Annotated in this window: 47 protein-coding genes (2 of these 47 running past the window's edge); 14 read left to right on the top strand and 33 right to left on the bottom strand. The window is 41.7% G+C overall.

Annotation, left to right across the window (positions count from 1 at the left end):
• The 17 genes from G3569_RS01600 to G3569_RS01520 all read right to left on the bottom strand — a co-directional run.
• A protein-coding gene (locus G3569_RS01600; RefSeq protein ID WP_165265387.1) for an alpha-amylase family glycosyl hydrolase crosses the window boundary here: on the bottom strand, positions 1 to 473 show its 5' portion. It extends 922 nt beyond the left edge of the window; the window shows 473 of its 1,395 coding nt (coding positions 1-473); the start codon lies at positions 471 to 473; the stop codon falls past the left edge of the window.
• A gap of 30 nt (positions 474 to 503) precedes the next feature.
• The gene (locus G3569_RS01595) at positions 504 to 2,825 is read right to left on the bottom strand and encodes a family 65 glycosyl hydrolase domain-containing protein (protein WP_165265385.1); all 2,322 of its coding nucleotides are present in this window, start codon (positions 2,823 to 2,825) and stop codon (positions 504 to 506) included.
• A 36-nt stretch (positions 2,826 to 2,861) separates the two neighbouring features.
• Complete coding sequence (gene pgmB, locus G3569_RS01590; RefSeq protein ID WP_165265383.1) at positions 2,862 to 3,518, bottom strand: beta-phosphoglucomutase; 657 nt, start codon at positions 3,516 to 3,518, stop codon at positions 2,862 to 2,864.
• A 130-nt stretch (positions 3,519 to 3,648) separates the two neighbouring features.
• Positions 3,649 to 4,653, bottom strand: coding sequence for a LacI family DNA-binding transcriptional regulator (locus G3569_RS01585; RefSeq protein ID WP_165265381.1), 1,005 nt, complete (start codon positions 4,651 to 4,653; stop codon positions 3,649 to 3,651).
• A 155-nt stretch (positions 4,654 to 4,808) separates the two neighbouring features.
• The gene (pabB, locus tag G3569_RS01580; protein ID WP_165265379.1) at positions 4,809 to 6,092 is read right to left on the bottom strand and encodes an aminodeoxychorismate synthase component I; all 1,284 of its coding nucleotides are present in this window, start codon (positions 6,090 to 6,092) and stop codon (positions 4,809 to 4,811) included.
• A gap of 6 nt (positions 6,093 to 6,098) precedes the next feature.
• Complete coding sequence (locus tag G3569_RS01575) at positions 6,099 to 6,971, bottom strand: aminotransferase class IV (protein ID WP_165265377.1); 873 nt, start codon at positions 6,969 to 6,971, stop codon at positions 6,099 to 6,101.
• Entirely contained in the window at positions 6,961 to 7,503 is a 543-nt protein-coding gene (locus tag G3569_RS01570; RefSeq protein WP_165265375.1) for a TlpA family protein disulfide reductase, read from the bottom strand. The genes G3569_RS01575 and G3569_RS01570 overlap by 11 nt, the downstream gene beginning before the upstream one ends.
• Before the next feature lie 2 nt (positions 7,504 to 7,505).
• Positions 7,506 to 9,257 (bottom strand): glycoside hydrolase family 13 protein, encoded by a 1,752-nt coding sequence (locus G3569_RS01565; protein ID WP_165265373.1) that lies wholly within the window; start codon positions 9,255 to 9,257, stop codon positions 7,506 to 7,508.
• 35 nt (positions 9,258 to 9,292) lie between these two features.
• Positions 9,293 to 10,288, bottom strand: coding sequence for a 6-phosphofructokinase (gene pfkA, locus G3569_RS01560; protein WP_350356546.1), 996 nt, complete (start codon positions 10,286 to 10,288; stop codon positions 9,293 to 9,295).
• 66 nt (positions 10,289 to 10,354) lie between these two features.
• Positions 10,355 to 11,116, bottom strand: a complete 762-nt coding sequence (locus tag G3569_RS01555; RefSeq protein WP_165265371.1) for a tetratricopeptide repeat protein — start codon at positions 11,114 to 11,116, stop codon at positions 10,355 to 10,357.
• 11 nt (positions 11,117 to 11,127) lie between these two features.
• A complete protein-coding gene (locus G3569_RS01550) occupies positions 11,128 to 11,769 on the bottom strand; it encodes a hypothetical protein (protein WP_165265369.1) in 642 nt (213 codons plus the stop codon).
• A gap of 51 nt (positions 11,770 to 11,820) precedes the next feature.
• Positions 11,821 to 13,089, bottom strand: a complete 1,269-nt coding sequence (ispG, locus tag G3569_RS01545) for a flavodoxin-dependent (E)-4-hydroxy-3-methylbut-2-enyl-diphosphate synthase (RefSeq protein WP_165265367.1) — start codon at positions 13,087 to 13,089, stop codon at positions 11,821 to 11,823.
• 73 nt (positions 13,090 to 13,162) lie between these two features.
• Positions 13,163 to 14,029: a rhomboid family intramembrane serine protease gene (locus G3569_RS01540; RefSeq protein ID WP_165265365.1), complete on the bottom strand. Its 867-nt coding sequence runs from the start codon at positions 14,027 to 14,029 to the stop codon at positions 13,163 to 13,165.
• A 99-nt stretch (positions 14,030 to 14,128) separates the two neighbouring features.
• The gene (locus G3569_RS01535; RefSeq protein WP_240894580.1) at positions 14,129 to 14,755 is read right to left on the bottom strand and encodes a rhomboid family intramembrane serine protease; all 627 of its coding nucleotides are present in this window, start codon (positions 14,753 to 14,755) and stop codon (positions 14,129 to 14,131) included.
• Positions 14,756 to 14,917: 162 nt separating this feature from the next.
• Complete coding sequence (locus G3569_RS01530; protein WP_165265363.1) at positions 14,918 to 16,414, bottom strand: phytoene desaturase family protein; 1,497 nt, start codon at positions 16,412 to 16,414, stop codon at positions 14,918 to 14,920.
• A 103-nt stretch (positions 16,415 to 16,517) separates the two neighbouring features.
• Positions 16,518 to 17,849: an amidohydrolase gene (locus G3569_RS01525; RefSeq protein WP_165265361.1), complete on the bottom strand. Its 1,332-nt coding sequence runs from the start codon at positions 17,847 to 17,849 to the stop codon at positions 16,518 to 16,520.
• Between the two features lie 215 nt (positions 17,850 to 18,064).
• On the bottom strand, positions 18,065 to 20,248 hold the full coding sequence (locus G3569_RS01520; RefSeq protein WP_165265359.1) for a glutamine synthetase III family protein: 2,184 nt from the start codon (positions 20,246 to 20,248) through the stop codon (positions 18,065 to 18,067).
• A gap of 287 nt (positions 20,249 to 20,535) precedes the next feature.
• On the opposite strand from G3569_RS01520, the gene G3569_RS01515 reads away from it, so the two are divergent.
• The 3 genes from G3569_RS01515 to G3569_RS01505 are packed head-to-tail and all read left to right on the top strand — an operon-like array spanning position 20,536 to position 24,013.
• A complete protein-coding gene (locus G3569_RS01515) occupies positions 20,536 to 21,432 on the top strand; it encodes a 1,4-dihydroxy-2-naphthoate polyprenyltransferase (protein ID WP_165265357.1) in 897 nt (298 codons plus the stop codon).
• Positions 21,429 to 22,517 (top strand): enolase C-terminal domain-like protein, encoded by a 1,089-nt coding sequence (locus G3569_RS01510; RefSeq protein ID WP_165265355.1) that lies wholly within the window; start codon positions 21,429 to 21,431, stop codon positions 22,515 to 22,517. The genes G3569_RS01515 and G3569_RS01510 overlap by 4 nt, the downstream gene beginning before the upstream one ends.
• Positions 22,514 to 24,013, top strand: a complete 1,500-nt coding sequence (locus G3569_RS01505) for an AMP-binding protein (RefSeq protein ID WP_165265353.1) — start codon at positions 22,514 to 22,516, stop codon at positions 24,011 to 24,013. The genes G3569_RS01510 and G3569_RS01505 overlap by 4 nt, the downstream gene beginning before the upstream one ends.
• Positions 24,014 to 24,053: 40 nt before the next feature.
• Here the strand turns inward: G3569_RS01505 and purD are convergent, their stop codons facing one another.
• The 4 genes from purD to gatB form a co-directional block, all read right to left on the bottom strand.
• A complete protein-coding gene (purD, locus tag G3569_RS01500; protein ID WP_165265351.1) occupies positions 24,054 to 25,337 on the bottom strand; it encodes a phosphoribosylamine--glycine ligase in 1,284 nt (427 codons plus the stop codon).
• Between the two features lie 105 nt (positions 25,338 to 25,442).
• Positions 25,443 to 26,213, bottom strand: a complete 771-nt coding sequence (gene tpiA / locus G3569_RS01495; RefSeq protein ID WP_165265349.1) for a triose-phosphate isomerase — start codon at positions 26,211 to 26,213, stop codon at positions 25,443 to 25,445.
• On the bottom strand, positions 26,210 to 27,580 hold the full coding sequence (locus G3569_RS01490) for a TlpA family protein disulfide reductase (protein WP_165265347.1): 1,371 nt from the start codon (positions 27,578 to 27,580) through the stop codon (positions 26,210 to 26,212). Before G3569_RS01490 ends, tpiA begins: the two co-directional genes overlap by 4 nt.
• A 48-nt stretch (positions 27,581 to 27,628) precedes the next feature.
• Complete coding sequence (gene gatB / locus G3569_RS01485) at positions 27,629 to 29,077, bottom strand: Asp-tRNA(Asn)/Glu-tRNA(Gln) amidotransferase subunit GatB (RefSeq protein ID WP_165265345.1); 1,449 nt, start codon at positions 29,075 to 29,077, stop codon at positions 27,629 to 27,631.
• Between the two features lie 143 nt (positions 29,078 to 29,220).
• Between gatB and G3569_RS01480 the strand changes: the two genes are divergently transcribed.
• The 3 genes from G3569_RS01480 (at position 29,221) to G3569_RS01470 (ending at position 32,155) form a co-directional block, all read left to right on the top strand.
• Positions 29,221 to 29,766, top strand: coding sequence for a hypothetical protein (locus G3569_RS01480; RefSeq protein WP_165265343.1), 546 nt, complete (start codon positions 29,221 to 29,223; stop codon positions 29,764 to 29,766).
• A gap of 1,231 nt (positions 29,767 to 30,997) precedes the next feature.
• Positions 30,998 to 31,543, top strand: a complete 546-nt coding sequence (locus G3569_RS01475) for a peroxiredoxin (protein WP_205719977.1) — start codon at positions 30,998 to 31,000, stop codon at positions 31,541 to 31,543.
• 18 nt (positions 31,544 to 31,561) lie between these two features.
• Positions 31,562 to 32,155, top strand: coding sequence for a carboxymuconolactone decarboxylase family protein (locus G3569_RS01470; protein WP_165265341.1), 594 nt, complete (start codon positions 31,562 to 31,564; stop codon positions 32,153 to 32,155).
• A 160-nt stretch (positions 32,156 to 32,315) separates the two neighbouring features.
• On the opposite strand, the gene G3569_RS01465 is transcribed toward G3569_RS01470, so the two are convergent.
• Positions 32,316 to 34,046, bottom strand: a complete 1,731-nt coding sequence (locus G3569_RS01465) for a DUF1565 domain-containing protein (protein ID WP_165265339.1) — start codon at positions 34,044 to 34,046, stop codon at positions 32,316 to 32,318.
• A 111-nt stretch (positions 34,047 to 34,157) separates the two neighbouring features.
• On the opposite strand from G3569_RS01465, the gene G3569_RS01460 reads away from it, so the two are divergent.
• Together G3569_RS01460 and G3569_RS01455 are read left to right on the top strand one after the other, a co-directional pair.
• On the top strand, positions 34,158 to 34,736 hold the full coding sequence (locus G3569_RS01460; protein ID WP_165265337.1) for a sigma-70 family RNA polymerase sigma factor: 579 nt from the start codon (positions 34,158 to 34,160) through the stop codon (positions 34,734 to 34,736).
• A gap of 80 nt (positions 34,737 to 34,816) precedes the next feature.
• Positions 34,817 to 37,552 carry a serine/threonine-protein kinase gene (locus tag G3569_RS01455; protein WP_165265335.1) on the top strand — a complete coding sequence of 912 codons (2,736 nt, stop codon included), beginning with the start codon at positions 34,817 to 34,819 and terminating at the stop codon, positions 37,550 to 37,552.
• Between the two features lie 48 nt (positions 37,553 to 37,600).
• On the opposite strand, the gene G3569_RS01450 is transcribed toward G3569_RS01455, so the two are convergent.
• Positions 37,601 to 38,668 (bottom strand): agmatine deiminase family protein, encoded by a 1,068-nt coding sequence (locus G3569_RS01450; RefSeq protein ID WP_165265333.1) that lies wholly within the window; start codon positions 38,666 to 38,668, stop codon positions 37,601 to 37,603.
• A gap of 370 nt (positions 38,669 to 39,038) precedes the next feature.
• Between G3569_RS01450 and G3569_RS01445 the strand changes: the two genes are divergently transcribed.
• Positions 39,039 to 39,611: an ECF-type sigma factor gene (locus tag G3569_RS01445; RefSeq protein ID WP_165265331.1), complete on the top strand. Its 573-nt coding sequence runs from the start codon at positions 39,039 to 39,041 to the stop codon at positions 39,609 to 39,611.
• Between the two features lie 8 nt (positions 39,612 to 39,619).
• Here G3569_RS01445 and G3569_RS01440 read toward each other — a convergent pair whose 3' ends face one another.
• Positions 39,620 to 40,492 (bottom strand): carbon-nitrogen hydrolase, encoded by an 873-nt coding sequence (locus G3569_RS01440; RefSeq protein WP_205719976.1) that lies wholly within the window; start codon positions 40,490 to 40,492, stop codon positions 39,620 to 39,622.
• Between the two features lie 136 nt (positions 40,493 to 40,628).
• Positions 40,629 to 42,647: a hypothetical protein gene (locus tag G3569_RS01435; RefSeq protein ID WP_165265329.1), complete on the bottom strand. Its 2,019-nt coding sequence runs from the start codon at positions 42,645 to 42,647 to the stop codon at positions 40,629 to 40,631.
• A 184-nt stretch (positions 42,648 to 42,831) separates the two neighbouring features.
• Here G3569_RS01435 and G3569_RS01430 point away from each other — a divergent pair, with 184 nt between their 5' ends.
• Positions 42,832 to 43,389 (top strand): sigma-70 family RNA polymerase sigma factor, encoded by a 558-nt coding sequence (locus G3569_RS01430; RefSeq protein WP_165265327.1) that lies wholly within the window; start codon positions 42,832 to 42,834, stop codon positions 43,387 to 43,389.
• Between the two features lie 165 nt (positions 43,390 to 43,554).
• Positions 43,555 to 46,011, top strand: a complete 2,457-nt coding sequence (locus G3569_RS01425; protein WP_165265325.1) for a serine/threonine-protein kinase — start codon at positions 43,555 to 43,557, stop codon at positions 46,009 to 46,011.
• Between the two features lie 71 nt (positions 46,012 to 46,082).
• On the opposite strand, the gene G3569_RS01420 is transcribed toward G3569_RS01425, so the two are convergent.
• Positions 46,083 to 47,510, bottom strand: coding sequence for a hypothetical protein (locus tag G3569_RS01420; protein WP_165265323.1), 1,428 nt, complete (start codon positions 47,508 to 47,510; stop codon positions 46,083 to 46,085).
• A gap of 699 nt (positions 47,511 to 48,209) precedes the next feature.
• Between G3569_RS01420 and pckA the strand changes: the two genes are divergently transcribed.
• The gene (gene pckA / locus G3569_RS01415; protein ID WP_165265321.1) at positions 48,210 to 49,814 is read left to right on the top strand and encodes a phosphoenolpyruvate carboxykinase (ATP); all 1,605 of its coding nucleotides are present in this window, start codon (positions 48,210 to 48,212) and stop codon (positions 49,812 to 49,814) included.
• A gap of 62 nt (positions 49,815 to 49,876) precedes the next feature.
• Here the strand turns inward: pckA and prfA are convergent, their stop codons facing one another.
• Complete coding sequence (prfA, locus tag G3569_RS01410) at positions 49,877 to 50,953, bottom strand: peptide chain release factor 1 (protein ID WP_165265423.1); 1,077 nt, start codon at positions 50,951 to 50,953, stop codon at positions 49,877 to 49,879.
• A 169-nt stretch (positions 50,954 to 51,122) separates the two neighbouring features.
• Here prfA and G3569_RS01405 point away from each other — a divergent pair, with 169 nt between their 5' ends.
• Together G3569_RS01405 and purE are read left to right on the top strand one after the other, a co-directional pair.
• On the top strand, positions 51,123 to 52,283 hold the full coding sequence (locus G3569_RS01405; RefSeq protein WP_165265319.1) for a 5-(carboxyamino)imidazole ribonucleotide synthase: 1,161 nt from the start codon (positions 51,123 to 51,125) through the stop codon (positions 52,281 to 52,283).
• Between the two features lie 87 nt (positions 52,284 to 52,370).
• Entirely contained in the window at positions 52,371 to 52,862 is a 492-nt protein-coding gene (gene purE, locus G3569_RS01400) for a 5-(carboxyamino)imidazole ribonucleotide mutase (protein ID WP_165265317.1), read from the top strand.
• Between the two features lie 601 nt (positions 52,863 to 53,463).
• Here the strand turns inward: purE and G3569_RS18680 are convergent.
• The 6 genes in view from G3569_RS18680 to G3569_RS01375 are tightly spaced (at most 32 nt apart) and all read right to left on the bottom strand, a layout consistent with a single transcriptional unit that may run on beyond the window.
• The gene (locus tag G3569_RS18680) at positions 53,464 to 53,589 is read right to left on the bottom strand and encodes a hypothetical protein (protein WP_276611267.1); all 126 of its coding nucleotides are present in this window, start codon (positions 53,587 to 53,589) and stop codon (positions 53,464 to 53,466) included.
• Between the two features lie 18 nt (positions 53,590 to 53,607).
• On the bottom strand, positions 53,608 to 54,885 hold the full coding sequence (locus tag G3569_RS01395) for a hypothetical protein (protein WP_205719974.1): 1,278 nt from the start codon (positions 54,883 to 54,885) through the stop codon (positions 53,608 to 53,610).
• A 14-nt stretch (positions 54,886 to 54,899) separates the two neighbouring features.
• Complete coding sequence (locus G3569_RS01390; RefSeq protein WP_165265313.1) at positions 54,900 to 55,631, bottom strand: outer membrane lipoprotein-sorting protein; 732 nt, start codon at positions 55,629 to 55,631, stop codon at positions 54,900 to 54,902.
• Between the two features lie 32 nt (positions 55,632 to 55,663).
• On the bottom strand, positions 55,664 to 56,890 hold the full coding sequence (locus G3569_RS01385; RefSeq protein ID WP_165265311.1) for an ABC transporter permease: 1,227 nt from the start codon (positions 56,888 to 56,890) through the stop codon (positions 55,664 to 55,666).
• Positions 56,883 to 57,566, bottom strand: coding sequence for an ABC transporter ATP-binding protein (locus tag G3569_RS01380; RefSeq protein ID WP_165265309.1), 684 nt, complete (start codon positions 57,564 to 57,566; stop codon positions 56,883 to 56,885). Before G3569_RS01380 ends, G3569_RS01385 begins: the two co-directional genes overlap by 8 nt.
• 17 nt (positions 57,567 to 57,583) lie before the next feature.
• Positions 57,584 to 57,671: the 3' end of a tetratricopeptide repeat protein gene (locus G3569_RS01375; RefSeq protein ID WP_165265307.1), read on the bottom strand. It continues 623 nt past the right edge of the window; only the last 88 of its 711 coding nucleotides appear in the window; its start codon lies beyond the right edge, outside the window; the stop codon is at positions 57,584 to 57,586.

The following is a 57,671-nucleotide window of genomic DNA, read 5'->3' as shown; positions in this document are numbered from 1 at the left end:
TCTAACCAGGGATGGTCCCAAGCCGTATGGTTGGGAACCCAATCGATAATAAGCTTCATGCCTTGGTCGTGAGCTGCTTTCACCAGATCAACAAAATCTTGTTTGGTGCCAAAATGGGGATTCACAGCCGTATAATCCTTGATAGAATAATAGCTGCCCAACTCTCCTTTACGCTTTTCCTCTCCGATGGGATGAATAGGCATAAGCCACAAAATGTCAACTCCCATCTTTTTAAGGCGAGGCAGATCCTCTTTAAAGGCATTAAAAGTCCCCTCTTCGGTATATTGGCGAATATTTACTTCGTACATATTAGCGCTCTTAGTCCATTCGGGATGCTGAATCAGCTTCTCCTTTTGTGGATTCTGCTCATCATTTTGAGCAGATTTATTACATCCAATGCCCGCCGTCAACAATGCAAATACGACAATCCCAACTTGAAAGAAGTTATATATTCTATTTCTGTTACTGATCATATTTTATTTATTTGGCGTTTATAATAATTGTTAGGCAACCGCTTTCTTGCGACTCACCTTCAATGGTTCATCAGCTGTTATTTGGTACTGCTCATCGTAGACATAACATTGAACCGTTTCCCCATCTTCGCAGGTTATCTGTACTTCTTCCGCTTCCACCCTGATTTTTAACCGTCGTCCTTTATAAAGGATTTTAAAGGAATAAGCTGACCATTCATCAGGCAATGTTGGAGCAAAGTATAATTCCCCGTCCTTTGCCCGTTTCCCAGCAAAGCCTTCGACAATGGCCATCCAGGTACCGGCCATACTGGTGATATGAAGTCCCTGGTGAACCTCTTCGTTATAATCGTCGAGATCAAGTCGTGCCGTACGCAGATAAAATTCATAGGCCCTATCACTGTAACCCAGCTTCGAAGCCATTATCGCATGAATACACGGTGATAGCGAAGATTCATGAACCGTTCGCGGTTCATAGAAGTCAAAATTCCGGCGTAGCATTTCCTCATCAAAATGATCTTCAAAAAAGTATAACCCCTGTACCACATCGCCCTGCTTAATAAAACAGGATCGCAGAATACGATCCCAGGACCAGTGTTGATTTAACGGTCGTTCATTCTCATTAAGATCTTCTACGGTACGTTGTTCTTTATCAAGATAGTTGTCCTGCTGCAGGAATATACCACGCTTTTTATCCTCAGGCAGATGTACATTATCCATAATTTCTTTCCACTGTGCTGTTTCATCCTCAGAAAACCCAATCTTATCCTGTATATCTGAATACCGTTCTGAGTTATTTGAACGCACCTTTTCAATGCTTTCCAAGGTATATTTCATTGTCCAGCAACCGATGTAAGAGGTATACCAGTTGTTGTTGATGTTATTCTCATACTCATTGGGCCCGGTAACACCAAGCATTACAAATTTATCTCGTTTCTCAGAGTAATTGAATCGCTGACTCCAAAAGCGGGAGATAGCAATAAGAACTTCCAATCCTGCTTCACTCAGATACGATTCATCGCCGGTGTGCTGAATATAGTTGTGGATGGCGTACGCCATAGCCCCGTTACGATGGACCTCCTCAAAGGTGATCTCCCACTCGTTATGGCACTCCTCCCCATTCATTGTAACCATCGGGTACAATGCTGCTCCATTCTCAAAACCGAGCTTTTCCGCATTTTCAATAGCTTCAGGCAGCTGCTGGTAACGGTAGAGCAGTAAATTACGAGCCACTTTATTAGGGGCCGTATTCAAATAAAATGGTAAGCAGTAGGCTTCTGTGTCCCAATAGGTACAGCCGCCGTACTTTTCACCGGTAAATCCTTTGGGACCGATATTCAACCGTTCATCTTCTCCGGTATAGGTCTGATAGAGTTGAAAAATATTAAATCTAATTCCCTGCTGGGCTTTATCATCCCCCTCAATAAGCACATCGCTGCCATCCCAAATTTCGGCCCATCGTTGCGTATGCTCATACAGCAACGTAGCAAAACCAATGGCAGCAGCATCTTTTGTAAGCGACTTCACATGAGGTTTCAGCTGAGCAGTTGAATGGTTTAAAGAAGAAGCTACCACCGCAATTTTATGCAAAGAAACTTCATCTCCCTGCGATACAGGCACCGTATACTCTTCCGAAACCTGCATCGATTCTACCTCTGTATCAGCATCTTCAGTAATATCATTTCCATTTTGTTGCAGCTGGTTTGTCATAGAAGCCGTAACATGGAAATCAAGCTTTTTAGTCCGGGTCGTTACATATCCGCCTTCCTCAAAACTACCCTGTTCAACCTCCGACCAAAAGTGTTCATCATAGTTAGCGTCTTCATTTCGAACATCCCCGTTTACATAGGGTTTAAAGGTTATATCGCCGTCAAAATTTAAGGATTTTATGTTGTATTCAATTGCCCCTATCTCTTTGCGAGCCATACTAATAAACCTTGTAACCTCCACCTCTACCTTATCCCCGGACGGAAGTTCTGCAACAAACAACCGTTTCAGGTATCCCTTCTTCATATTCAGCACTCTTTTGAAAGCGCTTACACCACATTTAAAAAGATCGAGGGGGGCACCGTTTATTGCTATATCAATGCCAATCCAGTTGACCGAATTTAATACCTTGGCGAAGTATTCGGGATAGCCATTTTTCCACCAACCAACTTTGGTCTTATCCGGATAGTAGATACCACCGATATAGCTGCCTTGCAGAGAATCTCCGCTGTATGATTCTTCGAAATTGGCCCGCTGTCCCATATGCCCATTACCCAGGCTAAAAATACTCTCGGAAGAACGTTGTTGTTCCGGGTTAAAGCCGTCTTCTATAATATTCCACTTATCAACTTCTAAATACTGATTCATATCATCTTATTTTTGTACTGCTAATGCTTGTTGTTCTCAGCTTAATTTCTCCAGTAGATCTTCGGGCGACATATCAACAAACGAATCAATGACAAGGTCTGCGTCACCCAATATTTCTTCCGAACCTACACCTACACACAGCATGTTAGCCCTATTGGCAGCTTCAACACCCGATTCAGCATCTTCAAAAACGACACAATCTTCGGGATCCTCACCCACTGCCTGTGCCCCTTTTAAAAAAACTTCCGGATCAGGCTTGGTATTTTTCACTTTTGTTCCATCAATTATTGCATCAAAGGTTTCAGTCAGTTGCAAATAATCCAGGATATATTGCGCATTTTTACTGGAAGAGCCTATAGCGAGTTTTGCTCCCCGCTCTTTCAAGGTATCCAAAAATTCTGGTATACCATCCAGGATATCATCAGGGGTCAGTTCTGCTATATAATTCTGGTACCATCCATTCTTCTTATCCATGAGACGTTGAAATTCCTTTTCAGAAACTTCCCTGTCATCGAGTTCTAATATAATATTTAGCGATTTTGACCGGCTAACGCCCTTTAAGGCTTCATTATGGGATTCATCGAATGGAATATCCAACGAATGGGCCAATCGTTTCCACGATTTATAATGAAATTGTGCGGTCTCTACAATGACCCCATCCAAATCAAAAATCCAGGTTTTGGGTACGTTCATATGATTTCTAGCAATCTTTCAGTTCTTGTTCCACGGTAATGCAAAATACAAATGTAAGCGCTTACATTACAGGGTAAAAAAATTCATACCCTTTAAAAAACCAAAACCATAATCAATTAGCAATTATTTTTTAATCCCTGATTTCAGTAGATGAGCGTAATATCAGTTCTGGGGAATATATCTTCTGAATGGGACCCTCTTTTTTATTTTGCATGCGTTCAACCAAATTCTTTGTGGCAAATGCTCCCATGTCGTGCATCGGTTGTCGAATGGTAGAAAGGCCAATATAATTTGAGATGGTAATATCGTCGTAGCCGATAATAGGAATATGTACTCCCCGTTCTTTCATAGCCTTTATGGCCCCTACGGCTTGTATATCAGAGGAACAAAAGCAGGCTTCCGGCGGATTTTTAAGATCAATAAGCTTCAACATTGCTTCATAGCCGTTTTGCTCTGAAAACCCATCCCGGTACATCGAATCACCTGCAACAATCAGATTTTCATCTACCGGAATATCGGCCTTACGCAATTCTTTTTTGTAGCCCTCAATCCGTTCTTCGCCCGGTTTTGAAGATTTCAAGGCACTAATCATGGCAATTCGTCTAAGCCCTTGGGCCAGAAAATATTGCATTGCCTGTTGAATGCCTTGCTGGTTGTCTACACTTACAGAATCGATCCCAGAGTAGTCCTCATCCACCAATGTCAAGGGGACATCATAACTCTCAAGCTTTTCCAACTGGTGGTCCCGCAGATGAGTGGAAATAAAAAGATATCCATCAGCCCATTGGCGTTTTAGAATATTTTCAACCTGCTCAAACATGTTATTACCGTCATTTTGGATATTGAAAATATTCAGGTCATAATCATAGTTTGATATCTCATCCTGAATCCCGGAAAGTACCTCCATAAAGAAGTAGTTCGAAAGTACCGGTACAACGACCATAATGATATTTTTCTTCTTACGTGCCAATCCCTGTGCGTAAGCCTGCGGATGATAACCCAACTCATCCGCAACTTTTAACACTTTCTTACGGGTTTTGTCAGCAATACCTTCGCTTTTATTCATTACTCGCGAAACGGTAGCAATACTAACCCCCGCCTTTTTTGCGATATCGTAGATTGTACTTCCGGCCAATGGTTCAGATCTTTTTTAAAAATTCTCCTTTCGTTCTTTACAGGGCTAATAGGGTAAAACATACTCCTGATTAAGCATGCTAAACTAAAGACTTCCCATATTCTAAAGCAAATAGAAGATTCTCTCTTTAAAAAACGTAATGGCATTACAGCCAATTATTTCTTGAGTGGTTCTGCGATTGCTCTCTCCAGGGCTCGGGTCTTAACCAGCGTTTCTTGCCACTCTTTTTGGGGATCGGAATCGCCCGTTATCGCTCCTCCTGCTGCATAAAAAAGCTCATTACCCGTTATAATAGCGGTTCGTATAACCACGTTAAAGTCAAAATCTCCATTGGGATGAATATAGCCAATAGCCCCGGAATAGATCCCCCTTCGATACTCTTCCAGTTCTTCAATAGCTTGCATTGCACTAATTTTCGGGGCACCGGTCATCGATCCCATAGGAAAACAGGATTTAAGAATGGCTACCGGATCATCAATATCAGCTTCTGCCCTAACTGTTGATACCATTTGATGTACGGTATCAAAAGATTGAATCTCAAAAAGCCGGGGAACCTCTACCGTACCCCGACGAGCAATTTTACTTAAATCATTACGCACCAGATCTACGATCATCAGATTTTCGGCCTGTTCTTTTTGAGAGTCTGCCAACGCCTGTTTTAACCGTTCATCTTCGGGCGTATTATCTCCCCGGGGCGAGGTGCCTTTAATAGGCTGCGAAACAACTGTATTCCCTTCTTTTCGAATAAAGCGTTCAGGCGATTGACAACAAATTGAAATATCTTCGAAATCCAGGTAAACCCCAAAGGGTACCGGCCCTGCCTGCCTCATTCCCCGGTATAAATCAAAAGTATTGCCATTAAAATCTGCTTTCAACTGATGAGAGAGGTTTATTTCGTAAAAGTCACCTTCTGCAATACGGTGCTGTACCTCCTTGATTTTAGAAATATATTCTGTACTACCGACTTGAGGATGTAAATTAGTCAGCTGAAAAGTAGGTGTTTCATTTCCGGTACCTTCCCACAATCCTTGTTCCGGCAGCTCACCTATTACCTTCCGGCACTCTCCTGTTGCATGTTGATATTCAATCAAAAGTCCCGGTATCATAAAGAACAGATCCGGGGCCTGTACCGGATCGCTATTCGAGGAGCTAAGATCTTCTATATGGTTTTTTAAATCATACCCCAAGTACCCAAACAGCCAATCATCGTGCTTTTTTCTAAAATTTTGCAGGGCTTTCCAGGGATTGTCTTCAAAGAAACGCTCCTCCTCTTCTTCAATTACAGTTATATCACGCCCCCTGGCCTTAATTAATGCCTTGGGATGGGCTGCCAAATACGAGGTTCGTCCCCATATATGCTTTGAAGATTGCGATTCAAGAAGCAGTATGGGCCCTTGTTTATGTAGGTTTCTGGCAAGGTTATGGAGAGATGAAATCATTGGATCCTACAAAGATTCTAAATGCTGATCGCGATAATTTTCAAATTTTTGCTTTATATCTATAAACCGCTGGTCATCTGTAATATACTTTTTTTTATCTATTGCTTTAACTGCCAACAATTCGCGAACAGAATTACAGATCCACACGGCCTCAGCATCTTTAATACTATTGAGGTTAAATTTACCCGGTTCTAACTTAAATGCCGATAACCGATCAGCTAATTCCATTACGATGCTACGGGTAATACCCGGAAACAGGTCACAATTGACTGAAGGAGTATAGATCACATTGCCCTTAAACCAAAAAATATTAGCAATAGTGGTCTCAGCAATGGCTCCATCCAGGGTTTGCATCAGAGCATCACTGCCCCCCTGCTCTTTTGCTTCTTTCGCTGCCAGAATATAATTAATACCATTGGTATATTTGAACTCTGAGGGCATCGACCGACTGGGGGTACGCCGACAATCTACGGTAACAAGGTGGGGGTTAGAATATGTACTCTTACATTCCGAAGCGATAATGGAGAAATGAAAATCTCCGGAGCTTGTCGGGCGATACCCACGTTCACCTTCCCGCCAAAACTGCAAGCGAACCACGGCATCTGTCTCTAAGAGCCTTTTTTTTGATAACAGTTTCGTTATTGCATCTTTGAGATATCCTTTTGACAGATAATCCGGAATGGCGATACCAAGAGACTGTAATCCTTCAATGGTCCGCCGATAATGGGAATCGAATAATAACGAGCGACCTGAATAGATACGGAGTGTATCAAAAACCCCTTCACCATACATTAGTCCCCGCGATTTAACGGGGGTAACCGCCGTATCTGTATCACTTAATGCGCCGTCAAAACAGATCCAATCTTTATTAGTGGCCATGATTTAATAGTGATCGCAAACTATCGTATTGAGTTTTATTTTGATATCCCAAAAAGACGCTCTGCAGCTCGCCGGTGGGAGAATAGATTAACTGTGCGGGCAAACCCGGGACGGACAGATCTGAGAATTGTCGGGATCCGGCCACAAAATGGAAAGGAAAATCGTATTCTGCAATAACGTTCACTGCTTCCTGTTTCTGAAGCCCTACTGCTGCTGCAATAACTTGCATGGTATCGGCATATTCCGTTTTCAAGGCTGCCAACTTGCGCTGCGATTCAATACTGGCATCAGACCAGTTAGCCCAAAAATTTAGTACTACAAAATCGCCTTTAAAATCATCTATTCTTATACTGTCAGGGGCTTGCACCTGTTGCCAGTAAACCGTTTGCAACGAGTCATTAGCAGCCATACGTTTTTTAAAGGCTGCCTTTTCGTTACTGCGATTTTGCAAGGTAAAGAATGTAATTAATGCTGCTGCTACCAGGGCAACGATGACTAAGAAAACGTTAAAATACTTCGGGTCTATCTGCATTATTATCGATTTTCGGGTGATAAAATTGCTCCCGTAACAGGAGAAAGGGTCAACGTGGCCTGCTCATCTTTTACGTTTATGCGCGTGCCGGTCACCAAATTTTCTAAATGATTATTCTCTGGAATATCAAAATTTGAAAGCGGAATTGATACTTTTTGCGTCCGATCTGATCGATTGATGGCTACAATACAAAACATTTTCTGATTTAAAATTCGTGCAAAACAGAAATGGTTGCGTGCATTATCAACAGCAAGCTCCTGGAATTCTCCTATTCTTAGGGGGAGATGCGCATTCCGTATGGCTCCCAGCTTTTTGTACCACTCAAAAAGTTGTCGGTCAAAGTTATTGTCGTCTGCCGGACGCTCTTTGTCCAACGGATGTTCTTTTTCAGGATCATATTCATGTTCCGGCCATACCATTGGTTTACGATCATCAGGGTCATCAGCGCCCCACATACCCGCCTCCGTACCATAATAGATCATAGGCGCCCCCACATAGGTATATTGAAGAAGGGCAATAAGACGTTGAACTCTCCGCTCTTCGATATTGGGTTTACGGACCTTGAAACCTTCTTTCGGTTTCGTTTCTTCACCGAACTCCAGATCCGAATTTACAATCATCGAAGCTAACCTTGGGGTGTCATGACTATCCATGAGGTTTTGTAATACAAACCGGGCATCTTTTGGAAACTGGCGCCGCAGATTGCGCAACTCTTTCAAGAATTCTGAGGCTTTTACCGACTCATTAACCATATATTCTATTACCGCATTGGTGAACGGATAATTCATCGACGAAGAAAATAGATCTTTGGTAACCCATTTTCGAGATTTTTTTGTCCAGATCTCTCCTACTGTAAAAACCTCAGGGTTGATAGAGGTCACAAGCTCGTTCCACTCTTTCCAAAACTCCTTCCCTATCTCTTCGGGTACATCCAGGCGCCACCCGTCGATACCATCAGAGGGATCTCCATCGCTATCCGGGTCCATCCAACGCCTTGTAATTTCAAAAATATGTTCCTTAACAGGAGCTACCAGCGTCTTTCCTTCTTCCTTTAGTGCCGGTAAGCTTTTCACTCCCCACCAGCTATCGTATAAAAACTCGCTTTCCGGATCAGAAGGATCTTCAAACGACTGTACCGCATACCAATCCTTAAACTGTGAATCTTGCTGGTGTTCCAGGACATCACGAAAGGCCCAAAAGTCGGTCCCGGTGTGATTAAAAACCCCATCAAGAATAATTCGCATGCCCCGCTCATGGACCTCTTCAATAAGCTTTAGCAGCATCTTATCGGCTGAAGTCCACTGCCAGGTAGATGGATCACTGGGATCTTCCTGCTCCATAATTTGTGCATCTCCTTCGGGATCAGGCCCAAAGAAACGATCCACATGATGATAGTAACTGGCATCATACTTATGCAGTGATACTGCATCAAAAACGGGATTTAAGTAAATACCCCCTATTCCCAGCTCTTCCAGGTAATCCAATTTATCCAAAACTCCCTGCAGATCTCCACCGTATCGTCGCTTATAAACACTTTTGCGAAAAGTATCGCTGTATTCTTTTTCCCAGGGTGCCTGTTCATACCAGTCACCGGTCCAGGGAGAGATCTCCCAATCTTCCGGCATTCCCAATCGCTCTGCAGTAGGATCATTAGAAGGATCTCCATTACAAAATCGTTCGGGAAATACCTGGTACCAAATTACATGTTTGGCCCAATCGGGTGTAGAATATTCGTTATCCTGCTGTATTGACAAGGAATCTGCTAATTTTTACGTTTTATAGGATACAGTTAAATAGATATGATATCGGCAATACGCAGAAGTTCGTCATCCATTTCCGGATTCTGCTTCGTTGCTTTTTCAAAAGCTGTAAATTTCACCTTTCGGTTGCGCACCCCTACCATCTCATTTCGGCGGCCGTCCATAAGCGCTTCTACGGCATTCACTCCCAACCGGCTGGCCAGTACCCGATCGGCACAACTGGGGCGCCCGCCCCGCTGCACATGCCCCAGGATAGTAACTTTAGTTTCATACCGGTCTCCAAACCGTTCTTTCACCTCATCCTCCAGGTCATAGACACTTCCATTTCTATCCCCTTCTGCCACCAATACAAGACGAGAACTTTTTTGTCGCTGTGAAGTTCGGTCCAGTGATTCAAAAAGCTGTTCAATGCCTCGATCTTTTTCGGGAATCAGGACCTCTTCCGATCCGGCGGCAATTCCGGAATAAACCGCGATAAAACCGGCATCACGCCCCATAACCTCAATAAAGAACAACCTATTATGAGAAGTGGCCGTATCCCGAATTTGATCAACAGCATCTACAACTGTATTAACAGCAGTATCAAACCCAACAGTAAAATCAGTGCCATAAATATCGTTATCAATAGTACCGGGAATTCCTACGATGGGAAAGTCGTGCTCTTCTCCAAAAACCATAGCACCATTAAACGTACCATCCCCACCAATAACAACAAGTCCGTCGAGGTCATGTTCTTTCACATTTTTCCAAGCCTGTTGTCTCCCCTCTTTGGTTTTAAACTCCAGGCTGCGTGCCGATTTCAAGATCGTACCCCCCTGGTGGATGATATGTTTTACAGAACCGGCGTTCATCTTTTTGAACTTGTTTTTGATTAAGCCATCATATCCCTGGTAAATACCAAAGGGGGTAATTCCATAATACACGCATGTTCTAATTACGGCTCGTATTGCCGCATTCATTCCCGGAGCATCGCCCCCGGAAGTTAACACACCAATTCTGTTGAGATCTGCTTTCTCTGTAACCACTTTTTTGTATAAATATTTATTAAAAAGTCTATCTTTATAACCACCTAACCAACTACCTATCAGTCATTAACGAAGATCATCTATAATTTCTTTGCACTCATTTTTCAAATTGGGATCATCTGGTGTAATTGATGGTTTTTCGAGTGCTGTTTGACAGTATTCGATCGCCTTTTGCTCTCGCCCCATCTCTTCATATACTTTTGCCAAGTCGACGTAATAAAGAACATAATCCTTATTTAGTGAGATCGCCTTTTCTATTGCATCCGCGGCTTTTTCGTTACTGGCATCACCGGGTATACCACCAAAGAGGGTATTAGCGGCTACACGTTCGATCCAGCTAAGATTTGCAACTTTAAAATGCCATCGTCCCAATACGTGCCAGGCCCCGGCATGGTTTTTATCATACTTTAATGCCCGGTCGACATATTTTTTAATATCCCTGGAAGCTGCCACACGGGCTTTAGCCCCAGAAATCAAAGCTTTTCTGCCCTTTGCCACTGACATCACAAAGTTCGACTGGCTGTCGGTAGAGTCCACTTTCAAAGCTCGTTCAGCAAGAGAGATTGCCTTGTTAAAATACTCTTTCTGTTCTGATTCTTTATCGAACCTGTTACCCACTCGTGAATATAAAAAGCTGGCCCTCCACAGGGCTTTATAATTATCGGGATCCTGTTCCAGGATTTTCAGATAAGCATCCATCCCTTTTTCTTCTACAAATGAATCATAAAGTGAATCAGCTTTACTGATTAATGAACTATCCGGCTGCTGTGCCACTATTAATGCGGGTACAATCAGTAGTAACGAGGTAGTGAGTATAAGTTTTCTCATATCGTCTTGGTTTATTGTTGGATGCTGACCTTTCCGTTTCTGTTTACGATATAACCATTTGTAATAACCTGCTGCTGTTCTATAGGATATATTAAATTCCGTTCACTGACAGAAGTAATATATACGAAATCCCCCTTTTGAGATACCCTAATATCCGTTGAAATATTTTGCGACAAATTTTTCCTGAATTTTCCCACTTTTTGGAAATCCAGCATTGTAGTGCCTTTATGCGTAACAGCAAGCAACTCTATATTTTTATACACGGTCTCTCTCTGTAGTAAGACCCATCGTATAAAAATTGGCTTAAAAAAAGAATAACCAACCATTTTAACCTTGAAACCGGTACTAAAATAGTTGGTCAATGCGCCGCAGTTTCCCCCTTCTTTTTTCAAAACATTTTTCGTGATTTGCAAAGGAAAAGACAATTCAGTCGTTTTTTTGCACTGAACAAGGGTATTGAGATATTTTTCCAGTGTACGACGGTTATCAACCTGTGCGACATATTCTTCTTTTTGCGTCTTTCGAAACTGCTTGTAATCCTCAGACTCCAGGTACCTTTTATCTACAGGTGCCGAGTCGCATGCCGCCAGCACTACTATCATTCCCCCAACCAGCAATAAAAGCAGCCTTCTGATGGAGGAAGATATCATCATATTTCTAATTATTTTTCTCTGTCGTTAACCGTCCTTGCTACCACTGAAGTACTACTCTCCGGTTTCCTGAACGGTTTCTGCTTTATTTGTACTATTGCCGCCTTGACTGCTACCGTAATTTCGCATCACGTAGTTATCCAGTATTTCCCGAAATTCTTCACCAATATTATCACCGCGCAATGTAGAGTGGTGCTCTCCATCCATATATACCGGTGCCTTGGGCTCTTCGAACGTACCGGGCAGAGAAATACCAATATTTGCATTCCGTGATTCTCCGGGACCATTAACAACACATCCCATTACCGCCACATTCATCTCTTCAACACCGGCATAAACGTCCCGCCAAATGGGCATCATTTCTCTCAGATAACCTTGAATTTCCTCTGCAAGTTCCTGGAAATAGGTACTGTTGGTTCTGCCACAACCCGGACAGGCTGTTACCTGAGGAACGAAATTTCGAATTCCCAGCGACTGTAATATCTGTTGACATACCCTTACCTCTCTGGCACGATCTCCTCCGGGCTTGGGAGTCAAGGATACCCGAATGGTATCGCCAATTCCCTGCTGTAACAATACTGAAAGGGCCGCCGTACTTGCCACCGTTCCTTTCATACCCATTCCGGCTTCAGTAAGTCCTACATGCAACGGATAATCCAACAATTCAGCAATACGCTCATACACATGAACCACATCCTGCACATGCGACATTTTACAACTAATGATAATCTTATTGGAGGGTAAGCCAACACTCTCAGCCAGTTCAGCGGATCTGCGGGCACTCTCTACCATGGTATCGAGCATTACCTGTTTTGAGGATTTAGGATTCTCTAGTTCATTATTGGCATCCATCTTTTTAGCCAATAACTTCTGATCCAACGATCCCCAGTTTACGCCAATCCGAACCGGCTTGTCGTACTTAATAGCTTGTTCAACGATCGTGCAAAAATTCTCGTCCCGTGTTTTGGTCCCCGTATTCCCGGGATTGATACGAAATTTTGAAAGTGCCTTTGCCGCTTCCGGATACTTAACCAATAATTTATGTCCGTTATAATGGAAATCCCCTACAATGGGTACATCCACATCATCTGCGAGAAGCTGCTCTTTGATATGCGGTACAGCCTGGGCGGCATCATCATTATTGACGGTTATACGTACAATTTCTGAGCCCGACCGGTGCAGATGCTTAATCTGTTCTACCGTACCCTCCACATCAGAGGTATCGGTATTGGTCATCGATTGTACCACAACCGGAGCACCTCCTCCAACGGGTACATCCCCTACCATTACCTGTATCGAATCACGTCGTTTAATATGAGACATAGTGAATTTTTTTCGGAATACGTTTGTGTACCATTGCAACACAGCACACAACAACAATCATTCAAATTTACAATTAGTTTTTCTTGCTGAGTTCGAAGAGCTTTTTCTTCTCAGCATCGGTAAGCCCGTCATAGCCTTTTTCAGAAATCTTTTCAAGAATTTCATCCAGTTCAGACTGTTCCGTTTCATCAATTATCTCCACATCCGAAACCGAATACATGTGATCATTTTTCGGCCGAGATTTCTTTTGCTGATAGATATTCTTAATGCGATACCAAAGTTGTTCTACCGGAATTAACCATTTACCAAGTCCTGAACCTCTTTGTTGAGACTTCATCAGAAGGTAACCTACGCCTGCCCCTGCCAGGTGTACAATTCGCGCAGTTCCATCAGAAGACCCTAACAAGAGAGCATCAATAGCAATTAAGCCGGCTACAACATATCGTGCCTGTATGGGGGGCAACAGGATCAACATAATAGGCATCGTGGGGTATAACATTGCAAAAGAGACCATAATACCGTAGACAGCACCGGAAGCACCAATAACGGGATTAAATCCTAACAAGGGGGCAGCAACAATATTGAAAAGTGCCCCGCCAATGCCCGCTCCGAGATATATCACAGAAAATGTCTTGGGACCAAGAGATTCTTCAACTGCACGTCCCATCCACCACAGCCAAAGCATATTAAATACAAGATGGAAAGTACCGCCGTGCAGGAACATATAGGTAAAGGCTCGCCACGGCTGGAACAAAGCTGTCTGCCATTCAGGGTAAAAGGCAAAAGCATCAATCAGGGCCTTACTGTACGCTGGACTAATAATTCCCAGCAGTACTTGTAGTATAAACACCCCTACATTAAGGGTGATGAGCGTTCGAATAGCTACAGGTAATCCTCGGTAGCCCCGCTTTAAAGAATTTCCAAATGAATCGTTATACATGCTTCTAAAAACCTGGTTCGCCTCAGTAATACGGATCGTTGTATCAGTTGGGATACAACAAAAAAGGTTCCGTTATCTATAATTTAAAAAAAAATGCAATCAGTAGTAGGGTTCCTCTTTTTTTAATCCCCAGTATTTAATAAGGATAAACCCTACCAGCATTCCACCCAGGTGCGCAAAGTGTGCAACACCGGAATTCGCTCTTGTCAGTCCACTAATAAGTTCAATAGCACCAAAAATGGCTACAAAATATTTGGCTTTCATCGGAATGGGCGGGATTAAAAGCATAATCTGCCGATCGGGGAACATCATCCCAAAAGCCAAAAGGATTCCATAAACTGCTCCAGAAGCTCCCAGCGTTGGACCCCCTCCCCCCACCAACATGTGGAAAAAACCTGCTCCTATACCGGTCAGGAAATAGAAAATAGTAAACCTTCTGGTTCCCCAGAATCGCTCAATAGATTGTCCAAACATCCATAAAGCAAATAAATTAAAAATAATGTGCCCAATGCCCCCGTGAAGAAACATATAGGTGACCGGTTGCCAAAAATGGAAATAGCCGGAATCTATAGGCCAAAGCACGCCATAGTTTTGAATATATGGACCAATTACTGGAGTAAACATTCCAATAAAAACCAGTGCATTTACAATCAGTAAATGTTTAACGGCTGGCGGGAAAACTGAAAACTGGGTATTGGGGCTGTATTGCGAGTTTTGATAATTCAAGAATAAACGAAATTAGTTGTTATTTTCTTTCTTCAGAATATACGGTTCCTGAGCGTCAATTCTAACTACAGTATCTAACAATAAGATACATCTTTCAAAGATTATTGCTTGCTGAAACCATATAGACGCTATACGGGAATAACGACTTTATGTTGTATTAAATTATGACTGTTCAAGGTATCTCGTAATTCGTTTAGAAGCATTAATACCACTCAGGGCCACTCCCGGTATACCCTGACCCGGAAATACGGTGTCTCCGCACAAAAATAACCCCGGAAATGGTGTTTCGGCCGGCATCCAATCGGTAAGAGAACGTGCCATACTTTGCGGGATACCGCCTACCCTACCCTTTTTTCGGTATACCCAATTTTGCCAGGTATAAGGGGTAGCAGAAAACTGTTCAATTATATCCCCGCTATGAAAGCCCGGCAGCAGTTGATCTAGTTTTCTGACAATATATTTAGATACTTCCCTTTTACGTTTTTCGTACTCTTTCTGATCGTCAATAAACCAAAAGTCTGGCTGGGTATGCATAGAAATATTAAGCACGCGTTTCCCTTTCTCAGCTCGTTGTTGATCTTTGGAATGTGAGAAAGAAACAAATATCGAATTGGAATCTATTTCTTTGGGAGCCTCACTATCCCTAAAGTGCAGTTGATGATGCAAGGGCAAATTCTTGGGATAGTTATCATTCGTTACAACACCCATGGTGAAAGCTCCCCACGCCTGCTGATATTCTTCTGATTCATCTGTAAAGTAGTCTTTTATCTCTCCTGAGGTAATGTACGGCATATTCCAAACCGGAATGTTAGATAATACTACCGGCGCTTGGCAAGAGGATTCCGCAGTGTGTACATGATAACCTTTAGCAGTGCGATTAATTTGTTCTACAGCACACTTAGTTTTAACCTCTCCCCCTTTCTTGAGAATAAAATCTCTAATCTCGTGAATCATATTAATTAAACCACCCGGCACGTAATAGTTCGAATAGTTGGTATAGGTAAGTGCGGCAGCCCCGAATAAAAATGGCGTTTCTTTGGCTGATGACTGGGCTGTTATCATCAATTGTTCATTTACAAAACGGCGAAAGTCAGGCCTATCCAAATGGTAATCCTTCATCACATCATCCACAGAACGCAATGCATAAGGCAATATCCAAAGATCTTTGGGATTATTTTGTGTAATTAACGGTACCAAATCTTTCCAATTTACGGGCGGGAAAAAGTGATTCCGCAGTGATACTTTCCAGACAACTTCTGATAAATCATAAGCCAATGTCCAAAATCTCTTTTGCTGTTCCCTTTGACCATACACCCGGCTAATTTCTTCTATCCAGGTGTCCATATCCTTGAACTGTGTAACCACCTTATTATCCTGACGTACCTGCATGCTGGGTCGAATCTCTTTTTTGGGAATGCTAATACCGGTTTGATCCTCCAGGTACCTAAGAGGATGATTTTTATCGAACCCTATAAGTGTGGTAGCTCCACTTTCAAACCAATAGCCTTTACGGTAATAGGATGAACTACACCCACCAAGGGCATGAGCAGCTTCAAGGACCAAGACTTTTAAACCTCTATTTGCTAACAGAGCTGCAGCTGTCATCCCGCCCATGCCGGAACCGGCTACGATGATATCATATTGCTTTTTTGCTTTCATAATGTGCTACAAACAGATCAAAGCAACAAAAAGGTTCCCAATAAATAAAAAACCCCTGACTTTGCAGACAGGGGCTAGAATATACTTTATGTTTTTCTAAAAACTACTTGGTGTGGTTGATCATATAATCATAGGTCAATCGAGCCAGAGATTTCACACCTAACTTCATACCTTCTTCTTCGATATAAAAATCCGGGGTATGGTGTGGTGCTGCCTCAGCAGGGTTCATCCCTTTGGGCATGCCACCTACGAAATAGTAAAAACCGGGAACTTTCTTCTGAAAGAATGAGAAATCCTCTGCACCGGTGATGGCATCGGAAAGTACGACATTCTCATTCCCTGCTATAGCCTGTAAACTGGGCACCATATTTTCTGTCAGCTCAGGATCATTATATGTCACCGGGTATCCCTTCTCTATTTCAACATCTACAGTTGCCCCCATACTTTCGGCCGTTTTTGTAGCCACGTGACGAATTTTATCATGAATAATTTTCTGCATTTCAGTATCCAGCGTGCGAATGGTTCCAATCATTTCAGCTTTCTCAGGAATGATATTATTACGGACGCCGGCCTGTATTTTTCCAACAGAAATAACTGCTGCAGCTTTTGTTAGCTGTGTCTGCCTGCTAATAATAGATTGTAGTCCTTCAACAATTTTTGCAGAAGTTACAATAGGATCTACCCCGGTCCATGGTGTGGACCCATGAGTTTGTTTGCCGTGAACCGTTATAACAAAACGGTCGGCGGCCGCCATTGTGCCGCGTGGATGGTACCGAATGGTGCCAACTTCAGTTTGTGAGTTGATATGTTGACCAAAAATAACATCCACATCAGGATTTTTGAGTACCCCTTCTTCAACCATGAGCTCTGCACCGCCTTCTTCTCCCGGAGGAGCCCCCTCTTCTGCAGGTTGAAAAATGAATTTAACGGTACCACGCAACTGCTCCTTCATATCGGTTAAAATTTTAGCAGCCCCCATAAGCATTGCAATATGAGTATCATGTCCACAGGCGTGCATTACCCCAACCTCTTGTCCCAGATAAGTAGTGGTTTTCGTTGACTTAAATGGTACATCGGTGCGTTCTTTCACAGGTAAAGCATCAATATCTGCTCGCAAGCCTACTACAGGGCCTTCCTTCCCGCCTTCTAGCACTCCTACTACGCCGGTGTGAGCTATGCCTGTTTCAACTTTCATTCCTAACGAGCGCAGATATTCTGCAATATACGTGGCCGTCTGCCTTTCCCGATTTGAGAGTTCGGGATTTTCATGAAAGTGGCGTCGCCAATCTACTACTTGCTCAAAAATATTATCGGCCTTTTTATTTATCTTCTTATGCACCTCCTTTTCAGCTGATTCATTTTGTGCTATGCCCAGGTAATTTCCGGCCAACAAAAAAAGCACCAGTCCAAAACATATTCGCTTACAAAATTCCATATCTAACTTATTTCCTGTTTTTGAAATTTAATGCACTCTAGATTGTAGAATTATTTCTATACTTCTAAACCCTAACTAATATTTAATAGCGTGTTTTGCAAAATCGACCATGGCGTGCTGAATACTACACCTGGTTTGTCAACCAAAAATATTTTCAAAATAAAAAAGGCGACACCAGTTGTGGCCTCGCCCAATACCTGTAAAAAGCTTACAAGTTACTTTACAAACAACATTTCGCGATAAATTGGCAATGGCCAATAGTCATCGGCAACATGTCGTTCAAGGAAATCAACCGAATCGCGAATCTTGGTCATCGCCGGTTTTACGTTTTCCTTTACGTGAGTAGCACTATCGATCACATTTTCACTGTCAGAGTCGAGTACAGCCTCACGCAACTCTTCAAGTGCAATGTTTAGATCATTTAGCCCTTTATTAACTTTTTTGAGCATATTTTTAGAGCCTTCACCCTCGATACCCAGCTCCTGAATACGTTCAACATTTTCTGCCAGTTCATTCATATAACGAACCGCAGCGGGATAGATCATCGTTTTTGCCATTGACTCCGTAGTATCTGCCTCGATATTCAATGTCGTCAGATACTGTTCAGCCCATATTTCCTGTCGAGAATGAATCTCTCGCTCATTTAGCACTCCATGCTTTTCAAAAAGTGAGATGTTTTTCTCATCAGTAAATTTCGGCAATGCATCAATAGTGGTTTTGAGATTAAGCAGGCCTCGTTCTTCTGCTTCTTTCTCCCACTCATCTGAATATCCATCACCATTGAAGATGATATCTTTACATTCACCCAACGCATCTTGCATTACTGTAGCAAGTGCATCTTCAAAAGATTTTGCACGGTCAACTTCCTCTTCCAAATTAGTGCAAAGATCATCAATGGCATCAGCCACTATAGTATTAAGCACCACAATGGGGAACGAAATGGACTGGCTGGATCCTACCGCACGAAATTCGAATTTATTACCTGTAAAGGCAAAAGGCGAAGTTCTATTACGGTCACCTGCATGTTTGGGTAGTGAGGGTAATACCGGGGAACCAAGTCCAAGGAGACCGCCCTGTTTTGACTCTTTAGCATTACCATTGAGCACTTGTGTAAGAACATCTTCGAGCTGTTCACCAATATATGCCGAAATAATTGCGGGTGGAGCTTCATTACCACCCAATCGATGGTCGTTACCAGCATGAGCAATACTGATGCGAAGCAGATCCTGGTTTTCATAAACAGCTTTCAATACTGCTGAAAAGAAAAACAGAAACTGCATATTATCATGCGGATTATCTCCGGGCTCAAGCAAGTTCATCCCGCTATTAGTAGCCATAGACCAGTTCAAGTGCTTACCGCTGCCATTAAGGCCGTCAAACGGCTTTTCATGCAGCATACACTCAAGACCGTAGTCTCGGGCAATACGCTTAAGCGTTATCATCATTAGCTGCTGATGATCTGCAGCGATATTACAGGTCTCAAAAAGTGGTGCAATTTCGTACTGGCTGGGCGCCACTTCGTTGTGCCGTGTCTTAACGGGAATGCCCAGTTTATAGAGTTCTTTTTCGGCCTCAAGCATAAAAGACAATACTCGATCAGGGATAGATCCAAAATAATGGTCATCCAGCTCCTGCCCACGTGGTGGTTTAGCGCCTACCAACGTACGTCCGGAAGTCATCAAATCAGGTCTGCGATAATAAAACTCCTGATCAATTAAAAAGTACTCCTGCTCAGTGCCTACTGTTGCCGCAACACGTTTGGCATCAACATCGAACAGTTCAAGAGCTCTTTTTGCCTGTTTATTTAATGCTTCATTAGAACGCAAAATCGGCGTCTTATGATCCAATGCTTCACCGGTCCAAGAGGCAAAAGCCGTTGGGATACACAAGTAAGAACCATTTTCATTCTCCATGATAAAAGCCGGAGAGGTGGGATCCCAAGCAGTATATCCCCGTGCTTCAAACGTTTGGCGTAGCCCCCCATTAGGGAAACTTGATGCATCAGGTTCACCCTGAATCAAATCATTCCCGGAGAATTCTGAAATAGCTCCACCACCTTGGTTCGGTGTAATAAAACTATCGTGCTTTTCTGCGGTTAGTCCTGTTAGTGGCTGAAACCAGTGCGTAAAATGAGTAGCTCCTTTGTCCATTGCCCAATCCTTCATCGCCACGGCCACGGCATCTGCTACATCCGAATTAAGCTGTTCGCCTTCCTCGACTGTCTTTTCCAGGTCTTTCCAAATCGATTTGGGAAGTTGCTCCTTCAAATCTTCTTGCTGGAACGTATTCTCACCGAATATTTCCGTAACATTCATCGATTCCATTGGTTCCCCGTTTTTCTTGGGAGACCAGTTCCGTGCAGCAGCCAGCGTGTCGTAACGTCTAAGTGCTTTAGTCATTAAAGTAGTGTGTTATTTATTTTTTTGGTGATCGTTTTTAAGTCGCTCTTAAAATAATCAAGATTTTTCGTTTTGCACAAAAATTTTAATTAAAAATTTATAAACACATTAATTAAAAAGGTATAAACAACTTTAATTTTAACTTTTTTAAGTTTTGTAGTCATTTTGCCTACTGCGATCTAATTTAATTTTGTATAAATGCGGTCAAGGCTTGTTTTTTTAAGCAGAGGATTTATTACTATAATTGGATCAACAAATTATCCACATTTTTTACCCCTTATTTTACTATGTCAGACACTAAAAATCTGAGCATTTGGATTCAGGCTGCGCGTCCCCAGACATTGGCCGCTGCATTTGTGCCCGTTTGTGTTGGTGCATCTCTTGCATTTCACAATGCTACTTTTGATCTCCTCCCTACCCTAATTGCTTTACTATGTGCCTTTTTGATACAGATCGGTACCAACTTTGCTAATGATTATTTTGATTTTAAAAAGGGAGCCGATACCGATGACCGCATTGGCTTTGAACGTGCGACCGCGGCAGGTCAAATTTCTGCCGATACCATGCGCAATGCCACTATCATCACAATGGGACTTGCCTTCTTACTGGGACTCTACCTGGTTTGGCATGCGGGATGGGTCATTTTAGCAGTTGGCATAATATCATTAATATGTGGCATTCTATATACTGGCGGACCTTTTCCTCTCGGTTATAATGGACTTGGCGATCTCTTTGTTTTCCTGTTTTTTGGAATTGTAGCCGTCATGGGCACTTACTACGTAAATGCCCTGGAATGGAGTCTACCCTCATTGTGGGCCTCATTTGCGGTAGGAGCGCTCTCTACAAATATATTAGTTGTCAATAATTTAAGGGATGTGGAACAAGACGGACCGGCCGGCAAAAATACCCTTGGAGTTCTCTTTGGAGAAGATGTTCTGCGTTGGGAATATGCATTAATGCTGATCATTAGCTGGGCGATACCGCTGTATTTTTATTACGCTTTGCAATATAGCGCATATATTTTAATTCCCTACCTAAGTACACCCGGAGCTATTATATTACTTTACCAAATATGGACTATTCAAGATAAAAGAAAATTAAATAACACACTTGAACGAACTGCACAGCTAATGGTTGTCTTTGGAGTTCTATTTAGCATCGGTATTATTTTAGATGTATTATGAAATTAACTGCTTATCAATATTATCTCCCTTTTAAAAAAAATCTAAATACCAGCAACAAATCCTTTAAACACAGAACAGGTATTCTCCTTGAGTATCCCTGTGATGATGGAAGAACGGTATTTGGAGAAGCCGCTCCCCTCCCCGGCTTTTCAAAAAAATCACTTGATAAAATAGTTGGTGAACTTAAAATCAATGTTGCAGACATCAGTGAAGCATTAAACAGTACAGAGCCTGTCACCTCCCTACAAAAAGTTTATGAGACTACTTCTCTGGCTAACGAACTAGCTTTTGGGCTCGATACGCTTGCCTATCAAATTACTGCTCAAAACAAGGGAACTACAATGTCCCAAATTTTATTCTCACAGTTACAGACTTCAATAAAAATAAATGCTTTAGGGGATCTTTTATCGGATAATATTTTCGCAGAGGTAAAACAGTTTGTTAATAAGGGGTTTAAAACAATTAAGTTTAAAGTAGGTCGTAATGTCAAAATAGAATACCAACAACTTCGGGAAATTCGTTCTATATATCCTGATTTAACGGTCAGGCTCGATGCAAACCAGGCATGGCCCCTAAAAGAAGCCATTACAAATTGCAATAGATTTTCATCCTTAGGTATTGAATATTTAGAAGAACCAATAGCTCAACCTTCACCACAAAATTATGAGGATCTTACTCAAAACATTGAATTGCCTATAGGAATCGATGAATCTATAATACACACCGACTGGTGGCCAAATATTTTACCCTTTACTTCTTATGTTATCCTAAAACCGATGTTATTAGGAAATTTTAAAAAAATATTTGCAACAAATAGGCTTGCCAATACTCATGATAATAAAACAGTGCTTACTACAAGCCTGGAAAGTGGCATCGGACGTATAATGACTGCCATTTTCTCGTCGGGATTTGGTAACAGACAGACAGCACATGGGTTAATGACAGGAACATTACTTGCCCGAGATTTAATTGACGACTCAAATTGTATATTAAATGGGGAATATCAAATTCCTTTATCAGAAATACCCTTTACGATAGATCCAAATATATTAAATCAATTATCTCCAATTAGACTCCAGAAGTGAAAAAGAAATTTAAAAATAAGGTACCCACATTTTCTCCGCCCAGGGATGAAGATCTTTTTCTTGGATCTAGTTTTGGGTTACATAGCTACGGAGATTTGAAACAATTTGAGTGCTTTTTCCTGCAATTTTTATTCGACTTTGATCACGATTTTGATAAACCAGTTGGTTTTATTGCACCCTCTTCTGATACCCTTGTTTTTGCCATTGCCGCCTGTTGGAATCTGGGTATCCCTTTTATCTCTTTTAATCGCCATGCTACCTCTTCGGAGCTGGAAAAACAGCTTCAAAATATACAACCCGGTCTAATTTTCAGCAGTAAAGAAGCACAAAAGAAACTGGACTATCCGCATCAAATTAGCATTAAGCAACTGGACTTACCGCGATCACTCAATGTTGATGTCAAGCTGGGATATGCCGCCGAACAGTTTACTCCACAAACTGATCCCAATAATATATTCGGATACTTCTTCACTTCAGGTACTTCAGGTACTCCTAAAACAGTACCTCTTAAACGCAGGCAAATGTATTTCGCCGCCAAAGCTTCGGCAGAAAACTTTAAACCCAGGCTTAACCATTTTTGGCTGCTTTGTCTGCCCCTGAATCATATAGGTGGCATTTCAATTATTTTGCGTTCTTTATTATATGGAACCTCCATTTTTAGGATGAAAAGCTTTCATCCTAAAATGATCCATACCTTTCTTTCTGAAAACAAGTTATTCCAAGCTGCTTCACTGGTCCCCACTATGCTTAAACGGTTGCTTGACCGGCAGGGATTTCACGTACACAATAATTTCAAAGCAATTTTGCTGGGTGGGGGTCCCATAGATCCCGCATTGGTTAAAAGGTGCAATGATAGCGGAGTACCTTTGGTGCCCAGCTATGGAATGACAGAGACATGCGCCCAAATTGCTGCTAACCCCATTTTAAAGCCGAGTGGTACTTACGGGCCAATGAGTAGTGTGGGACAGGTTTTTACACCTAACCAAATTCAAATTCGAGATAAAGATGGTAACCCGGTTGGCTTTAATAACTCGGGCTCAATTTGGCTAAAAGGCCCCCAAGTTTTCGATGGCTACCGCAATCTACCTGATTCTGAAACTTTTGACAGTAATGGCTGGTTCAATACAGGTGACTTTGGGCATCTAAACGCCAATGATCAACTATTCATAGAAACACGGCGGTCTGACCTTATTATTACCGGGGGAGAAAATGTCTCGCCTTTTGAGGTAGAAAAAGCACTTACCAAATTAACTGATATCTCTGAAGCCGCTGTATTTGGGTTGCCTGATGAAGAGTGGGGACAAAAGGTTGTTGCCGTTGTAGTACCCGAAGAAAATCATTCTTTTGACGAACAAACCCTGCTTAGTTCCCTGTCGTCAGAGTTGGCACCTTTTAAAATCCCAAAAAAGATTATTCGGGTTGAGAATATACCCAAAACAAGAACCGGTAAAATAGAACGCAGCAACCTTCCTAAACTCTTTAGCAATGGTACTTAGCAGGATACCAATTCCCTTATTTGCTATAAGCCAGACAGCCCTAGTGATCTTGATATTTTAAACCTTTTGCACCGATATCAGTGCGATTGTATTTATTCTCAAACGAAATTTTGTCAACTTCGTTATAAGTCTTCTCAATAGCCTTTTCTAACGTATCAGCAGCTCCTACTACACTCATTACTCGTCCGCCGTCGGTGTAAATTGTGCCGTCTTCTTCTTTTGTTCCTGCATGAAATACCAATGCATCCTCAGAAACTTCATCGATACCGGCAATCTCTTTGCCCTTCTCATATTCTACCGGGTACCCATCAGAAGCCAAGACCACACAACACCGATACAATTTATCGATAGCTACTTCTTTGGAATCTAGCTGGCCGTTAGCTGCAGCATACATTAAATCAAGGAAGTCTGACTCAAGAGCAGGTAAAATAGCCTGGCATTCGGGATCTCCCAGCCTGCAGTTATATTCTACGACTTTGGGGCCATCTACCGTGATCATGAGCCCACAATAGAGAATACCTTTGTAGGGGTGTTCATCGAGCAACATGGCCGATATCGTTGGTAAGATAATCTCCTTTTCCACTCGCTGGAGCATCCGGTTTCCTATTACCGGAGTGGGTGCATAAGCCCCCATCCCGCCGGTATTGAGACCGGTATCTCCATCCCCGACACGTTTATGATCTTGCGCATAATGCAGGATCTTAGCAGTTTGCCCATCAGAAATAACAAATACCGAAGCTTCCTGCCCTTCCATAAATTCCTCTACTACCAACGTCTGGGCAGCATCCTGGAATTTATCATTCTTTTTAAGTTCGTTAAGTCGTTTTTCTACCTCTTCTTCTGTTTCACAAATAAACACTCCTTTTCCTCCGGCAAGCCCATCAGCCTTTAGCACTACCGGGTACTTATCTTTTGATTTTATAACCGTGAGTGCTTTATCAAACTCTTTCCGGGTATAGGTTTCAAAGTCTGCCGTGGGGATACGGTTTTCTTTCATAAACTCGTTAGCGAACTTTTTACTGCCTTCGAGCTGGGCGGCATACTTGGATGGGCCAAAAACGCTATGCCCTTTTTCTTCAAGGTAATCGGTGATTCCATTGACCAACGGCTTTTCCGGCCCCACAACCGTTAAATCCACCTTTTTATCCTCGATAAATTCAAGGATAGCATCAAAGTCTGACAATGATAACTCAACGTTGGTCCCTACCGTAGCCGTACCGGGATTCCCCGGGGCGATATATAGCTGATCCAACTTATCTGAGTTGGCGATACTCCACGCCATTGCATGTTCACGACCACCGCTTCCTAGAAGTAATACATTCATCTGTTTCTCTTTAATTTGTTCTTCCTGGAAATAGAAATTTTTGTTAGAAATGTTGTTACGACGCCCTGCAAGTTATAAAACAATCAGGCACGCATTTTCGGGACTTTAGACTAATTGCTTTGCGATATCAATAATCTCAGTAAAACTATCAGCTTTTAACGACGCTCCACCAATCAATCCGCCGTCGACATCAGGTTGTTGCAATAGCTCTTCGGCGTTATGAGGTTTCATGCTTCCACCATACAGTATCTGAATCTTACTAGCGCTTTCTTGGTTAAAGACCCCTTCAAGAACTGACCGAATCATTTTATGCATCTCTTGGGCTTGATCGGGCGTGGCTGTTTCTCCGGTACCTATTGCCCAGATAGGTTCATATGCGATAACCACGTTAGTAGCATCTCCATCTTCTACGCCTGTAAGCGCAGCCTGAACCTGTTTACGTACCCGCAATTTGTGTTCATCTGCTTTACGTTCTTTCAGTGATTCTCCTACACATATAACAGTCTTCAACCCATCTTCCAACGATTTTAGCACTTTAGCATTCACAATCTTATCGGTTTCGCCAAAGTATTCTCGTCGTTCCGAATGACCCAGAATCACATATTCACTTCCAACCTCATTCAGCATCTGGGTACTAATTTCACCGGTGTAGGCACCATTGTCTTCGAAGTGCACATTCTGTGCACCTAAGGTCATACCTTCAATATCTTCCAGCACATCAGCTGCTGTTTGCAGAGAGATCGATGGTGGACATACCAACCCATCTACTCCATCCGGTAAGGAGGTCGTAATCTCTTTTATACCGTTTAGAAGTTTGTTCGTAGCTGAAATGCCACAATTCATTTTCCAGTTACCGGCAATTAAAAAATTCCTCATGATGCTGGTTTTTTTTCTTTTTTAATGAGTGTTCGTAGACCATTAATAATATCCTGATATTCAGATCCCACATATTTTCGGATGATTTTCCCTTTACGATCAATCAAAAAGCGAGTAGGAACTAACCGAATATTGAATTTTTCTAATAATTTTTGACGGTCAAAAGACTGTGCATCAGCCACCGGCCATGGTTTAACTCGTTCTTCAAAAAATGCATTTACTGTAACCTGACTTTGGTTGAGTGGCAATGTTACCACCTGCAGACCAAAATTCTTGTAAATACTGTGGATGGCTACCGTTCGATCGAATTGGCTTTGATACAGTTTATTAGACAAATCGGTAATCTCCAGAATATATGGAGTCCCCACTAATGATTTTCTACTTATTTTCTGCCCATTATCCATAAATGTAAATTGGGGTATGGTATCTCCTGGGGATAAGTAGTTCAAATCGTAATTCATAGATTCAATCCAGTCCTGAGGGCGTAAATCTTTAGAAAACTGCTCTTTAAATGCCTCTAATTCTTTTTTAGCGACATCAACGCGGGCACTGTCATAAAGGAGTTTGATGCGTTCCATATTAATATGCATCAATTTGTTTTTATTTTCTGTAATGTCATTCAAGGTATCCAGGTAACTAAGTGCCGGGTCCAGCCCTCTTGTCTTTGCAATATAGTTTTTACCAATTGTTGCCCCTACATCGCTAAACCTATCCTGGCTTTGCACGGCCCGCAGGCGTGCCATCATTTTTTGGTTATCTATACCCTGTAATAACTGTATAGCTCTGCGACCTGCTAACTCTGATGCAAAAGTGCCTTTTTTATCGGCATAAAGATCCCAGTATATATCACTAAATTTCAAATATTCCTGCCTGAGACTATCCCCTTTTAACAGCCCGGCTTGTGCATATTTTTGGATTCTGCTGAAGTTTTTATTTAACCGCTCATACGATTTCATGGCATCATGTTCAGGAGAAGAAATAGAGAATGATTCTTCCAAGGTGGGAAGGGTCCCACTAATACGTATTGAGTCTCCATCAGCAAGTATGATACCTACCCTACCTAAATTGGTATCATGGCGACTAATTATGGTAGGATATCTTCGTTTCTTTTCAAAGGTAACATCACCTGAAAATTTACCGCTAGAATCAGTAGTGGCATAAAATAGGGTATCAGCATTAGCATTCACCGAATCCTTTTTTACGACAGCTACGCCAATCCCTGAGTAATCATCCGACTCCTGTATCGAATCAGCAACAGAAAAGTTTGCTGAAATGTGAGCTTTTTTTATCCCAGATTCACTTGAACATGCCAAAGCCATTAGCCCTAAAAAGGCTAGTCCCAAAAGCCGTTTTGTATATGCTATCATATTATTATAAAAGTAAAGTAGAATAGAATTTAACCTGTATCCCGCATTTTAATCACTCAATCGATCACTAATTATTTCACGAACCATATTGGGGTTCGCTTTTCCCTGTGATCGTTGCATCACCTGACCGATGAAAAAACCGATAAGTCCTTTCTTACCATCCTTATATCGTGCTACCTCGTCTGGGTGTTTCTCAAGAACATCATCAATAATCGGTTCTATAAAACTGCTATCAGAAACTTGTACTAAGTTCATCTCTTTTGCAAGTGCTTCGGCCTCTTTTTCTTCCTCGAGCATAGCATCAAAAATCTCGGTCATAGCCGAAGAATTTATCTTGTCGCCTTCCCGAAGTTCAATAAGTCCTGCCAGGCGTTCTGCGGAAATAGGAAAATCATTAATTCCAATACTACGCTCGTTGAGTACTCGCAGTACCTCCGAGAGAATCAGGTTAGCTACGGCTTTAGGATATTCAGCATAAGAGAGTACCGTCTCATAAAAATCTGCGAGATACCGATCTTCGGTAAGCGTTTGAGCATCATCAATGCTCATATCAAACTCATCCTGAAACCGCTGCTTTCGCACATCAGGCATTTCCGGAAGCTCTTCTTTGATCTCACCGAGCATTTCGTCGGTAACAACAACAGGAGGAATATCAGGTTCAGGGAAATAACGATAGTCATGCGCTTCTTCTTTGCTACGCATGGTTCGGGTTTCCATCTTATTGGCATCCCAAAGCAATGTCTGCTGCACAACCTTTCCGCCCTCTTCGATGAGAGCTATCTGGCGATCAATTTCGTACTGAATGGCACGCTCCACATTCCGGAAAGAGTTCATGTTTTTGAGCTCAGTACGAGTACCAAATTTTTCTCGTCCTACCGGACGAACCGAAACGTTGGCATCGCAGCGCAAACTACCCTCTTCCATATTTCCGTCGCAGATCTCTAAGTATTGCACAATCTGCTTAATTCGCTTTAAATATTCATACGCTTCGGCAGGAGTTCGGATATCCGGCTCAGATACAATCTCAATAAGTGGCACCCCTGCACGATTCAAGTCAATGAGCGTATGATACGGATCTTGATCATGAATAGACTTACCGGCATCTTCCTCCATATGGATACGAGTAATGCCGATCTCTTTATCTTCCCCATTTGTAGTAATACCGATATGCCCGTCATGGCAGATCGGAGTCTCATATTGCGAGATCTGATAGCCCTTGGGCAGGTCCGGGTAAAAATAGTTTTTACGGGCAAAAATAGATTTGCGAGCAATATCACAGTTGGTTGCCAAGCCCATTTTAATAATATAGCGCACCAGATTTTCGTTTAGCACAGGAAGTGTTCCCGGATGTCCCAAGCATAATGGGGTTACCTGGGTGTTGGGTGATCCTCCGAACTCTGTGGATACCGGTGCAAAAGCTTTACTTTCTGTTAGGAGCTGGGCGTGAACTTCAAGCCCAATGACTGCTTCATATTTATCGTGAACCGAGCTGCTCATGTTCAACTATTTGTTATCAGTTAATTTTGATGGCGAAAGATATTAAACGTCTGGGACTTTTATTAATGATTATCCTAAAATTTAAAGAAATACTTTTGAGTATCATATATCTGCGGTATCATTGTTACAAACTACGATAAGTGATGTACAAAGAATTACACATACTTGAAGAAAGTCGCCATCTTTTTTGGGGATTGGTAATCTTCGTGTGTACCTCCGCCGGTACCTACCTGCTGGCAGGGTCTTTCATCTTTATCGAGTGGAATATGTTTAATCCCGAACAACTGACTGCTCTTGTTCTTTTTTTGATCAGCTTCAGAGGTATCTTTGTACTTTCTGAACCACTATACAAGTTTGTACTCTATTTCGAGGATCGCATCCTGCAAATAGAAATCAAAAAGGGCCAACACTATATAGATACATTAAAAATACCTGTTGATGACATAACATCATTGAAGTTTACGCCTGGCAATCCACGCAAACCATCGGAAGCCCTTTTCGACTTTTCAACTTCTTATCACTTGTTATACCGAACTGCCGATTCCCCTGACTATCGGAAATTAATTGAGGTTGATTCAGATTCTATTGCCCTTAAAGTTGATGATATTGCAGATATTATGCGGTTTGTTAAAAAGGAGAATCCAGAGGTACAAATACCTCGCGAACAAGCGACCTATTTTAATCTGTAAATCGTTTCGCAGTTAAATCAAGAGATACCTATTTGATAGCCTACATTAACCTAGACATTATCTGTAACATGACCCCGCTATGCCCTACTGAACCGAAAACAAGGCACTGAAAAATGACATTGATTCTTTGAAGCCTAACTCGATATTGGGGTTCAGCGAGTGCCAGCTAGGCGGATGATATTTATCACCGCCTTACGGCGGTTCGAAATGACTTGTGACTCATTTGCTGCTCGAAATTATCAGTTCCCCGGATAAACGAATGGGCTTCGGGTAAACAGGATGCAAAAATTCCGGCATAACGAATTCTGTGCGGAGAACAGCAGGCGATCAGGAGTATTTCATACCTGTGCTACAAAGCCATACCTACGCCAATGGGCTTCGGCAGGTTTCACCTTGGCATAGTAGTACCGGTGACATCACAGAAGCGAACTCCCTGCCCAAAAGGACCATTGAAATACTCCCGCCGAATGTTTGAAGCCGATTTCAGAATTCTAAGCCGATCAATTTTTTGGTTCGTTTTTTCTTGACTGAAAAAATGAACATACATAACTGCGTTAGCTCTACTACGTTGATAACGTCGTTGAACAAAACAACGGAACAAAAGAAACCAAGCCTCTCGATGATGCACCTGTTCCCATAAAACGGATGAGATTTCTCGCCACCTTGCGGCGGCTCGAAATGACCTGTGGGCTATATTCTGCTTGTAATTATTAACTTCAGCATAGCACGAGCGGGATGCTCCCGCTATAAGTGAAATAGACAAAGTGATCATCCTGTTGCGCCTCCTTCAGTTTCCGTAGGTACTCTACTGTAAGCAGGAGCTTGTCTTTTAGATCCTACGAGTAGATCCTACGATCCCTACTCATTGAGATCCTGAAAGAGATACTTCGCCGAGCTCAGTACGTGGTTCAGGATAATATTTCTTCTATTGATTCTTTGAAGCCTAACTCGATATTAGGGTTCAGCGAGTGCCAGCTAGGCGGATGATATTTATCACCGCCTTATAGCGGCTCGAAATGACTTGTTACTCATTTGTTGCACAAAATTATCAATTTACAAACACATTTGGGAGTACATATCCCTTCTGTAAAATTAAAAACAGATCCTAATAAACCTTCTCTATTACCCCTAATAGATAAACTCGATTTTAGACTTCCTTACAACACTCCTACCTTCTTTTCGATTCAAAACTCCTCCAAACAAATTGTAACTAAAAAAGATTATAGAACTAATGATCACAGTAGGTCAAAAATTTCCAGAATTCAAAAAAACAGCCTGTATCTCCTTAGAAGAAGGAGAAGAATTTACTGAAATCGCCGATGATATCTTAGATAACGACGTCGATCAATGGACTACCATGTTCTGGTGGCCGAAAGACTTTACGTTCGTCTGCCCTACCGAAATTGCTGCATTCAACGACAGCTTTGATGAATTTCGTGACCGAGACTGTACACTTATTGGTGCTTCTACCGACTCCGAATTTGTACACCTTGCCTGGAGAAATGACCATGAAGACCTGCGTGACCTGAAGTACCCGATGTTGGCCGACACCTCTAAATCTCTTGCTGAAGAACTCGGCATTTTGGAACCTAACGAAAAAGTAGCTTACCGTGCTACCTTCATTATCGATCCGGATGGAATTATCCGTTGGGTTAGCGTAAATGATCTAAATGTAGGCCGTAATGTTGATGAGGTTATCCGAGTTCTTGATGCTCTTCAAACTGATGAACTTTGCCCCTGCAACTGGGAGAAGGGCGAAGAAACTCTTACTGCATAAATAAAACTATCGAGACTTATGTTTGGAATAGCAGATACAAAAGATGTTAAAGATGACCTGGTTGAAGACCTGGGATTAGATGAAGAATATTCTTCATCCTCCCTGGATGCTCTTGTTGATGGAGATTCTCGCTACATCAAAGATCTCAGGGTCAACCTGAAAAAGACGTTACAATCAGATCATTTAAGCGAGAAAGAAACGGCACTGATTGCACTCGCTATTGCTGTTAACGAAAAGAATGAACCGTTAAAAAAGTACTTCCGATCACTGTCCGGAGAGCTTGAAGCCACGGAAGAAGAAATTGGCGATGCCGTAGCTTGTGCATCATTACTGGCAGCCAATAACGTACTCTACCGGTTCCGCCATTTCGTTGACAAAGAAGAGTACAATAATCAATCGGCCGGCATCAAAATGAATATCATGGCTAAACCGAAGCTTGAAAAAGAGTTTTTTGAGCTCATTAGCCTTGCTGTTTCGGCTGCAAATGGATGTGAATTGTGCGTCCAATCGCATGAACAATCACTCCTTAAGCTCGACAGCAACGAAGAACGTATCTTCGATGCTATTCGACTAGCATCTGTTATTACCAGTCTCGATAAGATTGTGTACTAACCAATATCCCTATTACAATCCCCAAGGGCGGCCACCTGGAATATTGGTGCCGCCCTCTTTTTATTGGGATCTGGTCACCTATGCTAACTATTTTCTAACTTCCATTCTTTTAAAGAATAGTCTGCAGATGCAAAGGCAGTTCAGCTATTTAATTCTCTTTTTAATTACAAACTTCTGAACTTCCGGCTCCCCAGCGCAGACTTCCTCCTTGGTCATTGACCCATATCTCAGCAACGTCATAATCATTAAGATCCTGATCACATCTGGGCGCTGCACCATTAGACCATGTATTTCCAATGGCTGGTATTTCGGACTGTACTTCATCACTGCGCGAGACTTGTACATCCCAACCCTGCACATTCTGAAATACATTGTTGCCCGGATCCCCGTCTGTACCCAAATCTACAGAAAAGTTGTTGTCATTGGGTGCATTAGGTCCGCCAACGTCTATCGCACTGGTATTGATATCCTTGAATGTAGTTCCACGCACTATCAGCGTACCATCGAGCTGCCTGATAGCATCATATGCTAAATTTACACTAGACTCGTGTGTAAGCACTCCTTCAATAATACTATCAGTGATTTTTACAACAGAAGCGCGCATTAAAACCGCCGACCACTGCGTAAACTGAATAGTCGAATTAAGAATCTCTAGATTAGTATTAGGCTGATCATTATCCATTACTATTCCATATTTAAAACGAGCACCAGATGCTGTTCCTGTGCTGCTGGTAATAGTTGAATTTTTGAGCGTAAGATCCACATCGTCTTCCAAATCGAAGGCATAGGGATTTACATGACCAACCCCGGGCTTAAATTTCGAATTAGTGACATTGATAGCAATATTATGAGCATCATCCACCTCAATTGCCCCGACATCTCCGGTATTTAAAATATCAGTATCGTCAATATTGAGCGTTATATTCGAGACATTAAATCGATTCACGTAAGCCCGGCCAATATTATTCCCATTAATTAAACTGCGGGCGCCATCATAACCCCGAATAGCAACGGTTATATTTGATCCCGTCGACACAGCAACCCCCTCTCGAGCGTTCATTGATATCTTAACATCTTCTAATACAACAGTTGATGTATCCATATCACTACCGCTATAAACATATACTGCATCAGGATCACCATTAAAAGTGCCCCCAGTATAGCCATTCTCAATGTGCAGATGTCGCAGCGTTACCCCCTCTCCTACTTTCAGGGCAGGATCTCTATCAACATCGGGACTGAGAAGATGAATATTATTTCGATCGGCATTTTGGTCTCCCTTTACAATTAAGTCACCAGTAAAGACAAGGGGATAACTTTCTCCGTTATCTTTATCATAGGTCCCTTTTGCAACACGCATGGTATCTATGGCCAAAAATGGGTCGCTGTCATTATTACTAATGCGGGATAACGCTGCCGATACCGTTTTCAATGGAGTCGCCTCCATATAGCCGTCGGTATCTCCATCACTACCACTATTGGCATCAACAAAAATTCGTTTGGCTATAGCCGAGTACGTAACAGTATCCGTATCTGTTTCTCCGTCGGAGCTTACCTCCAGTTCTAGACTATACTCTCCAGGCAAATCAGGCATAAAACTTGGTTTTTCTGCAGATGCATCTGATAGCATTGAACTACTGTTAGCAGGCTGACTGACAAAACTCCAAGCGTAATTTATTGTACCACTGCCTGATGAGCCGGAGCCATCTGCCGTTATTTCAAAACCCACAACTTCATCAGCATTAGTTCCCGCATCAGCTGTAGCAGAAGATGTATTACCACCTCCATTATTATTGCCACCATTGTTATCGGGTCCGGTACTATTACCTGAGCAACCGATAAGTATTAGTAATGAAATGATAACTCCGAATATTGTAGCTTTGTTATACATGTTTTAGTAATTTGATATTAGGAATCTTTAATTGTCGGAACATTATACATCGTCTTTCACTATTACATACGACAAGAGATTATAAATCAGGTCATTCAGGTACAATCATCTATGGAATCGCGATCAGAAGTCACTCAACTCCTTTGTCAGTTAAAAGACGGTCAAGATGAAGTCTATGAAAAACTTTACCCTCTTATATATGAAGAGCTTAGAAAGCTAGCCTATTCACATATGCGGCGTCAATCTCCGGACCATACTCTTTCAAAGACTGAACTGGTGCACGAGGCCTATTTAAAAATGATTGATCAGTCGAAAATTAATTTTAATGACCGAGGCCATTTTTTAGCCATCGCCTCGCGATGTATGCGCCAAATATTAATCGATTACGCACGCAAAAAGACGGCTAAAAAACGCGGGGGCCAAAAGAAAGACCTCACCTACATTGACGAACTTTTTAAGGCTCAGAATCAAAAAACACAGGAACTCTTGGATATTGATGCGGCCTTGAACAGGTTGGAAAAACTCAACAGCAGGTTAAGCAAGGTTGTTGAAATGCGATTTTTTGGGGAAATGACTATTCAAGAGACGGCAAATGCATTGGAAGTTTCTGAAAGTACTGTAAAACGAGATTGGATGAAGGCACGAGGCTGGCTTTACAAAGAGCTGAAAGCTCGTTTTGAAGTAGAGTGATTTGACCTACCCTATACAATCTTTTGCGTATAATGAGGGTGAAGGACAATAGGTAATAATTAATATGACATGCACCTAACATGAGTGAATTCGACTGGCAAAAGGTAGAGACCATTGTAGACGAAGCATTGGATCTTCCTGAAGAACATCGCCCTACTTTTATTGAACAGAAGTGCAGCAACAACGAAGAGCTTAAATCAGAAGTTACCCAACTTCTGGAGTCTATTTTTGAATCGGAAGGGTGGCTAGATAATCCCACCGATTATAAAAAAGAGTTTTATGAAGAAGTAAGTGATGAAATAGAACATATCACAACCGCTGAATCTTTAGTTGGCCAACAAGTTGGTCCCTATGTTATTAAAGAGATCTTGGGAGAAGGTGGAATGGGAACGGTATATATGGCCGAACGAGCTGATGAAGAGTTTGACCATAAAGTGGCCATTAAAATAATTCGCCATGGTAGAGCTACAAAATCGAATATCCGGCGATTTAAGAGAGAACAACAGATATTGGCTAACCTGAACCATCCGGGCATTGCCCAACTTTTTGATGGTGGTATTACCCAAGATGGCTTTCCCTATATCATTATGGAATACGTGGATGGTCTTCCCATTGATCAATATTGCAAAAAGTATTCATTGGATATTGATGCCAAGATCACACTGTTTAAACAGGTATTGAAAGCTGTTCGATATGCCCATGAGAATTTAATAATCCACCGAGATTTAAAACCGGGCAATATCCTCATAGATGATGAAGGAAAGGTTAAAATTCTCGATTTTGGTATATCTAAACTGCTTGAAGATGAACGGGAGGACACTCTCACCATCACCGGCTCTCGTTTGCTAACGCCCCGGTATGCAGCCCCGGAGCAAGTGCGGCAAGAAAATAGTACTACCGCTACCGACCTTTATGCTCTGGGGATTATGTTTTATCAGCTATTGGCGGGAACTCATCCCTTTGACTTTGATCAGCTTTCGAGATACGAAATAGAACAGACTATCATAAAACAGGAGGCCGACAAACCCAGTAGCAAAGTTGATGATACCAAGACTCAAAAAAAGCTCCGGGGAGACCTGGATGCCATTGCCTTAAAAGCTATACGCAAGGAATATGAGCATCGCTACCGTATGGCGAATGAATTTCTGGATGATCTGAAGAATTACCAAAACGGGATTCCGGTTACGGCAAGAGAAGGGTCTTTGCGCTATCGCAGCCAAAAGTTTTTTAAACGAAATAAACAAAGAATTGCTATTGCCGCAGGGGTTCTAATACTCCTATTTAGTATTTCCGGCTTTTATACCTGGCGGTTAGCCCAAGAACGCAATCAGGCTCAGTTTCAAGCAAAACGGGCTGAACAGGTAAAAAGTTTTATGCTTCAGATGTTTAATACCGGTAACCCCGATATGAAAAGTTATTCGGGTAAGGATGCGAAAGTAAAAGACTTATTACTTGCAGGGTATCACCGTACGGAACGGGAGCTGCAAGGGGAATCGGAGATTTATATTGATATGCTTTCTGCCATCGGTGATGCCCTATCGAACATTGATGAATTTGAGACTTCTGAGGAGGCCTTAACAAAAGCACTAGCGAAAAGCCTGGCATATTATGGAAAAATATCTTCGCAAACTGCTACAATTCATTCGCATCTTTGCAACTATTACCATGAAGTCCATAAATATGATCTTGCTGAAAAACATATCCGTAAGGCCATTGATATACAGAAACAATTGAACGGTAATAGATCACTCGAGTTAGCAGGGTACTTTTCTATATATGCAAGTAATCAGTTTCTGCAATCTCACTACAAACAAGCTGAAAAACTTTTTTTAAAGTCAGATAGTCTTCGGAAGATCTATAATAAAACACAGAATATCTCATACTACATTACGCTGGCTAACTTAGGAGAAACTCAACTATTTTTGGGTAAATACGACCTTGCTGAGGCTAACTTTAAAAAAGCCCTCTCCTATTTTGAAGAATACTACGAACATTCTCATCCAGAAATAGCACGCACAAAATACAGGATGGGCCTGTTATATCATCGTACCAGTAAGCACAAAAAAGCTGAGACCTACCTTCTTCAATCGATGAACGAGTTTACTCAGTTAAAGGGTTCCAATAGCTCAGATCTAAGTGCAAACTATGCACTGTTAGCCAGAAATTACCGTGTGTTAGGTAATTGGGAGAAGGCCGAAAAGTATGCACTGAAAGATATTGAGCTAACAAATACAATCTATGGTGATTCGAGTGTCATATATGCCAAGAGCATAAATAATTTCGCAATTATTCAAAAAGCACAGGGAAATCTGCGTAAAGCTAAAATAAACTATCAAAAGTCACTCTCTATTTACCGTAAGAAGGTAGACAATACCAACCCTGATCTGGCAATTCCAATGTACAACTTAGGTGATGTACTTAAAGACCTTGGCGAGTATACTAAAGCACAACGCCTCTTAGAACAAGTAATTTCCATTGATGAAAAACGGTTTGGAAAAGAGCACCCCGAAGTAGGGTTAGACTTAAATAAGTTGGGAGCAATCTTATTAGAAGCTAAACAGTATAATAAGGCTGACTCCATTTTTATAAAGGCCCAACCTATCTATGAAAATCATTTTCCAGAAGATCATTACCGTATTGGAGAATTCTATATGAATATCGGTACCCTAAAATACTATCAGAACAGATATTCGTTAGCTGAGGACTACTTTTCCAAGGCTATTTCGGTCTTCAGGAAAAACTTTGACGAAGAGAACACTCGTGTACAAGAAGCATTAAAATATATTGAGAAAGTTAAGGAAAAAGTGTCTTCTTGAACTTTCCGAGCCTTAGCCTGATTAAAAAAGTATTACTATCAGCTTAAATCATAAACCATACCATGGTTGAGTTATACAATGAATTGCCCCCTGCCCCCATACAAGATCAGCACATGGAATACCTACAATATCACGATCAGGGAAGTACTGCCTGAAGAGCCTCATTGCCTCCCTGTCATAACGTTTATCATACAACGGAACTAATACTACTCCGTTAGCAATATAGAAATTTGTATAACTTGCGGGCACATGAGTGGATCCATCAACCGTGGCCCCCTCTATACGCGTTTGTGGCATTGGTAATGTTTCGATAGCAAAAGAATAGCCCAGGCGTCCTGTTGCTTTGTGCAATATTTTTAGATTCTCATCTAAGACCTGGTGATTTATATCATCTGCAGAATCAGCGCGCATCGCTAAAATAGTATTTTCATTTAAAAACCGTGCAACATCATCTACGTGGCCATCGGTATCATCCCCTGCCAGTCCTCCTTTTAACCATATCACTTTTCGTATCCCCAAATAATCCTTTAACCGTTTCTCAATTTCGCCTTTTGTCATTTGGGGATTTCTGTTGGGATTCAATAATACTGATTCTGTTGTTAGCAAAACCCCATCGCCATTGGTTTCTATGGCCCCTCCCTCTAACACCATATCCGGATTGAACCGTGTTATTCCATATTTAAAAGCTATATAATCCGGCAATTTATTATCAGCATCGTATGGAGGATATTTTTCTCCCCAGCTATTATACTCCCAATCAACAATAGCATAATCGATATCTCCATTGTCTTCGCGGCAAACAAATAAAGGACCACAATCTCGTGCCCACACATCATTTATAGCCTGTATATGGAATACGATTTGATTAAGATCAATGCCTCTTTCCTCTAACAGAAAAAGAACATCTTTGTGTACCTTCTTATTTTCAACGAAAAGATGAATTGCTTCGTAGTTATGCAATACCTCAATAATATCGAGATAGATATGCTCCACTTTTTTTAACCGCTTACCGGGCCAGGTTTGCCTATTGGAGGGCCAATGTAACTGTGTAGCTGAATGAGGATACCATTCGGGAAGAAGACTAAAATCCAAATCTGCAGGTATATTGGTAAGCATAAATCGATCTTATAATGAATGCCGTTTTATTTTCGCCCTTATTTTTTTCTATCTCTTCTAATATAAAATATCTGCGCTAAAATAAAAGGACAGTGGGTACCAACCCCACTGCCCTTAACCTTAATATACGTCATTGCTGACGCCTCTCTTTGACCCTCGAGCGCTGCACTGTGCAGCGCTATATTTTAGCATCACTCCCATGATGCTGTACTAAGCGCCTCTCCTTTTTGGTAACCTTTTATAAGTACCCCTCACATATATATTGCGTAATATTTTTAACAAAAGTGACAAATCCCCCTATTTTATTTTAGTTTATATCTAGAAATGCTTTTTTATAGTAATATTATCTACAATAAAAAGGGGTTAGGGTATGGCTTTAGATGAAGAACATGCAAAAATATCTCATCTGATTGATAATCTTCCTGATAGTTCTCAAAAAACCTATAATGAACTATTTCCGCTTCTCTACGAGGAGCTTAAAAAACGGGCTTATTCGCAGCTTAAGCCCGAAAGAAACATCCATCTTGGAATTACCAATACCGACTTGGTACACGAGGTATATCTCAAAATGTTGAAGCAGAAGGGGCTAAAATGTCAAAACTGTAATCACTTTTTGGCTATTGCTTCGAACTGTATGCGTCAAATATTGATAGATTACGCTCGAAAACAACACGCAGATAAACGGGGCGGCAATAACATGAGAGTACCATTTCATGAAGAACTTATTCCAACAGAGGAACCCCAAAAACGATCTGCTTTTATTGATAAAAAGATTGACGAACTCGAAAAGTACGACAACCGCCTTTCAGAAGTCGTAATAATGCGATTTTTTAACAACATGACTATGCAAAGCATTGCAAATGTGCTCAAGCTATCTGAAAGAACGGTCAAACGAGACTGGAAGAGGGCTAAAAATTGGCTATATAATAAGTTAAGCAACTAACATTATAGTTATTCATTTTCAATATATCGTTTCACTATAGGTTGGTAAGTGTCGATTCGACGATCCCGATAAAACGGCCAAATCCTTCGTTGACTTTCAATTTGTGATAAATCAATGTCGACAATTAATACCTCATCATCATCGCCTGCTTCTGCTAGTATTTTACCGAATGGTCCTGAGACAAAAGAGTGCCCCCAAAAACTTATTTTTCCTTCCTGCCCTGTTCTGTTAACAGCTGCTACAAAACAACTGTTGGCAATGGCATGACTTTTTTGGATCGTTTGCCAAGCATCTAAAAACTCTTTCTTTTCTTTACCCTTTTCGTGCGGTAACGTTCCAATTGCTGTGGGATACACTAATAACTCTGCTCCTTTTAGGGCTGTAATCCGTGCGGCTTCAGGATACCATTGGTCCCAACAAATAAGAGTACCAATTTTAGCAAAACGCGTATTAAATACTTTATAACCATCATCACCGGGTGTAAAATAGAACTTTTCATGGAAGCATGGATCATCGGGAATATGTTGTTTTCGATACCTGCCCATAAGCGTGCCATCGGCATCAATAACAACCAATGAATTGTGATAAATACCAGCTGCCCTTTGTTCAAAAAATGGAGCTACGATTACCACTTCCAGATCTCGGGCCAATGTTGTTAATTTATCAGTCAGCGGACCCGGTATGGGTTGTGCCCAGTCAAAAAATTCTTCATTTATCGTTTGACAAAAATAGGGAGTTTGAAATAACTCCTGCAGTATAATTATTTGTGCGCCTTTTCTTGCAGCATCTTCAATTTTGTTTGTAGCCTTATCAATATTTTCCGTTATATCAGCAGAACAAGCAGACTGGATAAGGGCGAGCTCCACATTTTTTTTAATCATAATCACCAAATTTTAAATCATAAGTGACGCTGAATATACAAATACTGTAACAAGCTGATAATAAGTCTCTCAATAAAAAAAGGACTGCCGAATAAACGACAGTCCTCAAACACTTTAAATCAATTAGAGCCTAATACTAATAATCATAAAAATCATCATTAGTATTATTAGAATATGAAATATTGGACCCACCCATGGTTGCACTTCGTGATTCTCTTAGCATGATGCCATAATTGTCACTGTTTTCGATATCTGCATTCGATATAGTCAGATAAGCCTTATTATATATACCTAAGTTACCTGCCGGCATATACGTTGCTAAATCACTGCTTCCACCATATTCTATTAACACATGATCCATTTCATTGTCAACAGAACCAGAGGATATTAAGATCCCTCTCCAGGCCCCTTTTGCTTTTGAACGACCGGTAAATGTAATAGGATTACTACTGGTCCCAATCGCTTTTATAACTCCCTGATCGTTACCACCGGATACCAATAGCCTAACATCAGTCCCCATTTCAAAAAGCGTTCCGGCTTCGATCGTCACATCTTTTTCAATACTTACCGAACTTGAAAAATAGTACGTACCGTTGTTAAGATTACTCCAGGTTTCACTGCCTGTGGCCTCTGTATCTCCTCCATATACTTCCACATCGCCACCATTAAAGTTGGTTTGGTTGTCAACAAAGTCAACCTGCGTTGGGTGAATGAGCATATGAGAGTCTTGGTTATTATCAAATGAAGCATTACTTACAGTAAAGGCAGATCCATTTCGTCGGGTTTGAATGCCATAGCCGGCACTTCCGGTTATAGAGACATTATCCAGCTCTACCTGTGCTCGGTCAATCACCATATTGGTCTTACCAAAATAGGTAGCCATATTCGTACTTCCTCCGTAACTAATTTCAACATGTTTGAAGATGTTCTCTACAGAGGGCGAACCTACAAAGATACCGCGCCAAGCTCCCGGAGTTTTCACAGTACCCGTAAACACAATTTTATTATTTGCTTCTCCTACTGCTTTGATAACACCGTTATTACCTACTTTAATACCGGCATCAGCAATAAACTCTATTTCAGTACCTGCATCAATGGTTACAACGTGATCAAATCCTACATGATCAAGAATACTATATTTGGCTCCGTTTAACACCGAAATATCCATATTAGCTTTCGTTGAGCCGCCAAAAGCTTCTACATATCCGCCGTCAAAAGAACTCCCGCTGTCGAAATAACCCAGCTGGCTAATATGGACATAGGCATGTTCATCATCATTACTACTGAACTCCATATTTTCCATAGCGAATTCGGAACCACTGCGTCGTGTTTGGATTCCAAACATTCCACTGTTTGATATTTTGGTATTGGCAAGCTGAACCTTTGCCTGGTCAATCGTCAGGTTTGCAGCCTCAAAATAAGTACCCGCAGACTTACTGCCTCCATAGCTTATTTCAGCATACTTAATAGCATTTTCCACGGTATTTGAATGGATATTTATGCCTTTCCAAAATCCGTTTGTGGATTGGCTTGCACCGGTGAAAATGATCCCATTACCGCTGGTACCAACTGCCGATAATATACCATCAGTAGCTACTTTCAATCCCAAGTTTTCCTCAAAATGTATTACAACTCCGGGATCAACAGTTAGTTTGGCATGTACATCAAGATCACCTACTACCAGATAGTCGGGAACCGAGGGATCTGTAAAAATATCTGTCAAAGTACTATCAGTATTAATATCGCCTTCAAGTTCTACTGTTGATTCGGATGATATAACCGATAAAACTTTTGTAGCATCATCAGTCACACCTTCTGAACTATTTTCAATTTCCAGTTTGACTTCATAATCACCTGCAACATCAGGGGTAAACTTCATCTTTGATTGGGTGGTATTACTAAATGTAACAGTACTGTTTGCCGGTTTAGTCGTAAGCGACCATTGAATATCATAGCCGATATTTTGATCGTCTTTAGAATTGCCGGCATCCATTGTAACTTCAGCGTTGGTTTCAGGAGTCGTGGGCGAATAATCTATTACCGCATCTAAGGTAGGGGGATTACTCGATTTTCCTGAGCCCGAAGGACTACTGCTACACCCCTGTATTAAAAAAACAGAAGTAATAACCGCTATAACAGTAACAAAATATTTCATAAATTTATTTTTTTATTTATTGAGATTAAGATCCAAGACATATATTCTTATCTACTCTTGAAGAGCCTTGGGTACTACTGCTTGCATATGCGGGGTAGCCAGTACAATTGGTTCAAAGTATTTATTATATTCTCGCAAATATATCTCTACACATTTTTTGGAATCTATTACCTGTTCCCCATACATGAAGTCTCAGGCGGAAATAACGCAACTACTGGTACATATTAAGGAAGGTTCAGAAGAGGCTTACGACACCTTATTCCCTTTAGTGTATAACCAGCTTAAACAACTTGCCCACGCTCGGTTAAAGAAGGAATATTCTGAGGTAACCTATTCTAAAACAGCATTGGTTCATGAAGCCTATCTTAAAATGGTTCAGCAAGGAAGTATAAAAGTCACCGATCGCAACCATTTCTTTGCCATTTCATCGCGCTGTATGCGACAGATTTTAATTGATCATGCCCGCAAAAAGAAGGCTGATAAACGAGGAGGAGAACAATACGATCTCACATATATTGATGGAATAATAAATAAAGATACCAGTGCTGAGACCCTTTTAGAAATTGATAGAAAGCTTGATGAACTGGCCCAACTCAGCCAGCGGATGGCAGATATTGTAGAACTTCGTTTCTTTGGGGATATGACCATTGAAGCAACAGCAGATGTGTTGGATATTTCTGTGAGCACTGTAAAGAGAGATTGGGCTAAGGCCCGGGGATGGTTGTATAAAGAACTAAAATAATCGAGCGCCTTCCTTTCAGGGCATAGCAACTTTAACCTACTACTCAAAAAGCAATCCCCCCTTCTAACTTTTATTTAAATAATACTTTTTGTTCCTTTACTAAAGTTTGTAGTATCTAAAATTATCTACAGTTTATTAGAAATACCATTTAGGGGAGTTTAAAATATGGACCATGCAAATTGGGATAGGGTCGAAGAGATCCTTGATAAAGCGTTAACTAAATCAGAAAACGAACGCCAACCCTTTATTGAACAACAATGTGGCGATAACAAGCAGCTCAAATCATGGATTACCGAACTGTTGGAATCCATTGAGTCCTCGGAAGGATTCTTGGAAACCGGTAGTGTCGAAAAAGATATTCTTATTCCCAATATCATTGAGGATTTACCTGATGAGCATACCTCTTCTCTTGTTGGGAAACAACTTGGGGCCTACTCCATCACAGAATTAATCGAACATGGCGGAATGGGATCGGTTTATCTGGCCGAACGCTCTGATGGAGCTTTCCAACATAAAGTGGCTATTAAAATCATTCGGCGTGGCATGGATACCCCCTCCAATATTGCTCGTTTTAAACAGGAACAAAATATCCTGGCCAGTCTCCATCACCCCCATATCGGGCGGCTTTATGATGGAGGTGTTACCAATGAGGGGCTTCCATACCTTGTGATGGAATATATTGATGGCCAGCCTATTAATGAGTATTGCGATGAACATACCCTCTCTATTGATGAACGTCTTAGCCTGTTCCGCAAAGTTTGTGAAGCTGTGCAGTATGCACATAATAACCTGGTTATCCACCGCGATTTAAAACCTGCCAATATTCTCATCACCCCGGAAGGTGAGGTGAAAATTTTGGATTTTGGTATCGCAAAACTGCTTGATTCCGACTCCGAAATAGAGAATATCCATCAGACCCGGGCCGGTGCACGAATGCTTACTCTGGCCTATGCTGCCCCGGAGCAGATAAATCACGAAACAATTACCACCGCGGCAGACAATTATGCCCTGGGCATAGTTTTATATAAACTGCTGATCGGTATTCACCCTTTTGAACCTGGTGAAACGAAAAATCGGGGCGCGCTAAAAAAACGAATTACTCAAAAAACTGCTCCTAAACCTTCTTCTCATTTTCGTGCTTTAGATACCAATACCCAATCAAAAATCGCAGCAAAACGAGGCTGTTCACCTCATAATCTTTTTAAGCTGATCTCCGGAGATCTGGATGCTATTGTATGTAAAAGCCTGCGCAAAAATGCTGCTGACCGGTATAATTCCATTGAGCTCTTTATTGAAGACTTGCGTCGCTTTAGTAACGATCAACCGATTACAGCACGTGCCGGACATTTTCGCTATGTGGCAACGAAATTCTTAAAACGAAATAAAATTGCCATTAATACCGCAGCGGCCTTTTTAATCATATTGATTGGCTTAATCAGCTATCATACCATCCAGATTTCACAAGAGCGCAACCAAGCACAACTGGAAGCACAGAAGGCGAACCAAGTAAAAAATTTCCTGGTAAATATTCTCCAAAGCTCAGATCCCTTTATAGACAATTCTAATCCCAATCTAACATTACAAGAGGTGTTGGATAACGGGGCAAAAAAGGTACAAACAGAGCTACAAGGATATCCGGCCATACAGGCTGACCTACTGCTTACAATGGGATTGATATATGAAAATCTGGCGCTGTACCCCAAAGCAGAAGCTATTTTAACGGATGGTTTAAAAATATCTACTCAGCTTCCAGAGGAAGATATACAGCTAAAAGGAAACATTTTACAGCAGTTAGCTGCCTCTAAGATGTGGCAGGGAAGATTTTCAGAATCTGATTCCTTGCTACAACATATGCATGACCTTTTTATTGATAATTTTGGGCCTGAGACCCCAAGGCTGTCTCCTGTTTACAATGATTGGGGACTTCTGATGCAGGAGTGGGGAAAGCTGGACAAAGCCCAACAGCTGTATAAACGATCAATTCAACTGGCTGACCTGGATTTTATTGATACTACCAGTTTAGCTACTATGCATCATAATCTGGCAACAGTATTTAAAGATCAGGGAAAGTTAGACTCTGCAATTACCTATTATAACAAGACACTGGAATTCAGGTACCAATTAACACCTGAGGGACACCCCGCCACTGCCAATACCCTGTCGTTACTTGCTTCTGCTCTTTATGCTAAAGGAGATTTACTTTCAGCTGATTCTCTGCACAGAAAAGCCTTGAAGATTCGAAAACAAACCCTCCCTCCCGAACATCCCCACATAGCAGCATCCCAGGTACGATTAGGGCAAGTTCTATTGAAGCTTGGCAAACCAAAACAGGCCCAGGAATTGTTAACCAAAGCTATCCCAGTACTATCTAATTCCTTTCCCGAAAACCACTGGCGGGTACGGGCAGCTAAAGGGGTGCTTGCCGTATCCTGGATGCTTCAGGGCCGACTTACTGAGGCTGAGCAACCATTACTTAATGCCTTTCAAACCTTTAAAAACAGGTTCGGCCTAAAAGACTGGCGCACAAAAGAAGCATTAAAGACGTTGGGTCAATTATACTCAGCAATGGGCAAGCCACAACAAGCAGTTAAATACAAAAATAAACTGCTGCTTGGTACATAATCACCTAAAAAGCTTTGAATAAATTGGAAAAAGGGAATGCCTATCCCCTTTTTCCACCAATTATAAGATCGTTATTTTTCGTTAACCTTTATACGCTCTCCATTATCATCTATCAAATTCCCGATGATACTCCAGGTGAAATCGACTTTTACCTTATTCTTAAAATATGGGGCATCCATTGAAAAATACTGATCGGTAAGGTAAAAGTGCGTCCCCACTGATTGCGGGTCAAACCGAGCCTGCCCATGGCAGCTCATGCAGTTTGTTTGCATACCGTAAAGGTTCATCTTTTCTCCCACTTTCTGGTAAGATTTGGGATAATATTTCCTAACTGCTTCATTCCCTTTTATAAACGTTGAATCTCCAAAGCCTGCCTCAAGGTATGGGTTGTAAGCATACAGCGATGTTGCATCGGCCCCAGAACCACCCCGCTCGGGCTGTGCAGGCTGAACCATATTATACGCAACAGCCATCGCATAATGGTTTGCCCCACGATCTAATTTTTTGGATGGCCGGTATCCTGCAATGGTACCAGAACTAGGACTATATGGATTATTGGGGCTCTCTGACCACCAAAAGGTCTGCCATGTCCAGCGGGTAATCTCACGAGTAGTCACATGCATACCCGCCAAAACTGCATAAGTCCCCGGTTTAACATCTCTTGACTGCGCTTGGGCAGAATCCAGTTGAAAATGGATAAAATCGTTTATCGAGTAAATATTTTGGGAAGTTTCTGTTTCACCATCAATTGTAACGAACACGCTGTGGTCCCAATCGCTAGAAGGAAATTTCCGTTCCGGATCTCCTTCCTCTCCGGGCCAAACCGGTACAGAATACAGACCTTTGTCATTAGGATCTGTAAGTGTTTTAAAAACCGGTTTTAATGACACTCCGCTATTTGGGAAGTCCGGGATATTGGCAATCTGATCCTTCTTCACCATTTTTTTGAGCGTACTCTTATAGAACAAATCATTTTCATAGATATGTTCAGCAGCAGTTGGATCATACTTCACAAAACCGATTACACCGGCATCACCGGGGTCGGGCAGTGCCTTCATACTCGCATGAAACTGGTTGGGCGTCTTTAAGTCCCCTCTATTACGTTTAACGTGATGAAGTTTAACCTGCTCATTTTTTTCCCTGTTTTTATATGCCGCAATAATATCATCAGGGGTAAACCACGTTTCGAAACGACGTAACTTTTGACCATTATTCTCTTGGTCGGTATACTCGGTAAGAGCCTGCCATATACCCCAGCCATGACCAATAATATTACCATTTGTTTCCAGGTTATTAACCTCCGATGACGATGCCACCCATTTATTAATAGTCGTAGAATCCGTTGGAAATGGATTTCCGGTTATCAATTTGTCGGGCATCGGAACAGCCTTAAATTCATTGGCAGTTAGGAGCTGTGATTGTTCTTTTTCAGACTGCTCTGTTCCACATGATACTAAGATCAGCAACAGTATACCTATAGTAGTCCCTCTTTTATACATATCTCAATCCTCTCTATTTATTTTAATTAATTGAAGAATAGCAACTTTCATGAAATTGTTGATAAAATCAACCGTAAAACTACTTAATTAGGTATCGTAATTATTACCTACTACTAAACAAACAAATTCGAAGTACCCCAAAAGTCATTGCCAAAAAACCAACTAGTAAAAAAGGTGCTGTTAGGCAATTTATAGCTGTTTGGTATGATGGACAATGAAACCCAAACAACACCTTAATCTGATACAAATTATATAGCTCATTATAAGTAAAATCCTTACCCTCGTTTTAAAGAGTTTAAACAGCTTTTTTTGCCCAATAGAACGATGTATATGAAATATTTTTTCATCATTTTTGCATATAATGCATTTTCTGCAAAATAATATATAAATCTAATCCGTGAACAGAACATAGAATAAAATCATGCCTCTAGAAGCTCATATCATTAATAAAACCCTTTTATTAAATAGTGCATCTTCTATATAAATCCGCTTTTATTTAATGTAATAGTACAATAACACCTAATTTATATAGGGTAACAAGACGCATCTCATCAAATTTTTTGCATTCTGTTTTCCTTCCCATATTCATTGTAAAAATCCTTATACTAACTCCTCTATTTAGCAGTACCTGAACGAAACATCTCCATTACTAATAAGCCGATAATTACAACTTAAAGAAATCCCAAAATCACTTATCAGATGAGTAATCAAACACACCCGCAAAGTTCTGTGGGACTTGACTATTTGAAGTTAGAAGACAACAGTAATACACTGTGGAATCTGACTCCACCCGAGCTTTATGAAGAAGCGATTAAAAACGGGGAGGCTACATTAACTGAAGATTATGCCATACGCATATTAACGGGAGAATATACCGGCCGATCTCCCAAAGATAAGTACATTGTAGATCAACCCTCCATCCACGATGATATTGATTGGGGAGAGATCAATCAGCCTACTGAAGAAGAGGTATTTGATAATCTTTTTGAAAAAGTTACCGACTACCTGCAAGATAAAAAGCTTTATGTAAAAGACTGCTTTGCCGGTGCTGATGAAAAATACCAACTTAATGTTCGGGTCGTAAGTGAAGCGGCTTATCACGGTTTATTTGCACATAATATGTTTGTGCGACCTTCTGCAGAAGAACTTGAAAATCATGAGCCTGAGTTTACTGTATTGGCAGCTCCTAACTTCAAGGCTGACCCTGAAGTTGACGGCACCAAGACCGAAACGTTTATTTTTGTCAACTTTGATAAAAAAATCATCCTCATTGGTGGTACGCTTTATTCCGGAGAAGTGAAGAAAGGTATCTTCTCGGTTATGAACTATATGCTGCCCAAGAAAGATGTTATGGCTATGCACTGTTCTGCCAACATGAGCGAAGATGGAGACACCGCCGTATTCTTCGGTCTTTCGGGTACCGGTAAAACAACACTTTCTTCTGATCAAGATCGCATCCTTATTGGTGATGACGAACACGGCTGGAGTGAAGACGGTGTTTTCAATATTGAAGGCGGTTGCTATGCTAAAACGATCAATTTATCCAAAGAAGGGGAACCCCTCATCTATGCTACCACCAAGATGCCGGGAACCATCCTCGAGAATGTAGTTCTTGACGAAAACCGTTCGCCCAATTTTGATGACACCAGCTATACACAAAACACTCGCTGCTCATACCCTATTCACTACATTCCCAATGCAAATGAAAGCGGTACGGGCAACCATCCAAGCAACGTAATATTTTTAACCTGTGATGCGTTTGGCGTGCTGCCTCCGATATCCAAGCTCACTCCCGAGCAAGCGATGTACCACTTTATCAGTGGATATACTGCCAAGGTAGCGGGTACTGAGCGTGGCGTAACCGAACCACAAGCAACATTCTCTGCCTGCTTTGGAGCCCCCTTCATGCCATTGCACCCAACGGTATACGCAGAGTTGCTAGCGAAGAAAATACGAAAGCACAACTCTTCGGTCTGGTTGCTTAATACCGGATGGACCGGCGGACCACACGGCGTGGGTCATCGCATGGAACTTCCACACACCCGTCAAATGCTCAGCGAAGCATTGAACGGAAATATTGAGGACGTTGAGTTTAAGATAGATCCTGTATTTGGATTGGCCATTCCACAGCATGTTGAAGGGGTACCTGATGAAGTACTTATCCCCCGCAACACATGGGATGATAAAACTGCTTATGACGAAAAAGCCGATCAGCTGGCAAAAATGTTTGCTGAGAACTTTGAACAGTTCGAAAATGAAGCAAGCAAAGAGTTGATTAAGGCAGGTCCTAAAGTAACAGCATAAATTCACAGATAGGTATTAGTTATTGGGAGACTATGTGCTCCCAGTAACTAACTATCTATTCCCTACCCTTCTTCCATTACGGCGTTCAACTTATCGAGATTATCTTGGACGCGCAGGGCTTCAATCACCTCTTCAATATCTCCCTTCATAATATCTTCGAGGTTATATAGCGTTAAATTAATTCGATGATCCGTTACCCTGCTTTGGGGAAAGTTATAGGTCCGGATTTTAGCACTTCTATCTCCTGTTGATATCTGGCTCTTACGTTCCTCATCACGTTCTTTACGCCGTCTTTCAACTTCCTGTTCATACAGTTTGGACCGCAACATCTTCATCGCCTTGTTCTTGTTTTTATGCTGCGATCGTTCCTGCTGACATTCCACGACTACCCCCGTAGGTTCGTGGGTAATACGAATCGCAGAATCCGTTTTATTCACGTGCTGTCCCCCGGCCCCACTGGCACGGAAGGTATCAATGCGCAGATCAGCTTTTTTTACGTCAATATCGACTTCTTCGGCTTCTGGCAGTACCGCTACCGTTGCAGCGGAAGTATGTACCCTACCCTGAGTTTCCGTTTCCGGAACGCGCTGTACGCGGTGAACACCGCTTTCGTACTTCATCTTTCCATAGACTTCCTCCCCTTCCAGGCCAAAAGTCAGTTCTTTATATCCGCCTTTCGTTGATTCGCTCAAACCTAAAAGGTTTAATTTCCAACCCATTTTATCAGCATATCGACGATACATATCAAAGAGATCGCCTGCAAAAATAGCAGCTTCATCGCCGCCGGTACCGGCACGCAGTTCCACAATAACATTTTTCGAGTCATCCGGATCTTTGGGGATGAGCTTAAATTTAATATCCTCTTCCAGCTGTTCGAGTTGTGGCTCCAGTTCTTCATTTTCCATACGAGCCATCTCAGTGATTTCAGCATCATCGCCTTCTTCAATAAGTTCTTTGTTGCCCTTAATCTGATTCTTGGTATCCTTCCAATCCTCATATAGCTCTACCAATTCTTTTAAATCGCTGTGTTCTTTCGTAAGCTCAGTATAGCGGTCAGGGTCATCATATACAGCAGGATCACTCATTGCTGCGGTAACTTCATCAAAACGTTCTCGGACCTGCTCTAATTTTGCTTTTATATCCATGTATAAACTACTGTTTTCAAATAAGGTGGCTTTTATTTCAAACCATAAAATACGATTCTTTAACCAAAATTAAGAATCTTCAAAATAAAACTAAGCTCTTAATTCCCAGCCGAATAATTCTTATGTTCTTTCTAAATTTTAAGCATTAAATAACGACTGGGTAATGAATACAAATCCTTTATCTGCAACCTTTCGCCTGGGCTTCCTCGGTGCTGGCCAGCTGGCACGGATGTCCGGATTACAAGCATTTCGATACGGCATTCAAATTGGGGTATTTTCTGATCGGGATGAAAACGAACCTGTACAGTTTATGACCCCTCATTCACAGACCGGATCTTTTGATTCTGTGGATGACTTAACCGCCTTCGCCGAAAGCTGTGATGTACTCACCCTCGAAAATGAGTTCATCAATTCTGAGATCCTCAAACAAGCACAAGAAGATAGCGGAACGCCTATCTTCCCAGCTCCAGACAGTTTTGCCCTTATCGAAAACAAGCTGATTGAAAAACAGACCTTTGAAGATGCGGGTATCCCTGTCACGCCTTATGCGCTTATTAAAGATGAGGATCACCTCAAGAAATTTGGAGACGAACATGGCTGGCCCTACCTGTTAAAGTCATCCAAAGGCGGATATGACGGCTATGGCAATGAGACCGTTCGAGATATTAATGAAGCCATTGTGGCTTTTGAAAACCTGGGTGGCAACAGCGATCGGGATATTGTAGCCGAAGCCTTTGTGGACTTTACTCACGAACTGGCCGTACAGGTTGCTCGTAACGAAACGGGACATGTAGTATATCCCTGCTGCGAGACCGTTCAGGAAGATCATATCTGTGTGGCAGTAAAATCTCCTGCGCCGGTGGATAAAACTGTTCAGGAAAAAGCGCAAGAGCTGGCGCTACAAGCTACCGAAGCAATTGATGGAAAAGGCATTTTTGCTTATGAGTTTTTCTTAACTCCTGATGGCGAACTGCTACTCAATGAATCAGCTCCACGTCCCCATAACTCGGGCCACTATACCATTGAAGGGTGCGTAACTTCTCAGTTTGAAAACCACGTGCGCGCCGTTATGGGACTGCCCCTTGGTTCTACAAAATTGCGCAAACCGGCTGTAGCCATGATTAACTTGTTGGGTACCGATCGCCGTGATGCCCAAGTAGACCATGCCCTTGAAGCGCTGGCCGCTTCCGATGGACATCTGCATGTCTATGGCAAGCTGGATAGCAAAGTGGGTCGCAAGATGTCGCACTATACCCTGTTGGGTGATGATATGGAACAGATCTATGCTAAAGCCCAAAAAGTAACAAAAGGGATTCGGATTTAAACTACTGACTACTGACTACTGACTACTGACTACTGAAAAATAGATTATTATCTTAGCTACCAAATTCTCAATTAACTAATAACCATTATGAGTAAAGAAACACCACTTGTCGGCGTAATCATGGGCAGTGACAGCGACTGGCCTACCATGAAAGCTGCCTGCGATATACTAGATGAATTTGAGGTGCCTTATGAAAAGAAAGTTATATCAGCACACCGCACACCGGATGATATGGCAGAATACGGCAAAGAAGCCCGCGAAAAAGGTATTAAAGTAATTATCGCCGGAGCCGGCGGTGCAGCTCATCTTCCGGGAATGACGGCTGCCCATACCACATTGCCCGTTATTGGTGTACCCGTTAAAACGAGCACCCTTAGCGGGCTCGACAGCCTCTACTCTATTGTACAAATGCCCGGAGGCGTACCCGTAGCTACTGTAGCAATTGGCAAAGCTAAGAATGCCGGTCTGTTGGCAATTCGCATGTTGGGTAGCCACGATACCGAGCTTGCTAGCAGATTGCAGGAATATCACGCGGCAATGGCTGAAGAGTCGCGAGCTAAAACGCAAAACCTGACTTAAAAAAATACCGGGTAAAACTAGTAACTATTCTGTATAGGTGTTGTGAATAGGAAATAGTAAATATAGGAGGGCTGAGCAAAACTCTGCATGTCATCCTGAATATTTAGTCTTAAACTTGTTTCAGGATTTTGGGGTAATCACTAATAATTGCAAATGAGATTCTGAAACAAGTTCAGAATGACATTGTTGAGATGATTTTGTAAAACCCTGGATAGGTAACCCTTTAACGGTTGGATAGTCGTCCTAAATAATACCGCTTTAATGCGTATAGAGAGGGTAGATTTTGAGGCTGTGGTATGTGGGATTGAAGCGAACTAGCTGAAATGGTTAATGGTGAGTTTATTTTTAGGAGCAAAGCTCCCGGGGACGAGTAATTGTCATTATCATCTGTTTCCCAGTTGTAACTCCGAGTGCAGCGAGGAGTCTCAATTGATTCTATTGCATTTAAGTCTTAGTAGGAGCTGTGCTTATAGTTTGGTTTGATACTCCTCGTCACAAGCTTCTCGGAGTGACTTACGGGGCGGGGTTTTGGTGTGGAGCAGCCTGCAAAACTGAAACCACCAGTGACGATAAACCGTTATTCTATTTTACCTCCTGATTCTCATCCCGGACCCCGAGCCGGGATCTCGCGATGGTAGTCAGCGTTGATCTGCCACCATCTCATATCAACGTTACCGGCCTTTACGAGATCCCGAAGCAAGATCAGCATTATAGTTGTGAGGGACATAGCTTAATCCCAGTATGCCTACAGTTTGAACGTTAGTGTCAAGTGGGCGTTCCATTTGTAAAAAATGGACCCAAAGTCCGTTTTGGGAGCGCCCGCAAACCGCTCAATCTGCACCTCTCCTCTCAGCGGTCCCACTATTTTTGTTCCAGCCTGCAAACGTAAAAAGGTGCTGGCATCCACAATATTAGAAAGAGTCACGAGATTAGCATCAATAGCTGAAAAAGACCGTTGAAAACGAAGGAGTAGGTAATGTTTCCTATCATTGAGTGAGAGCGCACTCCATTTGATGTTATTTGTTACCGCTCCTTTCCCAAATCTGTCACTCTTTGACGAATTCAAATACTCCAAATGGGTTAACAGATCATTCCAATCGCTATAAGATAATCCTAAACCGTTATAGTAATATTCCCCGATGATATTAAAACCACTCTGAGTGGTAAAGTTAAAACCGGCCAGTAGCTTGGGAATAAGATGCTCACTTTGTACCCGATCATAGGGGTAAGATTGATATACCGTGTCGGACTCACCAGATACGATAGAATGATGTATCTGCTTTTTATACCCGTGTTGCAGAGCTCCTTCAAAATGAAGTACCAAGTCATCCTGTAAGGTATAAGCCATACTCCCCCCTGCAGCATTGTGCTTCTTATTGTTGTATTTCAATAGAAGGGAAAGATCTAGATCCTTAAAAAAACGATAATACCGAAAGACCAACTCTGTAGCAGTATATTCAAACTGCTTCAAGTTTAACGTTATTTCCGGGATGTATACCAGGTCAATATTGCTTTCCGGGAAAAAATAGCCGATATGAATAAACGGTTTGCCGGTATATTCTTTTAGCCGATCAGCAGGATTCGTGGGGTCGCGTTTAAAGTTCACAAAAGCAGCGGGATTGCGGAAATACCCACTCCCCCAGTAAAACATCTTTTTACCAAAACCGATATTGAACTTGTAGTCGATCAAAAAATACTTGTAAAGCTGCCGCATTTGAATCTCAGGATTTTGTAACTCAAAACCACTTCCGTATTCAACCACATTTATATCGGCTACAAGGTTGTTCAACTTATAATACGCATTCAAGTTTGCGAACTGTGTACTTTTAGACAGATCAAATACTGTATTACCCTTGTTAAAGGGCGTTCGATCATTCAGTTCCCTGAGCTGTAAATCGCTATACAACGTAACCTCTAGGTCATCCAATATAGGCGATAGCAGCGATTGTGCACCCGCTGTTGAAAAGCACGAACCAAATCCCAATACATATATCAATGCCACTTTTACGGTAACCGCAGACATTGGAGTAAAGTAGTTCATTCAATTAATCGCCGAATATAGTTTTTGTTGAAATAAATATCCGGGATCTCCTTGCTTACTATCTTATTGTAGTAAATCAACGAATACTGATCGTTACGCAATGCACTTTCAATACGAGTTTTATATAAGATTCCCTCCCGATACTCCTCGTAATAAGCACTTTTCAGTATCTTCCCGGAAACCAGGCAGAATTCCGCTTTAATTGGCTTAAAATCATCTTTGGCAACCCAATAACGTATTTTGGGGTAAGTATGCTTAGCATCTTCCTGTAATTTCAACTGTAATACATAACACTCCTCACCATTAACCGTCTCTGTCTTTAAAAGTTCGGGCATATAGTCACTGGAGAAATTAATTCTCGTAATATCAGCATTCGATACCTGCCCCATCATCCGTTGCAATGGACTAATGCGTAACGGCTTACGTGTATTGGGATAATAAACCCACATATTATTTTGTACAGATAAAATAAGCCGCTGTAGCTCATCATTGCTATACGATTTGATAAGGGTCTTATCATCACCTTTGGCCAACACCTCATAGTTGTCACTATTACTGAGGCTGTTTTCGGTGTAAACCTCAATGGTAACATCCACTTTCTTTGCCCCCTTTATAGTACGGCGAGCATCTGCTTTTTTAAGGATTTGTACCGGACTTATCTTAACTGAATCAGGCGATACCCCCGTGGGCGACAGTAACAATATCGTTGCACAGATTGTTGCTAACATATTCTTCGCGGCTTTATATTCATTTTTATTGACTATCTATATCCCAGAGCATCAACAATGCTCAAATTCGATGCCCTGTAGGCCGGCCATACACTAGCAAGCATACACACTGCAACAGTAATAAAGGAAACTATGGCAATAGTAGAATGAACGGCTGTTATAGATAGCGGATAAGCCATTGTTCTACCCGGCGGCGGAGGCATAGTTATATCTAAGCCATTTACCAGGTATATTACCATGTAACTCAGCAGGGTTCCAATAAGTGAAGCCAGCAGGCCGATCAGGAATCCCTCATAAATGTGGTTAAGCCATATACGATATCGTGGCGTACCTATTGAAAGGTTTGTACCAATCTCTTTGGTTCGTTCAAATACAGACATCGTCATTGTATTGGAGCTGGCCAAAAGAACTACAAACACCATAATTACTCCCAACACCCCAAACCCTCTTTTATACAGCGCCACCACACTTTTGTAATAAGGGGTTAAATCATACCACGGTACAAAAGAGAACCCCGCATTTTGTTGCTGCAGACTACCAATCGACTGATCTGTTTGAGTGGTCTCTTCAAGTACCACAACCAGGTTGGATATTTTATCAGTATGTAAAAGCAGCTGAGCCGTTGATATATTTACCATCACCTGACGATTATCATATTCCGGGATACCGGTTGTAAACACTCCCGTCAACTTGATATCAATAGCATTCTGTATTCCATCCGGTGTGGTAGAAAGTAACGTCAGGTAATCACCAACTTTGGCATTCAAGCTTTCTGCCAGCCCTTGACCTATCGCTCCCTGCATCTCGCCTTCTTGTTCTTTAAAGATACCGGGGAAATAGCCCTCTTCCATACGAACAAAAAATGTAGACAACCTGCTTTCTTTCCGGGGTTCTATCCCTTTTCCAAGAAACACTTTGGTTTGCTCCCCATTAGAGATCAACCCTTGAAAGGCTATGCGTTTCATCACAAAACGCACGTTACTATGATCATTAATCCGCTTCACCAGCGGTTGATAATCGGTAATTCCGTATTCAAGCAGGTACTCTTCTTCGTTATCCATATAGCGATTATTGAAAACCTGAATATGACCGGTACCACCCCTTATAAACGATTCCCTGAGTCCTTCAAATACATAATCCATGTAGCCGGCAGCAACGATAATAGCAACAAATCCAATACTAACCGTCGAAATCGTAAATGCAGTTCGCCATTTATTCCGGAATACATTTTTTACGGCCAATCGAAAAAACTTAAACATCTTCAACCTCTCGAATCTTTCCATCTCTTATCATTACAGATCGGTCTACATAGTCGCGTACGAGCGGATCATGCGTGGCGATAATAACCGTATTTTTTTCTGTACGATTAAGATCCGATATCAGGTTCAAAATCTGTTTCGAGGTAACAACATCAAGGTTAGCTGTGGGTTCATCGGCAATAACCAGGGTTGGTTTATTGACCAGGGCCCGACCAATAGCTACGCGTTGTCGCTGCCCGCCCGACAGCTGCTTTGGCTTGTGATTTTTGAACTTATCCAATGCGATACTCTTGAGCATATAGTCGACCAATCGGGCGCGTTCAGATTTCGACTTATCGGTCAATAACAGGGGGTATTCGATATTTTCATAGGCAGAAAGTACCGGCATCAGATTATAAGATTGAAAAACAAACCCAATCTGTTGCAATCGAAACTGACTCAACTGCCTGCGAGCTGAATAGTCAAGCACTGTATCGCGGTACCGTACTTCTCCTGATGTTGGAGCATCGATACAGCCAATGATATTGAGCAGCGTTGTTTTTCCACTGCCCGATGCCCCATAGAGAGCCAATTTCTCTCCTGCCGTTATCTTCATAGCAATATTCTGCAGGGCCGAAACTTCTACCTCGCCCATACGGTAGGTTTTACAAAGATGATTTATTCTAATAAGCGACATACCTGGGCAGTGATGATTTAATTTTTATTCAGTTTCGCCAATCTGTTTTTGGCTTTTATCCGGTAAGCATTTTGGGGAAAGATATCTAAGCTCAGTGTGTGTTGA

The organism is Fodinibius halophilus, from assembly GCF_011059105.1.
In the GTDB taxonomy this organism is placed as follows: Bacteria; Bacteroidota; Rhodothermia; order Balneolales; family Balneolaceae; genus Fodinibius; species Fodinibius halophilus.
Note: the sequence above shows the minus strand (reverse complement) of the source record. Positions and strands in the feature narration are given on the sequence as shown.

Bases quoted from the DNA above. Each gene is read 5' to 3' on its own strand.
- G3569_RS01450 (WP_165265333.1), bottom strand. From the start codon at position 38,668: ATGCTTACCAATATACCTGCAGATTTGGATTTTAGTCTTCTTCCCGAA.
- G3569_RS01595 (WP_165265385.1), bottom strand. From the start codon at position 2,825: ATGAATCAGTATTTAGAAGTTGATAAGTGGAATATTATAGAAGACGGC.
- G3569_RS01445 (WP_165265331.1), top strand. From the start codon at position 39,039: ATGGCTTTAGATGAAGAACATGCAAAAATATCTCATCTGATTGATAAT.
- G3569_RS01440 (WP_205719976.1), bottom strand. From the start codon at position 40,492: ATGATTAAAAAAAATGTGGAGCTCGCCCTTATCCAGTCTGCTTGTTCT.
- G3569_RS01515 (WP_165265357.1), top strand. From the start codon at position 20,536: ATGTCAGACACTAAAAATCTGAGCATTTGGATTCAGGCTGCGCGTCCC.
- G3569_RS01460 (WP_165265337.1), top strand. From the start codon at position 34,158: ATGGAATCGCGATCAGAAGTCACTCAACTCCTTTGTCAGTTAAAAGAC.
- G3569_RS01550 (WP_165265369.1), bottom strand. From the start codon at position 11,769: ATGATGATATCTTCCTCCATCAGAAGGCTGCTTTTATTGCTGGTTGGG.
- G3569_RS01540 (WP_165265365.1), bottom strand. From the start codon at position 14,029: ATGTATAACGATTCATTTGGAAATTCTTTAAAGCGGGGCTACCGAGGA.
- G3569_RS01570 (WP_165265375.1), bottom strand. From the start codon at position 7,503: ATGCAGATAGACCCGAAGTATTTTAACGTTTTCTTAGTCATCGTTGCC.
- G3569_RS01405 (WP_165265319.1), top strand. From the start codon at position 51,123: ATGAATACAAATCCTTTATCTGCAACCTTTCGCCTGGGCTTCCTCGGT.
- G3569_RS18680 (WP_276611267.1), bottom strand. From the start codon at position 53,589: ATGTCCCTCACAACTATAATGCTGATCTTGCTTCGGGATCTCGTAAAG.
- pckA (WP_165265321.1), top strand. From the start codon at position 48,210: ATGAGTAATCAAACACACCCGCAAAGTTCTGTGGGACTTGACTATTTG.
- gatB (WP_165265345.1), bottom strand. From the start codon at position 29,077: ATGAGCAGCTCGGTTCACGATAAATATGAAGCAGTCATTGGGCTTGAA.
- G3569_RS01555 (WP_165265371.1), bottom strand. From the start codon at position 11,116: ATGAGAAAACTTATACTCACTACCTCGTTACTACTGATTGTACCCGCA.
- ispG (WP_165265367.1), bottom strand. From the start codon at position 13,089: ATGTCTCATATTAAACGACGTGATTCGATACAGGTAATGGTAGGGGAT.
- pabB (WP_165265379.1), bottom strand. From the start codon at position 6,092: ATGATTTCATCTCTCCATAACCTTGCCAGAAACCTACATAAACAAGGG.
- pgmB (WP_165265383.1), bottom strand. From the start codon at position 3,518: ATGAACGTACCCAAAACCTGGATTTTTGATTTGGATGGGGTCATTGTA.
- G3569_RS01390 (WP_165265313.1), bottom strand. From the start codon at position 55,631: ATGTTAGCAACAATCTGTGCAACGATATTGTTACTGTCGCCCACGGGG.
- G3569_RS01530 (WP_165265363.1), bottom strand. From the start codon at position 16,414: ATGAAAGCAAAAAAGCAATATGATATCATCGTAGCCGGTTCCGGCATG.
- G3569_RS01420 (WP_165265323.1), bottom strand. From the start codon at position 47,510: ATGTATAAAAGAGGGACTACTATAGGTATACTGTTGCTGATCTTAGTA.
- G3569_RS01575 (WP_165265377.1), bottom strand. From the start codon at position 6,971: ATGGCCACTAATAAAGATTGGATCTGTTTTGACGGCGCATTAAGTGAT.
- G3569_RS01465 (WP_165265339.1), bottom strand. From the start codon at position 34,046: ATGTATAACAAAGCTACAATATTCGGAGTTATCATTTCATTACTAATA.
- G3569_RS01435 (WP_165265329.1), bottom strand. From the start codon at position 42,647: ATGAAATATTTTGTTACTGTTATAGCGGTTATTACTTCTGTTTTTTTA.
- G3569_RS01475 (WP_205719977.1), top strand. From the start codon at position 30,998: ATGATCACAGTAGGTCAAAAATTTCCAGAATTCAAAAAAACAGCCTGT.
- G3569_RS01380 (WP_165265309.1), bottom strand. From the start codon at position 57,566: ATGTCGCTTATTAGAATAAATCATCTTTGTAAAACCTACCGTATGGGC.
- G3569_RS01455 (WP_165265335.1), top strand. From the start codon at position 34,817: ATGAGTGAATTCGACTGGCAAAAGGTAGAGACCATTGTAGACGAAGCA.
- G3569_RS01520 (WP_165265359.1), bottom strand. From the start codon at position 20,248: ATGACTAAAGCACTTAGACGTTACGACACGCTGGCTGCTGCACGGAAC.
- purD (WP_165265351.1), bottom strand. From the start codon at position 25,337: ATGAATGTATTACTTCTAGGAAGCGGTGGTCGTGAACATGCAATGGCG.
- purE (WP_165265317.1), top strand. From the start codon at position 52,371: ATGAGTAAAGAAACACCACTTGTCGGCGTAATCATGGGCAGTGACAGC.
- G3569_RS01525 (WP_165265361.1), bottom strand. From the start codon at position 17,849: ATGGAATTTTGTAAGCGAATATGTTTTGGACTGGTGCTTTTTTTGTTG.
- G3569_RS01470 (WP_165265341.1), top strand. From the start codon at position 31,562: ATGTTTGGAATAGCAGATACAAAAGATGTTAAAGATGACCTGGTTGAA.
- G3569_RS01395 (WP_205719974.1), bottom strand. From the start codon at position 54,885: ATGTCTGCGGTTACCGTAAAAGTGGCATTGATATATGTATTGGGATTT.
- G3569_RS01430 (WP_165265327.1), top strand. From the start codon at position 42,832: ATGAAGTCTCAGGCGGAAATAACGCAACTACTGGTACATATTAAGGAA.
- G3569_RS01510 (WP_165265355.1), top strand. From the start codon at position 21,429: ATGAAATTAACTGCTTATCAATATTATCTCCCTTTTAAAAAAAATCTA.
- G3569_RS01480 (WP_165265343.1), top strand. From the start codon at position 29,221: ATGTACAAAGAATTACACATACTTGAAGAAAGTCGCCATCTTTTTTGG.
- G3569_RS01490 (WP_165265347.1), bottom strand. From the start codon at position 27,580: ATGATAGCATATACAAAACGGCTTTTGGGACTAGCCTTTTTAGGGCTA.
- G3569_RS01385 (WP_165265311.1), bottom strand. From the start codon at position 56,890: ATGTTTAAGTTTTTTCGATTGGCCGTAAAAAATGTATTCCGGAATAAA.
- tpiA (WP_165265349.1), bottom strand. From the start codon at position 26,213: ATGAGGAATTTTTTAATTGCCGGTAACTGGAAAATGAATTGTGGCATT.
- G3569_RS01425 (WP_165265325.1), top strand. From the start codon at position 43,555: ATGGACCATGCAAATTGGGATAGGGTCGAAGAGATCCTTGATAAAGCG.